The sequence below is a fragment of the Pseudoalteromonas sp. SMS1 genome (assembly GCF_021530565.1).
Taxonomy (GTDB): domain Bacteria; phylum Pseudomonadota; class Gammaproteobacteria; order Enterobacterales; family Alteromonadaceae; genus Pseudoalteromonas.
Genome location: NZ_JAKGBI010000014.1, coordinates 115,343 through 171,182, shown reverse-complemented (window position 1 = coordinate 171,182; position 55,840 = coordinate 115,343). Strand labels below are relative to the sequence as shown.

The following is a 55,840-nucleotide window of genomic DNA, read 5'->3' as shown; positions in this document are numbered from 1 at the left end:
TGGAATAAAACTGAGAGTTTGGAGCGGCACACGAGGTTCGAACTCGTGACCTCGACCTTGGCAAGGTCGCGCTCTACCAGCTGAGCTAGTGCCGCTTCATAGTTTGCTCTGAATTGTCCGTGAAGTGCGACAGGTCGCGTCTCACATTCTTACAGCTGAGCCAGTGCTGCATCAGAGGTTTATTCGTTATTTAGTCAGTAGAATAAAACTGAGTGTTTGGAGCGGCACACGAGGTTCGAACTCGTGACCTCGACCTTGGCAAGGTCGCGCTCTACCAGCTGAGCTAGTGCCGCTTCATAGGGTTACTCTGAATTGTTCACTGGAGTGCGACAGGTCGCCTCTCACATTCTCACAGCTGAGCCAAAGCTGCATCAGAGGTTTATTCGTTATTTCACCAGTGGAATAAAACTGAATGTTTGGAGCGGCACACGAGGTTCGAACTCGTGACCTCGACCTTGGCAAGGTCGCGCTCTACCAGCTGAGCTAGTGCCGCTTCATACCCGCTTAAAACTTGCCTCAATACGTATTGAGCTTGTCCTTTCAAGCGGGGCAGGATTCTACAAGATACGAAAAGCTTTGCAAGTACTTTTTTTAAATTTTGAAGAATTTTTGCTGATAGACCTTCAATTCCATGATGGAGTCTTTGATATCATCCAACGCCAAATGCGAGCTTTTTTTCTGAATATCATTCAATAATTCTGGGCGCCAGCGACGTGCTAGCTCCTTAATTGTACTCACATCTAAATTCCGATAATGAAAATATGCTTCCAATTCCGGCATGTATTTGTGTAAAAAGCGGCGATCTTGACCAATTGAATTGCCACACATGGGAGATTTTCCAGGTGGCACCCACTGTTTTAAGAAATCGAGCGTTTCTTTAACAGCATAAGCTTCATCAAAAGTACTCGCTTTACAACGTGCAGTTAGACCCGAACGACCATGCTGATTGGTACACCACTCATCCATGTTGTCCAGTAAGTCATCGCTTTGATGTATAGCAATTACAGGGCCTTCCGCTAACACATTAAGATCAACATCAGTGATCACCGTCGCGATTTCGAGAATTTTATCTGTTTTAGGTTCTAGCCCTGTCATCTCTAGGTCGAGCCATACCAAGTTTGATTCATGAAAAGACATACACTACCTTAGCGGTACTTTCCTTTAGATCCAATGCAATTAGATATATCATATTAGCTTCATCACTCGACCAAAAGCTTTTTTTTACAAAGCGGGGCAATTTTATTGAGTTATAGCCTATGAATGGCTTATACACCAATCATTCGCAATAATTCGTCTCGTGAGTTTATTGATATGGCAAAACGTAAAAAACTCAGTCATGGCCAATCCCGTAGGATTAAGGCCAACCAACAAAAGCGTTTGGCTAAGGCCAAACACAATGAAAGCGCTGATCTGCAATGGCAATCAGACAACTTAGGCCCCACAGAAAATGCGACTGTTGTCAGTCGCTTCGGTCAGCATGCGGATATCGAAGTCCAAGATGGCGAAGTGCTGCGCTGTAATATTAGACGTACCGCTGGCAGCTTGGTGTGCGGCGATAATGTTATTTTTCGCCGTGCCAAAGTCAGCGAAGGCGATCTGGCAGGTGTTGTTGAAGCCGTAGAAGAACGTCGCTCACAGCTCACGCGCCCTGACTTCTACGACGGTGTCAAAGTGGTAGCTGCAAATATCGATCAGATCCTCATGGTGTCCGCGGTAGTGCCTGAATTTACTCCGCACATCATTGATAGATACCTGGTCGCATGCGAAGACATGGGCATTGAGCCGATTCTTATCTTGAATAAAATCGATCTGCTCGATGACGAAGGCCTTGAATACGTCAATGACGTGCTCGATATTTATCGAGAATTGGGGTATCAAGTCTTGCTTGTCAGCAATAAGTCAGGCGTTGGTATTGAAGAACTAAAATCTCTGTTAGTCGATAAAAACAACATTTTTGTTGGCCAATCAGGGGTTGGAAAGTCAACACTCGTCAATACAGTGCTGCCTGATGCCGGTATTTTAACGCAGGAAGTTTCTGAAAACAGCGGCCTAGGTCAGCACACCACCACCGTATCAAAACTCCACCATTTGCCGAGCGGCGGAAACCTAATTGACAGTCCAGGGATCCGCGAGTTCGGACTTTGGCACTTGGATGTAGAACGTGTGACATGGTGCTTTAAAGAGTTTAGAGCGTTTATCGGTGGTTGCCGTTTTAGAGATTGCAAACATTTGAATGACCCTGGGTGCCTTATTTTGGATGCCGTTGAACAGGGTCAGATCAGTGAGCTGCGTTTTGACAGCTATCACCGCATTCTTGAGTCTATGGCGGATGGCCGTGCAGGTGCACGGGCGCCCAGAGTTTGATACCATCTACAGCCAAATTAAAATAATCAACACGGTGTTGAATATCACTTTCAACCCATTTTGTCAGGATACATAAAGTGAACTTGGATAAATTAAAGATTGCAATGCAATACGCGCTACCAAAGCACGCCATTTCGCGTTTGGTAGGAAAGCTCGCAGCAGCCCAAGCTGGTGCGCTTACTACCCAATTAATTAAAGTATTTATAAAACAATACAAGATTGATATGAGTGAAGCTTTGCATGAAGATCCTGCACATTACAAAACCTTCAATGAGTTTTTTACGCGCCCATTGAAGCCCGGTATTCGCCCCCTAGCTGACGCACAAAACATCGTTGCACACCCTGTTGATGGCGCGATCAGTCAACTAGGTGACGTGGTTGACGGCCAAATTATTCAGGCGAAAGGCCATGATTACAGTCTACAGACTCTTCTTGGCGGACAAAAAGAAGATGTTGCTCCGTATTTAGGCGGGAAGTTTGCAACAATTTACCTTGCCCCTAAAGACTATCATCGCATTCATATGCCGGTAGATGGCACGTTAAGAAAGATGATCTACGTACCTGGTGATTTATTTTCAGTTAACCCGTTAACTGCTCAGAATGTACCTAACCTATTTGCTCGTAATGAACGAGTTGTCGCTATCTTTGATACTGAGCTAGGCCCTTTGGCCATGGTACTTGTTGGTGCCACCATAGTGGCCAGTATAGAGACGGTCTGGGCTGGGACGGTAACCCCTCCTGCCGGGAAGGACATTTTTAGTTGGCGTTACCCTGCTGAAGGCGAACAAAAGATTACCTTGAAAAAAGGTGAAGAAATGGGTCGCTTTAAACTGGGTTCAACGGTGATATTAGCGTGGGGTGCTGATCAAGCCGATTTCTTAGCAGATCAACTACCTGAAACGGTTACAAGAATGGGGACGCCCTTCGCAATGACAAAATAATAGACGGGCCCCAACGCTGTTGGGGCCCGTTTCTTTAAACTACAAGCGAATGCGCTTTAACGCCGCTTTACTAAACTCTTTATCTCGGGCACCGAGTCCGAATTGATAATCCGAACTCTTTAACACCGTCACACTTTTTGTTTGGTGATTGGTCATTTCCAGAATATGAGCACGCCAGTAGCTGTCTTCATACAGGTGATAGTCTTTCGCTAACAATGTTTTTAAATGGCTGTCTTTTTTGTCGTAAAATTCGACTTTGAGCACTCTAAAGTGCTGCTTGTCGAACCAGGTCAGTAAGCGTTTATAGCCCGAATATTTACTCTTAGGATAGCTTTCTACAACATGACATTCCTGTTCATTAAGCGTGTCATCTTTGATGTATAAATAGCTGTAATCCTCCAGCTCTCTACCACCAATGTCTTCAAACGCGAATTCACTACCAACAAAAGGTCCTGACTTGTTGCTTGATGCAATGCGTTTCACGCGCTTCAGCGCTGGTAAATACAACCATTGCTCATTGTCCTCACCGAATTTATTATGTGTGAGCAGCGCCGTACCTCTTTGATCTGCGGGTGAATTAAAAACGAGGACACTTTTATCCCCAGCTTGACCACTGCCTTCCATTGTTTTAAATGAAATTTGGCGCGTAGAGCTTACACCACTTTTGTTGGTCAAAATCATTTCTACTTTAGATTTAACATCTTTAAATCCATCGTCTTTTTGCTCTGCCTTCGTCGCGATTTCTAAGCCCTTTTCAAAGTTTGTCTGAGCCAGTCCTTGCTGACCAAACAAAATCAATGATGCACCAAATATACAGCTAGTCACATTTTTCATATCTGTCCTTAAAATAAGAGTTATGAGGCCAATTCACCTTCCGCTTTTGAATCAGAGGTTGCAGCCTCTTTGTCTCGATCAAATAGCATCAGTAATGTTGGTAACAATAGTAAATCGGTCAACAGTGCAATGAATATCGTTAACGCGCACATTAGACCCATATCCGCACTGAGCGTAAATGGCGAAATGCAGAGCACTAAAAAGCCAATACATAACACGATCGTCGTGATTACGATTGCTTCACCACTGTGTAAAAAGCTGTATTTCACCGCTGCTTCTGCGTTTTGTCCTTGTCTTCTCGCTTGCAGATACTTACTTAAGAAATGAACCGTGTCATCCACCACAATACCCATAGTCATGCCCATGACCATCGACAAAGCAAGTCCAACCTCTCCGACAAAAATGCCCCAGATGCCAAAAGCAATCAACGCAGGTAAGATATTCGGTATGAGGCTCAGTAACCCAATCTTAATCGACCTAAAGGTCACGACAAGTATCAAGGAGATCAGTGCAAGACCAGTGAAAACCCCTTTCAATAGACTTTCTATGTTGCTTTTTTGCACATAGATAAACATCATGTTTTGGCCAGTCCCTTTTGTCCACATATGCTCCGGCGCATTTTGTTGTAACCATGAACGTATGCCTTCTTCTAATTTAAAGACTTCAACATCAGAAAGCTTATTGATTGACACGGTGAGCTTCGTTGCTGATTGTTCCATATCCACCATATTATTTAGCCCCAATCCATAAGGCAGAGACAGCTCATATAACAGCAAGTACTGCGATGCTAAGGTTTTGTCCTCTGGTAAAGTATAGAGAGCTGGGTCGCCGCCATTCATATTCTGATTCAGGCGCTTCATTATGTCAGTAAAGCTCGCCACATGAACCACACCTGGTTGAGCCCTTATCCACTGTGCTAGCCCTTCCAAAGTGCGCATATATTCTGGATCAACAACGCCATAAGCATGTTCAGCTGCGATCTTATAGTAAATGGTTTTAACGCCCGTAATATGCTGATCAACAAAATCAATGTTTTGTCGATATTCTGTTGTTTCATCAAAGTGGTTAAAGTTGTTGTCATTGATAATATTCTTCAATAAAAACGCAGACAAAGTCACAGACACAAGCGCAGACAAAGCAAAAACAGGTTTCTTTTTAGCGATTAAGAAATCTGCAAAAGCGCCCATATTTACCACATTGCCACCTTTTACTTTGGTGTTTTTAAATAGCAACAACAAAAACGGTAAAAGACAAAAAACAAAAATGACAGAGTAAGCAATGCCTGCTGAAACCACATTTCCTAATACGCCAAATGGGGGAGTTGCACTGAAATTTAAGGTCATAAAGCCAATAATCGTCGTCGCAGAGGCTAAGATGATCGGCTTAATATTCATCGTCAGTGAATTGATGAGCGCTTGCTCGTTTGACGTCGTCAGCTTAAGTTGATTACAGTATCCTTGAATTAAGTGAATACAATGTGCCACCGTCAAAGCGAGGATCATAATAGGTCCAGACGTACCAATCGCTGTAAACGTCACATCAAATGCCGCGATAAAGGCGATTCCTGATAGTGCTGATAACAAAATAACCACCAGCGTAATAAACGAGGCATTAAAGCTACGATAAATCAAAAACAGAATAGTTAGGATCACAAGTAGCATCACGACATAAAGCTTATTATTCTCTTTACTTGCTTCTGGATGCGCCATGCTGAGCATGTTGCTGCCTGCTAAATAAAGTTCTATGTTCGGGTGTGACTGCTCGTATTTGGCGACCATTTCACGAACAAAGCCTACCGCTTCAGGGACTTCCGTTGTTTTACTCAAGCCAGGTAACTCTGTCGTAATATTGATCCCCGTCACCGTACCATCGGCATTAATGATTTTATGCAAGATCTCAGGCTGTTGCAGTGCAATTTGACGCCGCTTTTCAATGTCGCTGGCTGACAACTGAGCTGGAGAATCAAATAACCCCTGAACCAGTAGATCATCCCCATCAACCCACGTGTATTGATAGTTAACAATGGAATCGACACGTTTTGAAAATGGCACCAACCATGACTCTTCCGTGATTTGTTCAATGACCTTGAGCACTTCAGGCGTAAATACATCGCCCTGCTTGGGTCGAATTGCAATGAAGATGTTGTCACTTTTATTAAATGTGTCTTGCAGCTTGTTAAACACAATCATATTTGGGTCATCGTCATAAAAAAATGACTTGTAGTCAGAGCTGATCTTGAAGTTTTGAAACCCCAATAAGGTGACGGCGAATAAAACCAAGGACATCAAAGCTAATATTTTTCGCTTAGCCACAAAAAACTGTGCTACACGATAGGCCAATTCTTGATTCATCGTTGACTCATTTTGCATGGCTCCCTCCTAAATCTAAGTCTCCATCAGCAAAGTGCTCATGAACGCCGATATGATAATTTACAATTGAAAATGCACGGTCACCATCAGCAAGCGCTTGCATCACTGCAAACGCTCGTTCGTACAACTCGCTTGGCACAGCACATTCATTGGGTGAGGCTAACAAACGATTTAAGCACACCGCGGCCCAAGACAGATCAGTAAATGATTCTGTAAAGTCGGTGTATAAGATGGTACTTATTACGTGTGACGCCATCACAATCCGTGCTGCACGAGCACTCAGCTCAAACGACTCTACACTTGAGAAGTAATGATGGCCAAGTGCTGATTTTGCAGAGGATTCATCATCAATTAGGCGTGTCAATTCAATCGCCAGAGCTTGTCCCTGCGCTATAATAGATTGGGTTAATAGCTCATCCATGCCCAGAGCAGATAGGCGCTTGGGTAGGCATGCAACATGATTGGTAAGATTCAATAACGCACATTCATATTTGCCACTGACCACACTAATTTCGTTTAAACGTACAGCTGGCAAATCAGCATTGAAATCATATAATGCTTTGACGCAATCTTCCTCAACACTAGAGACACCACATTGACCTAATATGGCACTTAACTGGGCAGTGATATTATTCAAATTAACTTGCTTATTACCATCCACAAAGCCCGTACAGCTTATGTCTCGATAAAGCTTTTGGAAAATACCAAAGTAGCAGTCATCTCTTAAATAAGAACGAGCACCGAGCACGTCTCTGAGCGAGTTCATGGTTGACTCATAAGTATGCGGCACATGATATTTTGCAACTGAAGACAAAAAGCTCACATTTTTTGGCGTCACATGTACACTGCGAGAAGATACCATTAGTGCAATGTCGCCATTTAATACATCGGCAAATGCATCAACCAGTGCGCGACGCGTGATTGGTTGCTCACAAACTGGTTTGCCAAACAGTGTACGTTTATTTGCAAACGTCAGCGCAACCCGTAATGACGTATCCACCAATGCATTAGCAAAAGCAGCGACACCAATACGACACACATGCTGACTACACAACATGGCTTCTAAACCGCGACCTTGCGCCCCTATCACGTGATCCGCACGAGCATTGTCAAGACGCACACCGCTGAGATCCATTCCCCTTAAACCCAGTAAACGCGTTCTTGGCAACACTTGAAACTGCTTCTGCGGTACACTTTTCTTATCCACGATGAACATTGTATGGGCGCCTGGCCCTGACTTGTTTTCGTCTCTGGCCAGCACGACAACGAGATCGTTCTGATAACAGTGGCCAATTGGCCACTTTTCACCGGTCAGATAATAAGCACCGTCATCCACACGAAATGTGGTTTGGTTTGCCACAATGTCACTGCCAATTGCTTTTTCGGAAATCCCCCAAGAAATCCCCTTTCCCTTCATGGAAGCATCTGAGTAATATTGCTTTTGCTCATCACTGCCCTTGATGAGGACACTGATATAGCCGATAAAATGCAAGACAAACTGCAATGCCACAGTGGGGTTGCGCTGAGACAATAACCGAATCACATACATGATCTGTGGAAAGTCAGTCATTTTCCCACCGAATTCATGCCATACCGTGTAGTCATAGATACCACACTGCTTTAGGTGCTCAACGGCTTCTCTTGGAAATTCATCCAGATCATCCAGCCGCATCATATTTTTGAAAGACAAAACGCCGTCATCATCAAATGGGCAACCAAGCCCATTTGCTAGCTCACTTAATTCCTTAATAAGCGACAACATAAAACACTCCATTTACAATTGTCATTATTATATAGACTTTACGTTAAAATAAGAAGGAGAGACTTCCAATCCATGTGCTTTGAGTATTGATAGGCGTTGTAGGTAAGCGCCCGACCACATCAATGTTTTGGCAACAACATCAACATGACGGTTCTCTATCGCTTCTAATTCAGTCCCAGCAACCCAATCATTGAATGCGCCTAACGCAGAGCCTGCCCATATTTGGTAGTCCATTTCTCGACCATTGAGGCCTTGGTTTGCCCAATAGGAAGATTGCCCCAAGTATGACCTAAAAATGAGCGCCATTTTTTGTTTTGGGTCAGCCAATGCTTTTTCTATTTGGCTTGCATCACGTTGCTCGAAATAAGACTTGGTCTTATCCCAAACTCCCTCTAACGTATCTTGGAAAATATCTTTCTCTATTTTCTGTTTCACATCCTGTGGAATATCTTCAATACAGGCATATTCTTTGTATAGGTTGTAGAGCTGTTTTGCGCGCATCGGGAACAGCGTGCCCTTTTTAACAACTTGCAGCTGGACACCCATCTCAAACATATCTGCCGCAGGCGCCATATCAACATCTGCAATTGAGACGTTTGCCAGCACTTTACGAACTTTGTCACTGGAGCCACTTTCAACACAACTTTGATTTACCGATCCTGTCACAATGTAGTCTGCCCCCATAGAAAATGCAGCTAGCACGGCGTCAGGTGTGCCGATACTCCCAGCTGCTCCGACACGAATTGGCGTCACATATTGATGTTGCTCATTTTGTTGACTAACCAAACGGCGAATCACAGGAAACAGCGTAGTCAATGCCCTGCGATCTGTATGCCCACCAGAATCAGCCTCTACTGTGATATCATCAGCAACGGCAATGTCCTTTGCCCAAATTGCTTGTTGTTTTGTGATCTGCCCCGACTCAACGAGCTTATTTAAAATATGCTCAGGTGCCGGCGATGCAAATTGTACCGCCACTTCGGGGCGAGATATTTTAGCAATCACCTTATTTTTGGCGCATACACGATCACCATCATGATAGAGACCAGCGACACGATACAACACGATGTTTTCATTCACACTCATAAAAGCTGAGGCCTCGACTACATGCACATCATACTTAAACAACAGCTCCACACAGCGTTTCTCAAGCATACTTTCCATGGGCGAATGAATGAGGTTAACGGCGTACGACTCATTTGTCAGTGCAGAGGAGATCTTGATAAGATCTTGTTCTATGATGCTTGGGTGTAAACCACCCGCCCCGTAGGAGCCAAGCAGTCCTGCCTTGGCAGCTTTAATGACCAAGTCAGCTGATGCAATACCATTGGCCATAGCCCCTGTCATATAGGCATACTTTAAATTATAAGCGCGCAAAAATTCGGCACTTCCGAGTAATGTGCCAGAAGTGGCTGGTAAGTCACATACGTGTTTGTACGGTGCCCCCAAACTCGAACCCGCACGTTCTAATGCTGTAATTTGACCTTGATACTCATATACAGACAACGCTTTGTCCAACGACAGCAAGGTCTCCTTCAAATACGATTGAGAGAATAAGCTTTGGTCGATTTCAATATGTGATTTTGCTGTTGATACACTCATGATTGTTTTTCCTTAATCTCAACTACAACGCTGTCTGAGTTATAAATTCTTAAATGGTCGTTAAATAGATTAGCTTGCGCAAATATTAGTATTCTGTCACTTTGATGTTCAATGCGCTCAATGTGTACTTCTACATTCATCACATCATCGGTGGGCAAAATTTGACCTCGATACATCCAGTTCATCGGGATGTCTGTGGCCACACTGAAACAGGGTTGGTTAAACGCTTCTTTGCCAATGCCTTCAACCACCGCGTATAAACGTACTGCTTGTACAAAAGCTTCAATGCCCAAAGAGCCCGGCATCACAGGATCATCGTGGAAATGATATTTAAAATACCAATCATCTGGTTGAATGAACTTCTTCACAAACACATAACCCGCTTTATGCACACCTTGCAGAGGGCAGTAGTACACTTCATCCATGACAGCCAAACGCCCTTTTGAAACAGCGAACATATCCTGGCTATCTATAGCGGGCTTTACGAGGGCGTTGTCCACTTTATATGGCAGGATATCTAGCGCTTGCTGTTCATACCAAAATTCCGTGGTATCACCATTGTCTAAGCCGACTTGCTTCGCCATCATTTGATGCGTAAAGAATCCAAATACGGATTCGCCTTGGTAGAAACTCTCCCCCTCTACACAAATATCAAAGCGTAAATTTTGTAGGATGGATTCAGGCATGACGGTGGTCGACAGCAAAGTAATATGATGGCGAATCGTTTTACCACGCAGGTCAATGTCTTTAAGGTAAGTTGTCGTGCCTTGTAAGTTACGAATATGATACGTTTTGTCTGGATGGTTAAGCGTTGGGCCCAACAAATAGCCCAAGCACAGCGCAGACTGCAGACTGGTTTCAAGCAATACCGTTAGCGGCATGCTTCCGTAGTTATCATCATAGTACCAGTCTGTGTTGGGCACATCATATTCCGCAATCATGGTAGAGCCATCGGCATATTCTTTACATTGCCCATTAAGCGCTACAACACGGTCTATAAACTTAAAGTCCAAGTTGGGGACTCTTGGGGCAACGCGGCCATCATACAGCTCAAAATCACGTCCCATGGCAACGCCTAAACTCCCCGTACCACAATGTGCCATATGAAACTCATTGAGTACCGCCGGCGTGCCATCACTACACACTCTACCACTAAAATAGGCAGGGTCATTTGCTCTAGGCGCTATCTGCGTGTTAGGGGATTCCGTGATCCTAAAGGACAGGTTTTCTACCAATACGGCTGGCTTGTCACCATCATAGATCACAGCATGAGCTTTGACATACGGACGAGGCACAAAGCCGGTTTCAAATATCTCGAGTTCATAACGCAACGATGGCACCGTGTTGTCTATTTGACCCCGTACTTTGATGTCCATAAGTTCGCCTGGAACAGGCTGGAATTCACATAGTTCAAAGCAATGATGCATACCTAAGGAAATTAAGTAAACTCGCAACATCTGGATGGCGCCTTCTGCGACCAAGGAGCCTGCCATGACTTGATCATCCACAAAATGACACTTGAAGAACCAAGCTTCCGGGTCCAAGTACTGAGTGCCAATCATCTTCACTGTGCCAGAAGGTTGTGGTTGCGCCATATGTGTAATCTCATCGATCATAATGAGCTTTTCATCTGGCAACCTGATTGACGTATTTCTCGGGTTCACTTTGTAAGTTTCACCAAAGACATCTTCAATTTTCCCTCGACTCAATGCAATTAAGTCATTGCGCGTCAAACTTGTTTTAGTGTGTTGTAAAAGGGGTTTTACAAACTGCGGCGCAGGTGTTTTGACGTTACTCAAAACCACACCCAAACTATTATCTAATTCCTGTTGATTGAAAAAGCCAGCACAGCCTCCTTCTAACTGCATTACAGGCTTATCATCTGCATACCCATCATATCGGAAGAAGAACAACAGCACGTCGCCTTGCCAAACGAAGTTTTCAATATAGATGTCGAATCGCAGCGTTTGCCCACCACGAGGTAAATTATCTAAGAACGTCATTTTGCCATCGAGTAATCGATAGCGACGTTCGCCTTTATTGAAAAAGTCAACGCCCAGGTAACTGATCAACAATAAATCACACTGCCCAGCTTCCACTGCAATGCCTGGGGGTACAACACCATCAATGAGATACCAGGCATCTTCTGGAATATCGTATTCAGTGGTCAGCATACATGGCTTAAGCTCATGACGCGTGGCCTCTAAACGCGTGACACGACTGACAAAGAAGTAAGGATCATCCGGTAATCGAACTCGCGTAGCATACTGGTCAATTTCGGCGTATTCAGGACCAAATGCATCCGCTATTTTCCCAGCGGCAAACGCCTTAAGCTCTTTGTAGCCCAGTATTTCAACCGGTTTTAATTGGTCGCCCTCAGATTGCGTTGCATCACCGTTAACCACCGCTTCGTTTATCGATTCTGGGGCTTTAGGCGCTATATGTTCCGCCTCAGCCTCAATGTCGGCCACTTCGTACAATGCGGGCGCTTTTTTAGGTTGCTCAGAGAGCACTTTCGCAACCGGCTCTGTGATTGTGTCCGTACCGGTCATGCGATCTATTTGCGTATGAACATAATCAAACACTTGCTCCGTGAGCGTGTTTTGGGCTTGCAAATAGCGGTGATGTAGTGCGGTTTTATGCGCTTGGCCTTTACTCAATAAACGATGGTTCGTGAGTAGTGATGCCGCTGGGGCCACTTCTTGCGGCCATTGAGTACGCGCAGCAGAGTCTGGCTTAACCCCTTCAGGTGCATTCGCCGCTGAGCTTGATTGAATACTGGACTGCATCACTGCACAATTTGCAAAACATTCACGCGTTGTTATGATCGCATTGTCTGTCAGTGCGACAGTCAGCGCAGGTTTGCTCGCTAGGTCATGATTCACTGATTTTCTATACATAGTTGAAACGTGAGTTACAGAGTGAGACGCCGATACCGCGGCATCATGTGAAGAAACAGGATGTGACACGGTCTGTGGCACCGTACGTTCACCCGTTGCAAAGGTCGCCTGAACCAGCGAATCTATACTAGGTGTGTTCGCTTGGATATCAGCAAGCATGTCTTGCCCACCCACCGGAATCGGCAGAGACAGTACTTTACTTGGTTCAGCGGGTATCAAGTGCGATACATCTATTGAGACACCTAAGGTAAACAGCTGAGCAAATAGACGATTCAAGCCGTCAATATCCGTTAAATTTCTAGCATCCACGCTTAGGACAGTATGTGGCTTGTCACCCAGCGTTTCAGCAACCCAGCGGCTACACGTGCCGCCAGGACCAACCTCAATAAATAATCTCGCCCCTTCTGCATATGCACGGTTAATGATGTTCGGAAAATCAACGGTTTTACACAACATATCAGCAATATTGTGTGTCAGCGTTTCTGCTGTAAAGTCAGTGAGTTCACCTTGTTGGCTGCCCGAAAATAAGCGTACTGACACGTCACCTCGGCTTTGATACCCACACATCTCTCTAAACAATGGCTCAGCACTTCGCATTGCTTCATTGTGTAACATGTGCCCATTCGGTGTCTTTATCACGCTAAGAGCATGTGTTTCTATCAATGCGGACAGTGCTTCAGGCTGGCCACCAATAACAACCTCTGAGGGACTGTTGATATGGGTAAGAAAAAGGGCGTCATGATCTTCACAGAGCTGGCGCACTTTCTGCGCGTCATCTAATACGACATAGTTGTGCCATACTGGCTCCGCAGAACCTTCAACATTAAAGTAAGCCCTAGCCGCTGTCGTCGGTCCAACTAACACATCCTCAAATAACGGGCTGGTTTTGAGTTCATAGAATGTCTCTCCCTCAATTTGCCATACATCATTGGCAAATAGCATGCAGCTTTCGCCAAGGGAATATCCAAAGGCGAAATCCGGCTTGACGTTAAACTGCGATTTAAACATCTGCGTGTGGAAAATAGCGAGACTGCCCCCACTGCACATCATTGCCGCAACATCGTCTTGCAATGCACGCTCTAACTCCATGTAGTCACGTCGGTTCAAAGGGTTGGATGCCTTTGGATACACCTCATCCATGGCCATCGCAAAATACGGGTCTTCCCATTGCTGTTCAAACCCTTTCAACAATTGTGGAAATAACCTAAAGAAGCCTCTTCCCATATCGACATAGGCGTTAAATGCGCCGGGATATACAAAAGCAACAGGCAGCGATTCACCATGCGTGATAATGTCAAAGCGACTCCCTATGGGCGTTTTCCACTGAGTACGTGATGTAAACTCAGGAGACTCAAAGTGCTGTAATAATCGACCAACCTCTTCCTGAAACTGTGCGACAGATTGCGCCACTATCGCCGCACGCATCGTACTATGTATGGTCGTATCGTATTGCAATAAGCACGTGCGGCGAAGCGCTATCAAATCTTTGTCTGAGTGCATAGCCTCCACCGCTTCTGCCAAGGTTTTTTTGAGCTGTTGCAGTGAATCACCGGCAAAGGGCACTGTCATAAATTCATTGGCCAAAATATGATTGTCAGTTGGCCAATCACCTTCTGTCAGCAACCAATTATGCTGTCTGGCTAAATCTGGGCACAAATGGACCAAAGCGGCTTTCTTCAATTTGCGCGTGTCACATACCCATGGGTAGCTTTGTTGTGCACAATGCCAATTCTCTTCGAATTGGCCAGACGCCAGCAAATCGCTCGCTGCGGTTGATTTGGGAATATATCTATGATGCAAACACAGCGCGGCTTTAATTAACCCTGCCAGCGCCGTCGACTGTGCACCAGAACCGGTCACAGACTGCACACTGCCAAGCGCAACCGATTGGGACCCACTTTGCGTGTGCTGCGCTAAGTCAGCCATATTAGCGTGACCTTGCGGCACTTCAATCAACCCAAGACTCATGGCTTCAGTATCTATTTGCTGCGTATTAGGTGGCGTCTCGATATGCGCGAAGACTCGAGCATCCCTAGCCTTCGCCAATTCGGATTGCTCTAAGAATATCGCTCCGGCCCCTTCGCCAGGTTGGAGGTTCTTTGTGTCCGACTGCGCTAACCAAAGTTCCTCAGGGTTACAGCCCATATCAACGGCGCCGATGAGCACCCCATCCACTTCTGAAGCAGCCATCAATAATTTAGCCACTTCCATGGCGTGATGAACACCATCATCTGTGCTCGATAGCGTGAACGCTGGTCCATTAAAATCCCAAGCTGATGAAATACGACTTGCCATTAAGTTGCCGATATAACTCAGCACCTCATCAGAGCCAATCTTAGGAAATATCGCTTCAGCACAGTGTTGAGACCATTGTGATAAACGCGCAGCATCGTATTGAACACCATTGGTTTGCAAGACATTTTCAATGTATGTCGGTAGCTCTACCTTAGCCCTGCGAATATGTGCAAATGAGTCTAGCTCCATCACAAAAATGACGGCAACATTGCGCAATTTGCCTTTTTCTACTTTTGCACTTTGGAGGGCTTCTTCAGCGACTTTCAACATCAAGAGCTGCTGTTGATTGAATTGCGCCAATGTTTTTGGCTGCACTTTGAAGCGCAGAGGCTCAAAATCAAATTCATCCACATAGCCACATGCTTGCGTGTCTAATGCAAACCCGCGCGCGCGCTGCTCAGACAACGGGCGTACGCCAGATTGTTCATTAAAAATAGCCTGCTCAAAACAACTTAAACTATCGAATGGACCAAAATGTGCCCCCATTCCCGTGATGGCAATAGGCCCACTTTCACGCTTTTGCTCTGTCGCTGGCGCGCCATGCGGTTGTGTATTGTCTGACAGCAACATATGGGCATTCGTGCCACCAAAACCAAATGCTGAAATCGCCGCATAACGATGCTCTGGTTCACTTTGCCATGGCGTGGATTGGGTCACAATTTGATGATCAAGCGCGACGTTAACATCAGCGCTGCGCGTATCAGACAATATCCGAGTTGGCGCGATCATTTCGTGCTGTAAACTCAAAATCACCTTCATCAAGCTAGAGATACCAGCAGCAGACAAAAGGTGCCCAGTGTTCCCTTTAACTGATCCTATTTTCAACGACTGCGCATTGAAATACGCAGCCAAAGAGTTCAGCTCCGTTTGATCACCTAATGGCGTACCTGTCGCATGGCATTCGATGTATTCTAGCTGAGACTTATCAATTCCCGCTTCTTTAAAAGCCCGTTCATAAGCCAGTATTTGCCCAGCTTCACTGGGCACCAGCATGTGCTTACCAGCACCATCGTTAGATAAGCCCACCCCCTCAATCACCGCCAAGATTTCATCTTCATGCAGTAAAGCATCTTCCAAACGCTTGAGTACAAAAATCCCAGCACCTTGCCCTATCTGAATCCCCTGAGAGCGTGATTCAAATGGCTGGCTGTATCCATCTTGTGGAAAAGCATGAAAATCAGAAAATGCCGAGTGTAAAACCCAAGGATCGCTAGCGCTCACGCCACCAGCCAACATTTGATCTACTTGTCCACTCAACAAATGATGAATACTGAGCTTGATTGCATACAGCGCCGACGAACATGCAGCATCTAGTCCATAGGCAGGCCCACCCAATCCCAGCAATTTGGCAATCAGCTGAGGAGGACTGCCACACACATGACGGTTTTCAGAGGCAATGTGGTCTCGCGCTGGGCATTTTAATGTCAGATCAAGCTCACTGCCCATAAACTGTGCAACCTGTTCGTGCCAAAATGGCACGTACAGGGCATTAGACTGCTTAGTTGGAAATGTGTAGTTACCTAATACAATGCCCGTTCTACTCAAATCCATGGTCTGTTTGGCTTTTCGTTCTAATACCTCAGCAGCACAGTGCAATGGCCACTTAAACACATCATCAAGTGCACCGACATCCACATCTGGATGAACATACTTATCACTCTCAAAAGTGAAATTTTCTACAAATCCGCCCGTCGCACAATACACTTTGTCAGATACAGGCGTATCACTCATAAATTGCGACTTTGGTAATCCAAAATCAGCATCACTCCCCTCTTTACGCGCATCGTGTTGCGCTTGGAGCAACTCCCAAAATGCCTCTGGAGAATGTGCACCCGGCAGGATGCACGACACAGCGACTATCGCTATTTTTCCACTCATCTTTACACCCCTAGTCTACTTGTGCCGGCTGAGCGCGGAACTTCTCAAGTAGTGCATTGTTCTTAATGAAGGTCCCATCAAGACTAAAGAGGACTTCTCCCGTCTCCGTTTGGCCCATTATCGATAACGTTGGTGTAAAGTCTGATGGTTTTACTAAGGCGGCTTTGATGATGATCCGCTCGGCAAACTTCGGACGTCGATACAGTGTGACTTGGCTCACCTCTGTCGGTAAGTTCACAACATCATCTAAGTGGTAAATCACATAAGCAGCGGCTTGAATCGCACCATCTAGATACAGTGGACATAACTTGCTGGTTGCGTGCTGTTCCAATACCATGTCGCTAATCAAGTCCGACTCACAGCTAAATTCAAGTGCTTGATCACCCGTCTGTTCAAATGCCTTCAATAATTGGAAACGAGACTCATGGAATAAGATCTTGTCATCGTAGATAGGCTGCATTGTGCGATTAATCTCGGCGTTGGAAGCGCGCTCAACCATTGGCATCAAGTCACCATCGATGAGTTTGACGCCGTTGCACACATAATGCACTTGATCATTCGCGGTGTTTTTTACCACCACATCCACCACGAGATTATCTTCTCGCCATTGCGCAGATTTATTCACCACAAACTCCAATTCAGGCTTGAATTTGTCGTCTGCCACAATCCCTTTTTTCACCTGATGTTGCTCACACGCAACCGCACTTAACCCTGGGAACAACCCCTCAATGATGTTGAATACCATACCTAGAGAGAATGTCGTTGGAAGCACAATGTGTCCATCAATACTGTGATCTGCCAAAAGGCGGTTACTCGCTATGGACTGTAAGTTACGTTTTACAGACCAAGTGCCGTGTTTAAACATAGACGCAATGTTATCTGAGCCCGCCAATCCTCGGTTTGGGCCAAAGAAAAACACCGGTGAAGTTGGTACCGTAAACACTTTGCTAAACACCTCGGCACCGTGTGATTCTTCGATTAAGGCCACACCGCGTTGCTCAAACATTTTTTTCAAATTCGCATCCACCATGCCAGAGTCCCATGCGCCCCATACGATTGATGTTGCGCTCGCATCTGCATTGTGTGCTTTTAGCTGTGCATTGAGTAATACCGCAAACCGGTTGAGAATTTCATTTGCCATAGCGTAATCAGACTGGCCTGGATTGCCATACAATCCCGCAACGGACGAAAACAAAACAACACGCTCAAGTGCCGACAAGTCGAGTACCGACAGTAAATTAACTAAGCCAAATATTTTCGGTGCGAAAACATGCTGTACGTCGGCTACAGTCTTGTCTTTCAACAGTTTGTCAGCCAATGCACCCGCACCATGTACAAGCGCAATCGGCGTCGATTTGTGGAGCCAACTTTGCGCATCTGCCCAGCGGGTCACTGACTCTAAATGATTGACATCAACACTGTGATAGTCGGCTTTTGAGCCCGTTTCTCTGATCGCTTCTAACGTTTCACGGATCTCTCTTGAATTGGTTACCTCACGGACCAGAGTACGGATCGCTTTCGGTGTCACCTTATCTTTGCCTGATTGCAAAAATGTCATCGCCCCTTCGTTGAGCGCGGCTTCGTTTAGCCCTTGTGCCCAATCCGGATCAGAGGGCAACAATGCTGAACGGCCGAGTAGATGATAGTGGCTCTGATTTGCCTTCGCTAGCGTCTTGATACAAGTGGCGGTTACCCCCCTCGCTCCGCCCGTCACAATGACATGCTCAGCTTGATTTGTATGCGTCGTGTCACCATGTACAGCTTCACTAAATGTCACAGTATGACGGCCAGCAGCGTTGTATGATATCTCTTTGTATTTATTAGAATAGTCATGCAGTTCAGCCACCACATATTCTGCTGCATAGGCAGAGTCTATCGCGCCGTCTACATCGATGGCTTTACAAAATATGAGGCTATTTTCATGGGCCAATGTTTTAACCAAGCCATTTACGCCTGCGCTGTATAGCCCTTGCTCAGGCTGTGATAATCCCAATTGGCCATCTTCATAACTCACGCAAACGAAGGCAACCCGTTCTGTCGCACTATTTACATCTCTTGATACCACATCTTTTGCAAATAACAGATGCTGAGACAACCAGTTAAATTGCTCGTCTGCGCTTGCTGGGCTTAGCATGGTGTGCGTACTGGGTAGCGTTTGTAATACATACGCGTTAAAGGTTTCAAAATGTGCCACAATTTCTTTGGGCGATTGTGCCCACTGCACATCAATCACATCGGCATCGATCTCGAGATCAGCGACTTCAGGGTAGCGCAGCAATGTCACTGAAAGCTCACGCGCTTGCAAAGCTTCAAATAGTTTTATCGTTCTGCCGCTCCCTTCAGACACCAATAAAACCTTACTTCCTTTTGAAAACACTTGGCTTTCATCAACAGGAGGGATGGCTGACAGTTGTACATCGTATTCACACACTTTTGCCTGGTTATTTACCTCAAACGTGTGCGTTTTGCCTTCACTCTGGTCGTGGCTGTCGTGTGCTTTTGTTCCTGACGAAGGGGTCGCGATTTGGCTGACAACATAATCGACAATATCTCTTAAACTCGCCAAAGCAGACAATTCATCTGCGGGTAAAGCTATGTCTTGTCCCAACGACTGTTGCATTGCACCAAAGATCTCAACCCGTTTGATTGAATCAATCCCCAAGTCCGCCTCAAGATCCATGTCGAGGTTAAGTACATCAGCTGGGTAACCGGTTTTATCCCCCACGATTTTTAGTAGGATTTGTTCAAATTCCACGACATCAAAAGCGGTGTGCGGTGCTGGGTGACTGTCTACTGTGGCAGCACTGCCTCCCCCACTGAGTGCCTTCTCAATATAAGCTTGAAGATCCCCAATGGTATCTAAACTATTGAGTTCAGTAGTATCCAACGCGGGTAAATTCTCGAATGCACTTTGCACTGCGCCCAAAATTTCTACACGCTTGATTGAATCAATGCCTAAGTCTGACTCAAAAGCCATAGTAGGGCTGATCACATCTTTGGGGTATCCCGTTTTTTCACTCACAATACTGAGGATCTCAGCAGATACCGCTTTAAGATCAATGGCTGTTGATACGCTCTCAGTGTTGTCCACAACGCTGTCTGCACGACCGTTATTTGCAAGCTTTTCAAAGTAAGATTTGATTTCTTGGAGTGTATCTAATGCGGTTAAATCCTCAGCATTAAAGGTCGGTAAGTCGCTATATTGCTCTTGGATTGCACCTAAGATCTCAACTCGTTTAATTGAATCTATACCTAATTCAGATTCCATATGCATATCTAAAGACAGTACGTCCAGCGGATAGCCTGTTTTTTCACTCACCACTTTCAGTAACAGCGGCTCAATATCAACCTGAGGTATTGCGGCCGTATCCGGTGTCGCAGAGGCTGTATCCATTGATGCGGCACTTGGTGACTGCAACGCAGACATAATGACTGCTTGTAAGTCGCCAATGGTATTTATTTGTGCCGACGCATGCGCTTGCAAATTCGTGAGCTCTGGCAACGCTTCTTGTACTGCACCTAAAATTTCCACACGCTTGATAGAGTCAATCCCAAGGTCTGACTCTAAGCTCATCTGCGCATCTAGGACACCGATCGGGTAACCCGTTTTATCTGCGATGATGGTCATAACTTGCGTTTCAACCACTTCTGCACTGACTTTTGGTGCTGTTTTAACAGGCGGTGTCGCATCTTCACGCGGATGTGTCGAGGCCGATACAATGGGCTCCACAGTCTGCTTGGCAGACACTTGCTGCTGCGGTTGTGCTTCAGGCGAGACTTCGGTGACGCTGTGCTGATTTGTTGGTAACGGTTGAGGTGCGACATGCGTTTCTCTACCCGAACTGAGCACATCTTTTACTGGCCTGTCTTGATGCACGGCACCATCCAAAAATACCCGATGTGCAAATGCCGTTTCATCTTGTCCTTTTTCGATTAAGTCAAAGGCTTTTTGAGTTAACTGGATCATCGCGTCAGCGACTGCAGGTTGCTCAGAAGTAGACGTGAGAACACGGCCAACCAACTCAGTGGTACTGCGTGCATTATCATCAATATATTTGAGATAGGTCTTGTGTAATTCGGTATTGTCACTCATGGCTTTTCCTAGTACTTCCAATGCTACTTGGTCAGCTTGTTGTGCCGACATGACTGGCTCTGGTGTGGTATGTGGTATGTTTTGCTCTACTAACACGCCCACAGTGTGCGTGGGTATGGCATCAACTGGTGCACTCGCTTTTGCCTCATCAGGTTTATTTGCTGTGTCGCTTTGGCTCTGTCCTGCTGAAGTATCCATAATAGAAGGCTGGGTCTGCTGTTGCCCAATCGCCGAATTTGCAATCTCCTCCAACCCCGCTTGATAGTCATTTAAACGCGTTGGATCTTGGTAATTCACGCCACTAAATGGCATGGTAAATCCACCTTTTGACTCCGCCGGTTTAAACGCCCTAATAGGTAAACCTGGCGTGGTCACTGCCACACCTGCAACGGCCAATTGAACCAAACTGGACAGCAGTGCAACGTCACTGGACTTACCTTTTCCACCATCCGTTTTGATATAAATGACATCATCATGTTGTGCCAAAATACGCTTGGCCATGGCGCTCAGTGTGCCTTTTGGCCCACATTCCACAAACACGCGTACGCCATCTTCATACATATTTTCAATGATCGAAAGGAACTGTACAGGCCTGCCGAGTTGACCCTTTAGACTTTGCTTTATATCACTTGCCTCAATGTGCGCATCACCCGCTTCATTCAAATAGACTGGGCAGCTGGCCTTGGCAAAGTTAACGTCCTCAATGTGAGAGGAAAATTTATCTATCGCATGTGCCACGTAAGGTGTGTGAAATGCATCCGATACATCAAGTTTTGTGATTTGCTGTTCACGTTGCTCACACAGTGTTGCGAACTTCGCCAAGGGCTCTGGGTGACCGCCGATGACCGTTTGCTGTTGCGTATTGATATTACAGATGTATACATCTGATAGCTGCTCTTCGCTGATTAGCTGTGCAACATCAGACTGTGACATCCCAATTGCGTACATATCCCCAGATTGCATGCCTTCTGGTTTTTCAGACATAGACAGACCACGCTTCACAGACAGAGATACAAATGCGTCATCGTCATACACATTCGCTGACCACAGTGCAGTTAGCTCCCCATAGCTGTGTCCTGCCACACAATCGGGTGTGAAGCCACAAGATTTGAGAAATGCAAATGCGCCAGCAGATACGCACCCAATCGCAGGTTGTGCATGCTGTGTTTGTTTCAAATTCGCCAGATCGGCCTGTTTAGCTTGCTCTGAAAACTTAGCGAACGGGTAGACCAAGTCCGTCAGGACCGTATTTGAGTGAGACCACAAAGTCTCATTTGCGAGTTCGAACAGAGTACGCGCTTGGGGCACATTCATGGTTTGATGTAAGCCCATATCAACATATTGACTCCCTTGGCCAGGGAACAAGGCCGCCACCTTAGTATTCTCAGTTACGGCTGAGTTTGGTGCGAAGTACAGGCCTTGGGGTAACTGCCACGCTGAATCTGCCGGCGTGGCATTTAATTGCTTAATCAATACATCGAGTTGCGCTTTAAATTCAGGCAGACTTTGGCACACAAACCCTGCTCTTGGCGCTTCTGCCGGTGCCGACATAAAAGGGATATCGCTCACCGAGTCAATGTCTTTAAGCTGCTCAGCAAGCGCGATCAATTGTTCATGTGACGCAGCACTTATGACACACGCATGGGGCATATTATTTAGGCGCTGCGCTGGCTGCGATGTCTCATATTGCTCCACCACGGCGTGAAAATTGGTACCGCCAAACCCAAATGAACTAACACCGGCTCTAAGCTTATCTTGCTCTGGGTGCTTGAACCATGGCCTCGTGGTGCAATTTAAATAAAAATTAGACTGCTCAATATCTAAATTGTCATGGGGAGCCGTGATATTGTTTGTCGGAGGAAGCACTTTGTGGTGTAGCGCCAAAGCAACCTTAATGAGAGACGCAGCCCCGGCTGCAGCTTTTGTGTGACCAATTTGCGACTTGACGCTTCCCAAAGCAATATGTTGTCCATTGCCTTCTGTAAATACTTCTTTTAATGCACTGAACTCGGTTGCATCTCCCACTGGCGTACCTGTGCCGTGTGCTTCAATTAAACTCACATCATTTGGTTCACATTGCGCATCTTCGTAAGCGCGTCTTAAACATAATGCCTGACCACTGGCGCGCGGCGCATAGATACTTTTAAAACGGCCATCACTTGCACTTCCTAACCCAGAAATCACCGCATAAATACGATCACCGTCTCTTTGCGCATCCGACAAACGCTTTAACGCAATCATACCCATCCCTTCACCGATCAAGGTACCATCACTGTGTTGATCAAAAGGCCGTATTTTATTTTCTTTCGAAAAAGCAGGGGTTTTTGAGAAGCACATGAAGGTCAAAATCGAGTTTTCTGAGTCACACCCTCCCGTCAGCATGAGATCTGCACGTCCCATTTGTAGTTCATCCATGGCCATTCTCAATGCACCCAAAGAGCTGGCGCATGCCGCATCTACAGTACAGTTGGTCGCACCTAAATTGAAACGATTCGCAATACGGCCTGCCACAACATTACCGAGTAAACCAGGAAACGAATTCTCCTCCCAAGGCGCATGTGCTGTGTTGGCGGTTTTAATCAGCTGATCAGCCTCTTCTTCTGACAGTCCTTTACTGGTGAGTACTTCGCGCCAAATTGGATAATCAAGTCGCTGCGCCAAAGAATGCTGCAATGAAGTGGCACCGGTGATCCCTAAAATCACGCCTGTGCGAGAGTGGTCAATATCATCCGCTAAATATCCAGCGTCATGAAAAGCGGCTTTTGCAACGTTTAAACTTAGCAGTTGCAAAACATCTGTGACCTCTAGGATATTGGGCGGGATACCAAATTCCACAGGATTAAAATCCGTTTCGGGGATGAACCCACCCCTTTTGCAGTATGTTCTATCTTCAGCCATAGGATCATCATCAAAATAGTCTTCAATGTTCCAATGGGTATCGGGAATATCTGTGATGCAGTCCTTACCGATCAATATATTATCCCAATATTCTTTGAGATTTGTTGCGCCGGGATAGAGACTAGACAAACCAATAATTGCAATCGGTTCTTTACTCATTACACTTTCCTTATCTGAGTTAATTTACAGCCAAAACAACAAAAATAGACAACAAGAAGCTAAAACCTCCTCACCATCAGTGCTCAGAAGCTTGATTTATTGTTTTGATTTTTGTTTGTGTTTTTACTTATTAAATAAGCGGCTTATCTTATTTAGTAGTCCATTTGTACGACGCAACCTCAGTTGACTAAATACCGAGATAGCCCCATATATCGTGGCCAGAGATGTTGTGTCTGTGAATAACGCATAATGATCCTTTTCTACATTCACGATATGAACATTTGAAGATAATTTTGACCAGCCAATGCAGTTAGGGTAGGCACTGATCTCTTGCAATCCTGAGTGACTTCGTATCACCAAAATATTAAGATCTGGCTGGGGTTTAGGGAAGAAGCGTGCTGACAACAGCATGTTACGCTTTAAGCCAAGTGCAAACGTCTCAAACAATTTGTTTACACCGTTAAGTGTGTCGAATTGCTTAAAAATACCTTGGGCTAATCCATGCTCAAACACCATAGCAACAAATTCATCTTGAGTGTACGACGAATAAGGGGTTTCTATGATTAATTCACATGCTTTCACGGCACTAATAAACTCAATAAACCACTTATATACAATGCTCGGTGCCACTTGCTCTGTGCAGTGTTGATTTTGTTTTAACGGTGCGATTGAATCCAAGGCAACCAACTGGCAAGGGATAGTGAGACGATCGGCGAGCGCGTACCCAAGTACCCCCCCAAACGACCACCCGATAATAGTGACTTTTTGACACGTTTTGTTTAGATACTTCTGCAATTGCGAGTACACTTCATTGACAATGTCATCCATTGAATATTTTAATGTGTTCTCTTCATGGCTTGTCATTGTCAGCTGATATTGTGGCAGTAAACTTAGCTCGACAACCAATAACTGCGCATTGGGCGAATCAACCAATGCATTGTAATGCTTGGATGACACGCCCCCGGGGTGCAAACACACGATAGTTTCTTGCGCATGAGTCGACGTGTTCACCTCAAATACAGCGGAGAACTTTTCAGCTTTCATTTCTCTTCATCCCTACTAATGAGAAAGTAAGTCGTCGACGATATGGTTGGATAACTCGTGAATAGTTGGGAAATACCACATAGAGGTAGGCTGCATTTCAACATTTAGCCACTTTTCAAGCTCTCCTGCTAGCAATAAAGCCTCAACTGACGCCAAATTGAAATCAGAAAACTGCATATTGACATCAATTTGTTCGGCAGGCACTTCTAAACGCATGGCAAACTTATCTACTAACCAAGTTTGGACAGACTGCTGATCGATTCCTGAATCAGTCATTTCAAAATACTCCTTTTATAAATATAATTATTTACCCATCGAAACCAAAAAGAAACGACAAGGAAACAATAATAAACATTTAATCACACTTATATTTACAACAAATGAATAAATACATTTTAATTAATCTAGATCAATGCTTTTTTAATACTTCACCTTTGGGCTCGCTCAATTAACACCCTAAAGTTGCGCGATATTAAAGCAAACACTTTATAAAATTGAAAGTGAATGTTACCATTTTTAACATAATTTTAATTTTAAATTATTTAGTTAATTAGTCTTATTCACATAGTATTATTTACGAAGCACATACAAGGAATGAAGAAGTACATGCGTAATACTCGTTTTTTTTGGTTTACTCCCTGCAAAGCCATTTTATTATTTTCACCCGCCAGTATTGCTAGCGCTTTTGAATGGGAGTTTGAGGGACAAGCTAGTATTGAAAATAGACAGTTTGTTCATACCATCGCTGAGGTTTCTGATAGTAACCCATCGGTCACCTCTTCACTTAAATGGCAAGGATTTAACCCAGATAGCTTTGATCAAATAAATATCGATATATTTTCCAGAAAGGATTTTACCGACTCGGCACGTACAAAACTGGATATACGAGAAGCCATGTACATCCATATCGCGGATCAATATGAGGTGCATGTTGGCATTGGAAAAGTCTTTTGGGGTGTCACTGAATCACGTCATTTAGTCGATACGATTAATCAAACAGACTTGATTGAAAATATCGATTTCGAGCAAAAGTTGGGGCAACCCATGATTTCAGTCAGCACTGACCAAGATTGGGGGACTCTTCAAGGCTGGGTACTGCCTTATTTTCGAGAACGTACCTTTGCGAGTGAGGAGGGCCGCTTAAGCTCCAAGTTAACCGTTTTAGATAAAGCGCGCTACGAATCTAGCGCAGAGCAAAAACACGTTGATGTTGCGCTCAGATATAGCCATGTATTCGACACCATCGATTTTGGCATCGCTTTGTTTGATGGCACACAAAGAGAGCCCTATTTATTACCTACGCCAGAAGGACTACAGCCATTTTATGCCCAAATGCAGCAAGTATCCGTTGATTTGCAAGCCACGCAAGGCGCATGGCTTTGGAAGCTAGAAGCATTGCATCGAAGTACACGAGAAGATTATTTTGCCAGTGTTGCTGGGTTTGAATACTCCATCACAGGTGTGTTTGGCACCAATTACAATGTAGGTTTAATCTCAGAGTATCAGTACGACTCAAGAAAGGAAAAAAGCACCAGCTTTTCGCAGCAAGATATTTTTATGGGTTTACGCTGGGTCTTTAACGACATTGATGGCACAGAAGTTATTTTAGGCACCAGTCAAGATGTGTCTGGGTTTGGCTCATCTTGGACAAAACTAGAAGCCTCATCTCGGATAAATAATCAACTCAAATGGAATTTGAACATGTGGTATTTTTCAGGTGATGATCTTCAAGACCCCATCACCTTACTCAATGAGGATGACTACGCTGAGTTTATTCTCACCTGGTACTTTTAATTCAAAACAGCACTGGTCAGCGTCAACGCTGACCACATACTGGGCAATGAGGGTCCGCCACTACACCATATTGCTGTGACGTCATAGCAAGACCATCATACTGACATAAAGTACTATCTGGCTGATACCCTAAAAGTATTCGTAGCACACTTAACGCCTGCATGGAGCCAATCACCCCTAATAAAGGGCTCACCACGCCAGAATTTGCACAGTTTTGCGGTACTTCTTTATCCGTGGGCGGGAAAACACAGGCGTAGCAAGGTGAGCGATATTCTTTGCGCGCATCGCGAAAGTCCATACTCAGTAATTGTCCGGTAAACCCAATTGCCGCCCCCGAAACCAGTACCTTATTGTGATCAACCGCATACTGATTAACCAGATATCGCGTGGCAAAGTTATCACTGCAGTCAATGATGACATCCATGGTATCAAGTAAAGCGGCAATATTGCCCACCTCTAATTTTGCATTAATGGGGTTAAGCTCGATGGCATTATTTAAGCTAGCAAGTACCTTACTCGCAGCCTTGCTTTTGCTTTGCCCTAAATGGTTGACCTTAAATAAGATTTGCCTTTGCAAATTCGACAACTCTACTGAGTCATGATCGATAAAAGTGAGGTGCCCTACGCCACTCGCAGCTAAATACAACAGCACTGGGCTGCCCAATCCCCCGCACCCTATTACGGCAACACGCGCTTTTTTCAACTTGAGTTGCCCAGATTCACCTATTTGTTCTAGCATGACATGTCGGCTATACCGTATGTACTCATTTTTTTCTAACTGGCGAGTCATTTACCATCCATCACTTGCTGCAACTGTGTTATCGCGATAGCGGGATCGGATGCTTCGGTGATCGCACGGACAACAGCCACACTGCCCACCTTGGTTTGTACGACTTCTGGAGCGCGTAACAAATCGATCCCGCCAATAGCGACAGTTGGGTAATGTCCTTGCATCAGCGGAACAAAATGACGGAGCTTTTCAAGCCCTTGAATTTGCCCTGTCATATCTTTCGTCGTTGTGGGATAGATGGCACCAAATGCCAAATAACTAGGACGATAATTGTGAGCCCGCAGCATTTCGTAAAAACCGTGGGTCGATAAACCAAGTCGCAAGCCGGCTTTTTGGATTGCGCTCAAATCAGCGACATTCAAATCTTCTTGACCTAGGTGCACACCATACGCGCCATGCTTGATGGCAAGCTGCCAGTGATCGTTGATAAATACGCGGCCATCAAACTGTTTACCCAGTAACACAGCTTGGGCAATATCCTGCTCTAATGTCGGTGACTGCGGGTCTTTTACCCGAAGTTGTACGGTTTTAACACCGTTTTTTAGACACAACGCTACCCACTCAATTGTATCCACTACGGCATATAGTCCTAAGTCATCTTCAATTGATGCAAAACCAGCGGCATAGTTGTAATCATCTGGCACCATAAAGTCGAGTTCATCGCCCAACCAACTACCGGCCTCAATCACCTGTGGATAATCTTCAAGCTGATGGGGAAATACCGTATGCGCGACAGGGCCAATACCTTCACCAAAACGAACTGCAGCTTTGAGCCCTTGGTTGATGTAGGCTTTTCCTAAAATGAAGGCATCTTTAAGTGGGTACTCTTTAGACAAACATGCAGCAATGACAGAAGAGAGCGTGCAGCCAGTACCATGGGCATGCGGCGTGTTAATCGCTTCATTACCAAGCCAATATTCTTCATCGTCATGCCAGCAATAATCAATGCAATAGCCTTTCGGATAATCCCAATGCCCACCTTTTATGATAACGGCCTTCACGCCAAGTGAGCACAGTTTTTTTCCAGCTTCTCGCACCGCGTCTGGGCCAATGAGATAGATACCAGTAAGTATTTGCGTTTCATGGGTATTAGGCGTGATCACATCAACTAAAGGCAATAAATGCGTTTTTATCGCGTCAACCGTGTCTTCTTCTGTTAAAGCATCGCCGCTTGTCGCAATCGCAACAGGGTCATACACGACTCGCGGCGGCGTTTCCCACTGACTTTTGTAGCGCGCAATATGGGCTGCTACCAATTGAATTTGTTGTACATTAGCAAGCATCCCAATTTTTATCACGGATGCTTTCATGTCTGCTTCTAAGGCAAAAAGTTGAGACTCGATGATCTCAGTGGATACCGAATTAATAGCCTCCACACCTAAGCTATTTTGTGCAGTTAATGCGGTTATCGCCGTGCAAGCATGCACATCAAAGCTCTGCATCGCTTTGATATCAGCTTGAATACCCGCACCGCCACCTGAATCGGAACCGGCGATACTCCATACAACGTTAGACACATTGACTCCTAATTTTTCACTAATTTTGATGCCAAAAAGGCATTCCCATGGTCGGGGTAGAGGGTGCAGCAACATCTTTTTCTGGCATTGCTTGTGCCTTATAACTCAGCCGCCCAGCGGTAACAGCATGTGCAAATGCACTTGCCATTGCAACAGGATCTCCTGCGCCCGCTACTGCACTATTCAATAGCACCGCATCATAACCTAACTCTAGCGCTTGGCAAGCATGCGAAGGAATGCCCAAACCGGCATCAACTATCAATGTATGTTCAGGTAAGCGCTCTCGAATTGTTTTTAAATTATATGGATTAATAAGGCCTTTGCCGGTGCCTATTGGCGCTCCCCACGGCATCAATACCTCACAACCGAGATCTGCTAGACGCTGGCATAGTACAAGATCATCCGTGCAGTAAGGCAGCACCTTGAAGCCGTCTTTCAATAAAATATCTGTCGCGTCTAGCAGGCCAATGGGATCTGGTTGTAAATTGTATTCGTCCCCAATCAATTCAAGTTTGATCCAGTCTGTTTGAAACACTTCGCGGCACATCTGTGCAAGGGTCACAACTTCCTTAACGCTATGGCAGCCCGCAGTGTTAGGTAGCACCCTCAAACCCGTATCTTTGATCAACTGCCAAAAGTCTTCACCGGCCGCTACCGAGTTTTGACGACGCAGTGACACTGTTACAATATCAGCACCGGAGCTGTTAATCGCGTCTTGCATGATTTGTGGAGATGGATACAGTGCAGAGCCGATGAGTAACCGACTGTCGAAATGCTCACCGTAAATGGTTAATTTATCTTGTGTGATATCTTGCATTTAACCCCCTTGGATGGGCGATAGGACTTCAATACTATCGCCAGACTCAGGTTTGGTCTCGGGGAGCAGTCCCGCTGGAACAAATTGTCCATTCAGAGCGACCGCAAACGGGGGCGTTGCCCCATGGCTAACCAAGATTTGTTGTAATGATAAACCGCCATCCACTTGAATGTCTTGACCATTGTAAATTAACTTCATAATAAACCCTCACTCAGTGCTTGCTGGACGACGACAGGGGCAAGTAAGTAGCCATGTCTATACAAACCATTGATTGCAATCACGTTGTCTTTCTTCTCTATACGTGGATGATTATCAACAAAAGCGGGGCGCAGCCCAGCATTCAGGGATAATACGCGACCTTCCGCAAAACCGCTATGCACAGTGTATGCTGCTGAAAGCAATTCTAAGGTTGAGCGTACCGTAATCTCTGCATCATCTTGAGATTCAATTTCTGTTGCCCCTATCACAAACTCATGGTTTGGTTTTGGCGCAATATAAATCGGGTACCTAGGGTGCATTAACCTGACTGGACGCTGTAAACAAACTTCTGGCGCGAAGAGGCGCGCGACTTCACCACGCACACCGCGAAGTTGCGGATTATCCACTTTGGCCCCTACGCCTCTGCAATCAATGATCCAATCATAAGCTTGATTGTTGACACAACCGTCTGCCACCGTCGCTTCCTGTCCATAGAAAAAGTGCACACCATGGCGTTTTAATGTATTAAAACTCGCTTTAAAAAAGCCAAGATTATCCAATTGCCCTTCGCAAGGTAAAAAGAGGCCTTGGGTAAATTGTCCGCTGAGTTCTGGCTCTAGATCAGCAATCATACGCTGGTCTACAGGGTAAGGGCGGTGACCATCAAGTGGCTTCAAACGCTGAGCAAAACTCTGTAAGTCTCCTCGGTCTTGTTGATGTGCGACAATGAGACTACCCGCTTGCTGAAAAAATACGGCATCATCCAGTTTAGCCAGCAGCCTTGGCCACATTTTTATAGCGTCAAGTCCCTGCTGAGCTATCGCTTGAGAGCATATAACGGATTCTGCAAGGGGTGCCAACATAGCAGCAGCCAGAGTGCCTGCACCTGTTTGCGCATCTTGTCGGTCTCTTTCATACACCGTGATGTCATAATGTTCGATTAATTCTAATGCGGCTACTCGACCGACAAGACCAAACCCCACGATAGCCACCCGAGGCTTTTTACCAAGTGTTGACATAAGGTATCCTAAAAAACGCACCATTTGCGCTAACAAATGGTGCGAACTCAATTAGATCGCTTTGTGATAAATCTCAGAGCCGCTATTTTTGAACTCTTCTGATTTAGCTTTCATTTCAGCCTCTACATCCACCATCTTGATTTCGATGGCATCACCGACGTTATTAGGATCGATACCACGTGCCTCCAATTCTTTGGCATAGTCCCTAACGTCCTGAGTGATCTTCATCGAACAGAACTTAGGCCCACACATTGAACAAAAATGCGCGACCTTGCCAGACTCCTGAGGTAGGGTTTCATCGTGATAAGACAACGCGCGCTCAGGATCTAGACTCAAGTTAAATTGATCATGCCAACGGAACTCAAAACGCGCCTTCGATAGGGCATTGTCTCGGATCTGAGCACCGCGATGACCTTTCGCCAGATCTGCCGCATGGGCCGCAATCTTGTAGGTGATCAAGCCTTCCTTAACGTCTTCTTTGTTTGGTAGACCCAAGTGCTCTTTAGGCGTCACATAACATAGCATTGCAGTTCCGTACCATGCGATTTGCGCCGCACCGATACCTGACGTGAAGTGATCATAGCCTGGGGCAATGTCCGTTGTTAATGGACCAAGCGTATAAAAGGGTGCCTCATGACAATGCTTCAGCTGCTCATCCATGTTTTCTTTGATCATGTGCATTGGCACGTGACCAGGCCCTTCAATAAAGACTTGGACATCATGCTCCCAAGCAATCTTGGTAAGTTCACCTAATGTGCGTAATTCTGATAATTGCGCGTCGTCATTCGCATCAGCAATTGAACCAGGACGCAAACCGTCACCGAGTGAGAAACACACGTCATATTGCTTCATGATCTCACAAATGTCTTCAAAATGCGTATAAAGGAAGTTTTCTTTATGATGGGCAAGACACCATTTCGCCATAATTGAGCCACCACGAGATACAATACCTGTCACGCGCTTAGCTGTCATTGGTACATATCGTAGTAGTACACCAGCGTGAATTGTGAAGTAGTCAACACCTTGCTCTGCCTGCTCGATCAAGGTATCTCGGAAAATTTCCCATGTTAGATCTTCCGCTACACCATTCACTTTTTCAAGTGCTTGGTAAATCGGTACAGTACCAATCGGTACCGGAGAATTACGCACAACCCACTCTCGCGTTTCATGGATATAACGGCCCGTAGACAAATCCATTACGGTGTCTGCACCCCAGCGCGTAGACCAAACTAACTTTTCCACTTCTTCCTCAATAGAAGAAGTGACGGATGAATTACCAATGTTTGCGTTCACTTTCACTAAAAAGTTACGGCCCACAATCATCGGCTCAGACTCAGGGTGGTTGATGTTATTTGGGATGATTGCACGACCACGCGCCACTTCTGAACGCACAAATTCTGGCGTGATAAAATCAGGGATTTCAGCACCGAAAGACTGGCCTTCGTGCTGCTCAGCCAGCAATTCTTCTCGGATTTTTGCTCGACCCATGTTTTCACGGATAGCAACAAATTCCATTTCAGGCGTGATGATGCCTTGGCGCGCATAGTGCATTTGCGTGACATTTTTACCCGGTTTCGCGCGGCGAATTTTAGGTAAGTTCTCAAAACGAATGTGGTCCAAGCCCTCATCAGCCATGCGCTGTTGAGAAAATTGAGACGTTACTGAATTTAATAACTCTGTGTCATCGCGATTAATGATCCAATTTTCACGGTACTTTGGTAACCCTTCACGCACATTGAGCGTGAATTCAGGATCTGTGTACGGGCCTGATGTGTCATATACGCGTACAGGCTCATTCTTTTCAAAAACAGGCTCTTCTTCTGTGCCGCCCACGAATGAGTCGCTCAATGAGATCTCTCTCATGCCCACGCGTACACCTTCTTGTTCCCCATCTACATAAATTTTTTTAGAATTGGGAAATGGTTGGCCCTTTAAGTTATAGATAAATTCCGAAGCCGCTTCGCGCGATTCGCGGCGTGACAACTTGCTACTGTTATTTGACATGACGTGCCTCATTGTTAGTTAAGGTGTCTTGTCAGAATTCCAAAAAGGAAGAGATTGGGTTCATACACATCCTCGCCATTGATTAACTCAATAACGACAATATGCAGATGTTGGTGGATAATCTATTAGCACGACGCCAATAAATTGCAGCTTAGGTACCCAAAATTTGGTGATTCACACTAAGCAGCTTGTTCCCTACGCAGGCATTAACCTGATCAGGTCCACGGATCCCGCAATACAGCGATCTCAGCCCAACAGGGCACTCCGACAAGTAACGAATTGAGACAAAGTCTACTGAATGTCAGCTGATTAGTCAAAGCGCCTTTCAACTGGTTCGAAATGCCACGAAGCATCTCCGCGTAATACCAGCTCATTCACGGCAAACTCTATCGGCGCACCGATTCTGAGCATATTTAAAAATGCCTGCTCTCGCGCATTTACTTCTGGCTCGCAGAGTTTACGTGTCATGCCAATGTTGGACACATATAATTGTCCATCTTTGATCTCACCTTGACCAAAAAATCGATTGCATCCAGTGTATCCATTCACTCTAAATGCATCCAAAAACTCAATAGTAATGGCGCTGTGCGGTTCTGCGACAGCGGGTATTTGTAGTTGCCAACTTGAATACTTGAGTGAATGGGCGTTTACCGTCCCTGTACTTTTACAGCCAATAAGCACTAGGCTCATTAGGCAAAATAAAAAGGTTTTTTTCATTGGTAAACCAAACGTTTAAAAATCAAATTTAATTATAACGCTTGGTCACACAGAATAGGCAGTAAAAATGTGTAATTAATTGCCTTTTTGTACAAAAATTAAGAAAATAGCTGTTCAATTTCCTGATGTAGGAACGGCCTACCTCGGTCATTGACAGATGTGCCTGTCACGATGGCGTCCAACATCAATTTTTTATCATGCTTTCTTATGACCTTCTGATGGAAAGCAAATTTTAACTTGCTGACTTTTTCTGTCTCTACTTCTACATAAAATTCATCACCCGGCTTCAACGAGTCTCTGTAATTCATTTCTGAGCGGATCACCACTAAATTGATTTTTTGCTCCGCCAGTGCTGCAAAATCAATATTCTTAAAAGCCAAAAACTCATGGCGTGCATGCTCTAAATAATTAAAGTAGACACTATTGTTGACGATACCTTGCAGATCGCATTCATAATCTCTTACTTTAAAGTCAACTTTAAACGTCATAATTCGTCCTCTGATTAGAATGTGAAAGTTTATATCACAAATATTCAGTTATGTGGTCGGGCTTTTGCTACACTAGGGCGCAATTAACATGGGACTATAAATAACAAATGAAGCTAAAACTCTCTTTGCTTGCGAGCTGTTTATCACTCGCGTTTTCAAACGCAGTACAAGCTGAACAAGCACCTTCAAACCAAGATATCGAAACAATCCAAGTTAACGGAGACTTTCAACAGGAATCTCTACTGACTTTGAGTGCCAGCGCGTCCGTTTTCGACGAAGCGGAGATAGAAACGCGTGGTGCGAGCTACTTAGATGAAATTCTTAACAATGCAGCGAATGTTAACTTTACCGCCGGAGCATCGAGAGGCCGTTTTGTGCAGATCCGCGGGGTTGGTCTACGCTCACAGTTTGTCGACCCAATTACCCCTAGCATCGGCGTATTAATCGATGGCATTAATTACTCAGGGTTAGGTGGCAGCAGCTTGCTCTTCGATGTAGATCAAGTTGCGATATACCGTGGTCCACAAGGGACTAAATTTGGTGCTGATGCCCTAGGTGGCATCATCGACATGCAATCAGCTGCGGCCAGTCAAAGTAATCAGTTCAAAGTAAAGCTAGGCGCTGCAAATTACGGCACGTATGAAGCAGGCATCGCAGCAGGGACAGGCCTCACTGATTCAACAGCGGCACGCGTCAGTCTCTACCAAAGAAAATCAGATGGCTACGTAGACAATATTTTTCTAAATCAAGATACCCAAGATCAAGATGAACGTGTTGCCCGCATTAAACTTAATTCACAGCTGCACGATGACCTGCAACTGGGGTTCACCTACCATTTTATCGACGTAGACAATGGCTATGACGGATTTACTCTGGATAACAGCCGCACAAGTGTCGCAGATCAACCTGGTAAAGATACGCAGCAAAGCGACGCTTTCGCTGCAAATCTGGCTTATCAAGGATTTGATCTATTCAATCTAGAGGTAATAGCAACGGGTTTACAAGCCGATACTGAGTACAGCTATGATGAAGATTGGACCTGTACAGATCCATCCAAACCAGTACTGTGTGAAGCGGGGTTAAATGAAAACTACTGGGGTGCAGCGACGGACCAGTACTTAAGAGATCATGAACGAGGCTCACTGGAAGTGCGCTTCACAAGCAAAGAAGCCGACTGGACGCTTGGTCTGTTCACACAGCGCTATGACGTCGATTTAACACGTCACTACTCTTGGGTCAGTGATGTTTTTAAATCGTCAAATGAAGTCCGCAACCATGCGATTTTCGTTCACAAAATTACTGAACTAAATGAAAAAACGCAATTAATTACAGGCCTTAGAGCGGAACGTTTTGACTCAGAGTACAATGACAACCGACAGGTTGTACAATCAACCGACGATACAATGCTCGGTGGTAAAGTTGCACTTGAATACCAAGCAACGCCACAAACGATGATTTATACCAGCGTTAACCGCGGTTATAAAAGTGGCGGCATCAATGCCGTGGCATTGGCCAGTGCCGATAACAATGCCACTTTACCGGCAAACTTTGACCCAGAGTATATCTGGAATTATGAGTTTGGAGTGAAAGGCCAATCAGAAGATCGCCGTCACACACTTCAAGTCACGGCCTTTTATATGGACCGAGAGGACATGCAATTAAACCAAGGGTTGCAGCTCAGCGGCTCAGAATTTACTTCTTTTATTGGTAATGCAGCAAAAGGTACAAACTACGGTATTGAGATTGATGGTCGCTCACAACTGACTGATGCAGTGAGCTTCAACTATGCATTGGGGTATTTGGAAACGAAGATTAAAGACTACGCAATCAAAGGTGAAGACGAACAAGGCAACGATATATTGGTCAGCTTAGACGGCCGAGAACAAGCACAGGCGCCGAAATACCAGTACTCTGCAAGCTTACAGTATGATTTTTCTGAAGCACTTTCTGTCCAAGTAGGCGTAGAAGGTAAAGACGATTATTATTTATCCGATAGTCATTTTGGACAAGCACCGAGCCATAACTTGATAAATGCCAGTGCCTCATACTACGCCGACCAATGGTCTTTGACATTCTGGGGAAGAAACCTAGCAGATAGAGATATCCCGGTAAGAGGTTTTCAATTCGAAGCTGACCCAAGACTGAGTTATGCCGTTAGAGACTACGTGCAATATGGTGAGCCAAGATTAGTTGGTATTACGTTTAAATACGAACACTAATAAAAAACGGCGCGTAAGGCGCCGTTTTTTATCTGGCTTTATTCCGGATCGGGTAAGTTTCTACCATAGAAGACTTCTTGGATTTCGCGGTTCAATTTATTGCGGATCTCTTCTTCTTCTTCGTCTGTCAACTCATCTGTGGTGATACCGAATAGATACGTGTTTAAATCCGTTTCTTTCAACATCATTTTAGTGTGAAACAGGTTTTCTTGATACACATTCACATCAACCATTTGATAGGCGTCTTTTGTGTCGTCCGTCATAAAGTTTTGAATAGAGTGAATGGGATGATCGATATAATGCTTGACCCCATTTACGTCACGTGTAAAACCGCGCACACGATAATCGATTGTCACCACATCGGACTCTAAAGAGTGTATCAAGAAGTTCAACGCCTTAAGTGGAGAAATAATCCCACAGGTAGATACTTCAATATCGGCACGGAAAGTACAAATACCATCATGAGGATGCGCTTCAGGATACGTATGCACACAAATATGGCTCTTGTCTAAATGCGCAACCACGGAGTCTGGTAATGGGCCAGGTGTTTCTTGGCTATGTGGCACCGTGCCTTCAACTGGCTCTTCTGAAACCAAAATCGTTACGCTTGCGCCCTGAGGGTCATAATCCTGACGCGCGATATTTAATACATTGGCACCAATGATGTCGACAACCTCTTTTAAAATATCGGTTAGACGATCCGCACTGTACTGCTCATCAATGTATTCAATGTACTCTTTTCGCTGTTGCTCAGTTTTGGCGTAGCAAATATCGTAGATACTAAAGCTTAAACTCTTTGTTAAGTTGTTAAAGCCATGGAGTTTAATTTTATTAAAGGGCTTGTTCACGATAGACCCACCTTAAAACAAGAAAATCTGCGCTGCAGAACTAAAAGTTCGCGGATTTTATACGAAAAATAGGCGCTGAAAAAGCGTTATTTTTCTTCACTTTGTACAACTTCGTGGGTATGTGTGATTTCCACTGCCTTTTCAAGCATTAAGGCCACTGAGCAGTACTTTTCCGCAGATAGGTTTACAGCACGAGCAAGGTGCTTTTCAGACACATTGTCTCCGGTAACTACAAAGTGTAGATTGATTTTTGTAAATACTCTAGGCGCTGATTCTGCGCGCTCTGCCGCCAGTTTCACTTCTACGTTGTGTACAACCTGCTTGGCTTTTTTTAAGATGCTTACCACATCTACAGAGGCACATGCGCCCGCTGACATCAGTACCATTTCCATCGGGCTTGGCGCTGCACTTTCGGCACCAGCATCAAACACCACATTATGACCAGAATTAGAAAGCCCTAAAAACGTATCACCCTCTACCCATTTTACACTTGCTTGCATACTTTACCTTCTTAAAACGAACAACACCGCCAGAAGGCGGTGTTAGCATTCTTAAATCTATATCTCAGATCACTGGATCGCTGAGTCAAATAAGTTTTTAACTAATCCAGCGAACTCTTCGATAAACTCTTGCTGCTCTTCCGTAACGCGCTGGTCAACAACACTAGATAACACTTCCTGCAGGTCATAAACAATGCCATCGACTTCTCTAACAATCAAGCTGCGTTGCTCAGTCGACAGTCCTTTGTGTTGCTCACACAAACGAATCACGTGCTCTGCAATCACATCCTCAATTAATTCAACAACCTTAGGTGCATTAGGCTTTACTACACCCGGCTTTTCAAACAAGGCTAAATTTTGTGTCAGGTACATGACTAACTCATCATATCCTTGTTTATCTAAAACCATATATTGCCCACCTGAGTTTACCAACGACATCTCCTATTGATTTAAGCAGAAACTTGATCTGATTGCTACTTTTCAGCGCTTCTGAAAAATAAAAAAAGCAGCGAATGCTGCTTTTTAAGAATAAAGCGTGAGATAATTTCAGTGCAAAGTAATATTGCGTCACGCGTTATTATAAATTACCCATTGGGGGTAATTTTAATCCAATGATAGGCCCGGACTCAAGCTTCCTGGTAATGTAACTTTTTCAAGTTCAACAGATGCCACAGGGTATGCGCAATAATCTGCTGCATAGTAAGCACTCGCACGGTGGTTACCTGATGCACCAATGCCACCAAATGGTGCAGCACTTGATGCCCCCGTGATTGGACGGTTCCAGTTAACAATCCCTGCACGAATACGACGTAAGAAGTGGTCGTAATCCGCTTCGTTGTCGCTCAATAGGCCTGCAGACAAACCAAAGCTTGTGTCATTTGCAAGCTCAATCGCCGCATCAAAGTCTGTGTAGCGGAACACTTTCAATAAAGGCCCAAAGTGTTCATCGTCAGGGAAATCAGTCACATTGGTGCACTCAATGATACCTGGCGTTACAAACCCAGTTCCCTGAGTATGCGTAAGTGCTAGCAAGCTTTCGCCGCCCAACTCAATTAACTGTTGCTGTGCAGCAACCATACCTGCCGCAGCCGCTTCAGAAATCATAGAGCCCATGAATGGCTGATCAGCATCGTCATAGTTACCAATCTTGATAGCTTTCGTCGCACGTAGTAACTGCGCGAGGATTGCATCACCCTGCTCGCCCTGTGGTAAAAATAATTTACGCGCACATGTACAGCGCTGACCACTTGAAATAAACGCAGATTGGATGATGTCGTGTACAACCGCTTTTGTGTCCGTTACGTCTTTAACGATTAGCGGGTTATTTCCACCCATTTCTAATGCTAAAATCTTGCCTGGCTGACCAGCGAACTGCTCATGTAGGAAATGGCCTGTACGAGAAGATCCTGTAAAGAACAAGCCATCGATGCCCTTGTGTGAAGCCAGCGCTTTACCGGTCTCTACTTCACCTTGAACCAGGTTGATGACGCCTGCTGGCAAACCTGCTTTTTCCCACAATTTTAGCGTCAGCTCAGCAACATAAGGTGTCATTTCAGACGGCTTAAATACAACGGTGTTACCTGCTAATAATGCCGGAACGATGTGCCCATTTGGTAGGTGACCAGGGAAGTTATATGGGCCGAATACAGCCACAACACCGTGCGCTTTATGGCGGATCACTGCGCGACCAACTGGCATTGCATTTTCAACCACACCTGTGCGCTCATGGTAAGCTTTTTCAGAAATGGCAATTTTTCCAACCATTGCGCCCGCTTCAGTGCGCGTTTCCCAAAGTGGTTTACCCGTTTCTTTCGCGATCGCGATCGCCAGCTCTTCAGCATGCTCTTTTAGCACTTCTGCAAAGCGCTTTACTACGTCAAGACGCCCTTCAAACGACAAGTCGCTCCACAGGTAGTATGCTTCGCGCGCAGACTTAACTGCACTGTCTACTTGCGTTGCAGTTGCAGCATTTGCCGCCCAAATCTGTTCGTTATTTGCTGGGTTTACAGACGCAAATTCTGCACCTTCACCAGCTAACCATTTACCATTGATAAATTGTGCTGCATGTGTTGTCATAATTCTTTCCCAATTAAAGAGTTGCGATACTAACTGTGTCGCCATCAATTACTTGAAGCGCGCTTGCAAGTTCAGCTGATAAAACGATTTCTTCGCCTTGTGGCATATCTAGCTCAATTGCTGTCGCACGATAGCCTGCTAGTTTATCATTTGCAATAAGGACTGGCGAACCACTTGTCGTCGTTACCGCTTCACCAATGCGTACTTTGAAGTACTGTGTTGCACGGATTGTGCGGATATTGTCCACTTTCGCTTCCACTGTTGGGCCAGCATCAAAAATGTCCACATACCCGTTGAAAGTAAAGCCTTCACTTTTCAACAATTCAATCGCTGGACGTGTATTGTCATGTACTTCACCGACAACAGCCTGCGCTTCTTCACTTAACAAGTTCACATAAATTGGGTATTTAGGCATCAACTCTGCGATAAATACCTTTTGGCCAATACCCGTTAGGTAGTCAGCTGTCGGAAAATCCATCGAGAAAAAGTGCTCTTCTAACCATTTCCAAAATGGGCTGCGGCCATTTTCATCAGACACACCGCGCATTTCGGCTATCACCGTTTCAGCAAAGCGTGTTTTATGTTGATTAATGAACATAAAACGAGATTTAGACAACAACTTACCATTAAAGCCTTTGCGGTATTTATCTTTTAAGAACAACGTACACAGCTCAGTTGCACCTGTGTAGTCATTGCATAATGTAAGAATATCCACTGCTTTATAAACATTCAGAGTACGAGATGAATGGATAACTTTACTCAAATGATAGTGGTAAAACGCATCGTCTAGTCCCACTGCCGCTTCAATTGCACTGGTACCAACAACTTCTCCCGTTTCTGTATCTTCAAGTACAAACAGATACCCTTCATCGAATGGGACATCCGTCTCTTTACCAAAAGACGTCATCGAACGTTCAATCTTGTTTTGTAACAACTCTTCATTCAGAGGTAATGAAGTAAAACCATGCCCCGACTCTTGGGCAATGTTCAAAAGCGCTGGATAATCGCTTTTTTGGATTGGGCGAAGGATCATCATGAGCCCGCTTACTCCTCAATAAACCTTTAGACAGACGGTGCTCAATAACAAGAGCACCGCATTGGTTATCACACTCAGGTGAGTGTTATAACTTAAGCGTTGTTTTCAACAACGCGCGCAACTGCTTTTTCAAAGCGTGCCAAACCTTCGCGGATGTCCGCTTCAGGAATCACCAACGATGGTGTGAAACGCACGACGTTTGCACCGGCAACCAGTGACATAACACCTTCTTTAACACCTTCAACTAAGAATTCTTTGGCTTTACCCGCATATTTCTCAGTTACCACACCACCTAATAGTAAACCTTTACCACGGATCTCTGAAAATACGTTGTACTTGTCATTGATCGCGGTTAATAGTTCACGAAATAGTGCTTCTTTCTGTTTAACACCTGATAGTACATCTGGCGTATTAACTGTATCGAATGCAGCTTCTGCAACCGCACATGCTAATGGGTTACCACCATATGTTGAACCGTGCGTACCAATCTTTAAGTGCTGTGCAATTTCAGCTGTTGTGATCATACCACCGATAGGGAAACCGCCACCCAACGCTTTTGCCGTCGTCAGAATGTCTGGCGTCACGTCTAGACCTTGATATGCGTAAAGCTCACCAGTACGACCAACACCTGTTTGAACTTCATCAAAAATCAGAAGTGCATTGTGCTTGTCACACAGTTCACGAACGCCTTTCACAAAATCCGCTTCAGGAGAAACGATACCACCTTCACCTTGAAGAGGCTCCATCATTACCGCACATGTGCTGTCAGAAATAAGCGCTTCAAATGCTGCCAGATCATTGTAGTCACAGTGCACAATATCGCCTGGCTTTGGACCGAAACCATCCGAATAAGCAGCTTGACCGCCTACCGTTACGGTAAAGAATGTACGACCGTGGAAGCCTTTATTGAACGCGATAATTTGAGATTTTTCAGCACCGAATTTATCCAGCGCCCAACGACGTGCAAGCTTCAATGCCGCTTCATTCGCTTCTGCACCAGAATTAGCAAAGTAGACTTTGTCAGCAAACGTTGCATCAGTGAGCTTTTTAGCCAATCGAAGTGCTGGTTCATTGGTCATGACGTTAGATAAGTGCCAGATTTTTTCGCCTTGCTCTTTTAAAGCAGATACGAGTGCAGGGTGACAATGACCCAAACAGTTTACAGCGATACCACCTGCAAAATCGATGTATTCACGACCTTCTTGATCCCAAACACGTGAGCCTTCACCTTTCACAGGAATAACAGCAGAAGGTGAATAGTTAGGTACCATTACTTGATCGAATAATTCACGATTAATAGTCATTTTAAATCCTCATTTTAGCGAGTTCAGCACTGAAAATTGGGCGCTCGGAATGAACAACAATTACCTTCAACCGTCATGTAAAAGATCCGAAATTACCCAAATCGGTGCAAATTTCATACGCACATTATTCCAAAAAATTGTCTCTATGTCTCATAGAAAACGCTTCTACACCCCTTGATATTCAAGGCTTTAGTATAAATTTTCAAGAACAGTGAATAACTATTAGCGACTAGATTGGATACGCCCCCAGCATACAAGGATTTTAGTCGATCCCAGCCAAAGGGGCGAATGAATGAATAAGCGAGAAAAAATTTCCAGTTTTTTTACAAAATCGTCAATTGAAGGCTCTGTAACGAAGTTTTTGACAATAATTCTTGCTCTTGATTACTCAATCTCAAGTGTGCAAACCAATATTTGGCTTCTTCGTCTTCGATCAAATGACTGTCTTTTAGTAATTGATATTGCGCATAACCATATGCTTTTTTAATAACCTGCGTTAGCGGTAATAAGTCATCTGGATTTTTATTCATGTTCGGCAAATAACTTTGCGCAATTTCTGTTACAGCTGCATTAAATGGTAAATACTTGAATGCCATTTGTTCTACCAACCGCTGCGATACCGTTGGCGCATGCTCTACTAACAAGTTACGTAAGAAAAGCGGATCCGGCCCTAACTCTAACAGCGCAGTGTGTAAATCCTTTTGGTTTTTGTCTCGCGCTATTTTAATTTTTCCCTGCCACACCTTATCAAAGGTGCGTAAATACAAACGAGTCAGCGCAATCTTACCAAGCTCAACCAACATACCGAGCGTGAAGGCATGTTGCTCTTTGACTTCGTACAATGGTGCAAGTGCTTTTGCGGCAATAGCCGATGCCATACTGACATCGCGCAACTTTCTTTTCAAAAGCGGGAACGGCTCTGTTGAATGTGGCATCCAATGACGCACTGCAAAAGTAGGAATGACCATTTGTAAATTCTCAAGCCCTAAATAGCGCAGTGCAAGTGCGGGTGTGTCCACTTTTACAGACGTCCCTTTACTATTCACCTTACGGTATTGAGGTAGGTTTACCAGCGACACTAAATCACGCCCTAACCAAGAGAGATCATTAACTAGGGGCTCTAAGCGACTGACCGACGCCGATTTTACAGCGAGAATATCTAAAATGGTTGGAACGGCATCTTGTACACCCACCACTTCGGAATAAATCGAATCCAGATCGCTCAACTGCATTTCAATTCCAGATTCGATCACTTGGTGCAAATGGTTGCTAGCCTTAGCGATATACTTGTGATGACTGGTGCTTTTTTCCTGTCGTTTTGCAGCAGCGGCTAACTCAACTTCGAGCATCGTTCTTTGAGGAACCGATTCCCCAAAGTTCATATCGAAGGTATGGATATAACCTATTTGTTGCTGTGCAAAGTTGTGGCTAATTAGAACGTCATGTGCACGCTGTGCAATTGCCTGTGCAATATGTGACTGCCTAATGTCTTGTGTCATCAATTATAGTCTTTTTTGGTATATTAGAATTTGCTCTTTAAAGGTTAGAAGCGAGCAATAAAGTTATCAAGTAGTCTTAACCCATACTCTGTTAAGATGGCTTCTGGGTGGAACTGTACCCCCTCTAACGCACGCTCAGTATGACATAAACCCATCACTTCATCTAGCTCCCCCGAGGCAGCTTGCGTCCAGGCAGTGAGTAGCAACTCAGGGGGCAAAGTCTCAACATCGACTGCTAAAGAGTGATATCGGCACACATTAAAACTACTGGGCAACCCTTTAAATACGCCCTGGTTGTTATGGTGTAGTTTTGACACTTTACCATGCATAACCTGCTTGGCTTTTCCCACTTTCGCGCCCAATACCTGCGCAATCGTTTGATGCCCAAGACATACGCCCAAGATTGGAAAACGCCCTTGCAATTGTTCCACTACTTGCAAAGATATGCCAGCCTCATTGGGGCTGCATGGACCCGGAGAAATGACAATATGTCGAGGATTTAGCTGCTTAATTTGCGCGAGGCTTATTTCATCATTGCGCTTAACCAGCACTTCTTGATCGAGCTTTTGAAAATATTGAACGAGGTTAAACGTGAAAGAATCGTAATTATCGATCATTAATAACATTCAGGCTTCACCTCAAAACGATTACAACTTGCCATCTTTACTACCACAGCAAAAAACCAAAAAAATCTTCACACATACTTATCTGGCTAAGCCCAGCATGCTACGTATCGTGTGGCGCGACATACTACCACATTTAGAACACAGGCCGACATTCCCCCTTACAAGAGGGTGACTTGTCAGTGCACTGTCCGCTGGCAATATATGCTTACAGATCAGGGATGGCAAAAAGCGCCGTGCATGGGTAAAGTAAATGGTGAAACAATCTATCACTTTTAAGGACAAACATGACACTAACAATGAAGAAAAAAAATATCAAAAACCTCTCATTAGCTCAATGTCTTGACGCCAATAAAACAGCCTATATCGCTGCTGGCGCGGTGCGACCTTTACTTGAGGAATTTTCAAAAGGTCCGGTGACGTGTAGGACTCAATAAAAACTGAAAAGGGGCAGAAATACATTGCCCCTCCATCAATAAACAGACGATACGTTATTGAAATACAACATTCTCACTGCCAGGCAACGCTTTAAATTCTTTCAATAATTTGTCACAATCTTTCAGAATTTGCGCCTCTAAACGCTCTTCAGCACGCCACCTTTTCGTATCCATTTTAAAGATTTCTTTTTTTGAATACTTTTTACGCGCCTCATGCGTTGGCATTTCTTTGACTTCATCATACATCTCAAACACACCTGGGTATGTCGTTTCAAGCGCCAATTCTTCATCAAAGCTATATTGTGAAATTAATACCCACACACGTAAACACCCCTCTGAGTATTCACATTGCTTTTGTTTCATTGCTTTTGCTATCAAATTGATGCTGTCCGCCAACTTTCCATTTCGCTCTTGTCTGGACTTTTCAAGCTTTTCTGCCTGCTCAGCCTTCAGTTTAGCAATGGTTTCCTTTTGTACCTTCAGTTGCCATAGCAACTTGCCAGCATAAAAAGCCAAACCAGCCACTATCAGTGCGCCCAAGATCAGCGCAATGACCCAGAATGTACTCATCTGTCATCCTCATCATCACTTAGCCATTCGTCAGCTAAATCATTACTGACAAAATCAGCTAATGGATCAGCCTCAACCATGTCTTCTTCTTCAAATTCATCATCGATACCCAGTAATTCACATAGCTCCTGATGACGTGCAATCGAGCGATTGAAGAATTTCGCGTCCTTACCAGTCAGTAACTCACCCCGTTCATGCAATTCGAGTAACTTCATCAGACGTTCGTCATTTTCAAGTTGCTGTAACTCTTCTTCTAGCGATAATTCAGGCTCGTGGGCTTTTGTTAAACTTGCCTGAGGTTTCAAATGGCGAGTCATTTGTGGCGCTTTAGGCTGTGCAGTGTGCTCTGGCACAAGCGCAATTTTCTTCTTGCTACCAGCGCGAGGATCTGCCTGCTTACCAGATTGAGACGCAGTCTCTACTTTGGCTTCTTGAGCGTTTCGGGTACCAGCTTTGTTGCCCTTTTTCTTTTTCACGCGCTGCTCTTTTATTGCGCGCAATTCTCTCAATTTATCTTTACTTAATCGAGGTGTACCATTTTCGCCAAGTTTGCGTGATTTCTTCTTTCTCGTCATGTTTCTCTACCACTCACTTTACCGAATCAACGTTTAATTAAAATGATCACATCATTTCCAATAAACTCAATATCGGCATTCAATTGCTCTGCTATATATTCGAACGTTTCGCGACTAAAAAATGAAATATGGGTTTGGTCATTTTTATAATGCCAAGACGCAAAACGCGTTTGATCAATTACCAGCTTAGTCATCATTGCCAACGGTGCACCAGGCTTTAATAGCGTCATTAATTGCGCCAATACTTCTCCTGGCTGTGCCAAATGTTCAATTACTTCTGTACATGTTATGAAATCATAAGTTCGCTCAAACACCGAAGTGTCGTTGGCATAATATAGATCATAAACCGCCATCGTATGCCCAATCTCTGAAAACATTTTTGCAAGCAATGGACCTGGACCGCAACCAAAGTCTAATCCTGTGCTTTCGCCACTTAAGCGTGCGCAAACAGGCTCAAAAACGCGAGACAAAAAGCGCCTGTAACCCTGATCTTTCAGATCATTCTCATGACTGTCATAAATTGCTTTTTCTGCTTGTGGAGATAGCCTTTGCCATTTAGCCACACTTACCAACTTGCAACACTGGCACTGCCAGTAATCGCGAAATTTGTCTTGATGGTAATGTTCTAACTGTTCTCCACCACAGAGGCCGCACTGAAGTGTTTGAGGATTTTGCAAAGATGATGAACCAAATGTGCTGAAAAGGGGGTATTGTACCAGCAATTAAAAAGTGTACAAATAAAAAGACGGCAGAGATTGCTCTCTACCGCCTGCTAATCTGAGCGTCACAATTCGGACACTTCTCCCTTCGACTTTTTAGTCTTTATTATTCTTCTTATTTATCTTCCATTTTGTTTTTTATTATACTTCCGTGAGTCTTTCCATATTGTTTTTGTTATCAAACTTCCATTGCTTTTTTTATTGTCGGTCTTCCTAACGCTTTCTTATGCTTCCATTTAATGTGGTATCCAAATGAACACCTAAATCTTGTCGTCTCCGCTTCCTACGAATTGTCCCTGTTTTTGTGTTGTCTTGACGACAGGGATTAATCTACGCTGATTTTAAACAGTTACAACTAATCAATAACAAAATTATTACTTCAGCAACAGAGAAAAAAACAAAACACAAATAAATACATAAACTTACAAATCAAATAAAATTCATTTTACGTTAATGCTCACAATGGTAATTAGCAAAAATCTCACACTTGCAGTGAGAAATATCTCACACCCTATCGATCAAAAAAAGGCAACTATTTAGCTGCCTTTTTCAACACTTAGAGTACGGACTAAGCGTACGTTTGGGAATGCGACTTTAGTGCAACCCACCCAAGTATTTAGATAATATGTCGATATCTTTGTCGGTCAACTTTGTGGCGATATCCCTCATCATGCCATTTGCATCATTTTCGCGGGAGCCATCACGGAATTTCTTTAACTGCGCTTTGATGTACTCAGGGTGCTGGAATGAGATCTTTGGAAACTTAGCCAACGAAGTGCCGTTGCCACGAGGTCCATGACATGCCATACAAGAAGGAATGCCACGCTCAGCATCACCCGCTCGATATAGTTTCTGCCCCGCTGTGACCACGTCTTCTGGGGTCGAGCCAGCACTCATAGGTAGACTCGCGAAATAGGCTGCCAAGTCTTTCATATCTTGATCAGACAGTGGCATAGACATACCACTCATCACAGGCTCCATCCGCCCTTCTTTACCACCAGAGGTCATACCCAACTTAAATTCTTTTAGTTGTTTATAAATATAGTCTGCATGCTGCCCAGCAATTTTTGGATACATAGTCACAGGGGCATTGCCATTCGGTCCATGACAAGCAGCACAAGTTGCCGCTTTTGCCTTACCAGCCTCTGCGTCGCCATCGAATGCCGCAACGTTGTTAATTGACAACGTACCTAGCAGCATAGTTAAAGATAATGCTATTTTTTTCATGGTAAATTCTCTGTTTCGACCCTGTCACTTTCAACCCAAGCAAAATACGCTAAATTTTGCAAAACTGGGCAGATACTCATCATTTGCATATTGACTTAAATTATTAAGTGACGCTCAATATGCTCATGCTTTACGCTGCAATTTTTACATAGTACACGATAAAAAATTCTTCGATATATTTTCTACTCATATTAAATCTATAATTTATATGGCTTTGACATAGATTAAACTTAGTCCAGAAATTCTTTTGACGCCGCTAAAATTTGTAGACTTTCTTTAGCTTTTGCAAAGCGTGTCAGATGTAATAAAATACGATAAAACTAAAGAATCACATTTCGGAATCATACAACCCGCTTAGGAGTAAGAGTGTTAAAATCTCGTATGCCATACAACCGCGCGACTTTCATTACCAGCGCACCAGATATTTCCCGCCTCCCCGCCGACAGTGGTATCGAGGTGGCTTTTGCTGGGCGCTCTAACGCCGGCAAATCGAGTGCTTTAAATGCACTTACTGACCAAAAGCTTGCACGAACCAGTAAAACCCCTGGTCGTACCCAATTAATCAATACATTCGCACTTGATGAAGATAAAAGACTCATCGACTTACCTGGTTATGGCTTTGCCAAAGTGCCGATTGAAATGAAGAAAAAGTGGCAAAAATCATTGGGTGAATACTTACAAAAACGACAAAGTTTAAAAGGTATTGTGGTGCTTATGGATATCCGCCATCCACTGAAAGATCTCGATATGGATCTGATTAATTGGGCGGTAGGCAGTGACATTCCAGTGTTAGCGTTACTAACTAAAGCGGATAAATTGAAACAAGGCAAACGTAAAGCTGAAGTTTTACAAGTTCGAAAAGCGTTGTCTGAACTTGACGGTGACATCACAGTTCACGCATTTTCGTCTTTGAAAGGACTGGGTTTGAAAGAATTAGCATGGCAGTTAGATGACTGGTTTTTAGGCCCCTTTATTAAACAAGAAGCTGAGCCAGAGCAAGACTAGGCAAGTTTAAACTCGTCACCCGCAGAGTGTAGCAACATCATGTCATCACTGTCTCTGTACTCTGCTATTTCTACCCACTGATACAACACATTGCGTGCAATACGCGCGCACAATCCGTAGTTTAGTTTCAGGTGAGGTACTTGTTGCCCTTTGTAATCGTCTATATACAACGAAAACTGCGCGCATACTGGCCACAATCGACCTAAGTTATCCTCACAAATAATCACTTTCTCAAACCCATATTGCGCCGCATTTGGGCACATATGCCATGCCGTTATCACCATGGGGGTTGCTTCTACTGAGACAGCACAGGTCTCTGCGGGGGTTTTGAGCCAATGCCGCTCACCATCATAACTCAATACACTGGCAAACAGACGCGCCAGTGGCAACCGCTTGATCTCATCACCTTGATGAAACCAGCGCCCGCTGCTGTCAATATGAAAGTTGCCCACACCACATTCACCTGCCTGCCAACACTCCGTTGGGGCATGGTGAGTGAGGTACTGTTGTATCAGTAAATCTAATCTATTGGTCATTGAAAATCAGATTGAAAGTGACAGGCACACTGTGCGAGATACTATCTAGTCCAGCAATTTTTCTCAGAGACTCAATACCATCTTGTAAGCCAAAGTCTCTACTGTTGATTAACACTGCACGCTGCGGTGTGACCTGTAGTACTTTGCCAGCTTTGTTTACGACGACATCTAAATTTAGCACAACACTTTTACCGTGTAGGTTTAGTGTGACGGGCAGTGCTTTGACAATTTGAATCCCATCTTTCAATTGCCCTAACCACGGTTTTAAGTCGGCCGTAATCGTCGCCATTGGAAATTTCTCTACATTGAACAGCATTTTCTTCATGCGTTCATTTCTGATAGGAATAAGTGACTCAATACTCACTAAATCCAATTCGATCTGGAGTTGCCCAGCAGCAGAAATGTGACCAGACAACTGCTTGAAATGATGATTTTCGGCAATGCTATTTAGCTTCACGGAAGTAAAACTCAAATCGCTTTGGTTATTATCCAGTTGCCAAGCTGAAACAAGCTGTGATGTAAAACATAGAGTGCCTATCAGTAAGGGCTTAAGCATGACGTATTCCTTTTAAAACGTTTATGTCATCTTAACAAATAACGTTCGATAAAGTCAGCCGATGTGCTCACCCACTTGGGAAAAAGGATATTCATTGATCAAATAGACAAGGAAAGAAAAATCGGCTCGTATAAACCATTTACGAGCCGTTATAGCAATCTGGGGAGAAGCTATCAATACACAGTATCCTCTTACGAGAGATACATCATCAACAGGATGTCCTACAGGATGAGGACGGCGCGAACTTTATCAAATAGCCATCTAGAAATAAACAGCGCAAAGCAAATAATGCGCCAATTTGATATTTAATACACAAAAAAATTAATATTTTTACTCTAAATTTACAGTGAGTGAGGTAAATAGGGCCAGAGAAGGGATTATTAATCTTGGAAGAAAAGCATGGGTCCGCCATGCTTTTCTGGCCAAAGAGGCGTGTTAGTGAGCTTGTTCCCAGTTTTCACCAAAATCAGCTTCAACAAGCAATGGGACATCAAGTTCAGCGGCTTCGCTCATTAGTCTACAAATGTGCTCACTGAATTCAGACGCTTTGTCGGCCTTCACTTCAAAGACCAGTTCATCGTGCACTTGCATGAGCAGCTTCACATCATCAGTGCTCTGTTGCACCAGCCATTGGTGTACCTTGATCATGGCCTTTTTGATGATATCCGCTGCAGTCCCCTGCATAGGCGCGTTAATCGCAGCACGTTCAGCAGCTTTACGACGTGCGCCATTGCGCGCTTTAATGTCAGGAAGATATAGGCGTCGTCCGAATAGGGTTTCAACGTACCCCTGATCAGCAGCTTTTTCGCGTGTGCTTTCCATATACTCTAATACACCAGGAAAACGTTCAAAGTACTTATCCATATAATGCTGAGCTTCATTTCTCGGGATATCAAGTTGACGCGACAAGCCAAATGCACTCATCCCATAGATCAATCCAAAGTTAACCGCTTTTGCTTTGCGACGCATGTCAGATGTGACTTCATCTAGTGGTACCGAAAAGACCTCGGATGCAGTTGCACTGTGTACATCTTTACCCTCGGCAAATGCACTCAATAAACCTTTATCTTGAGAAAGGTGAGCCATGATACGTAGTTCAATTTGACTATAGTCCGCCGCTAAGATCACATGATCAGTGTCTGCCACAAATGCTTGGCGAATACGACGCCCGGATTCATTACGAATTGGAATATTCTGCAGGTTTGGATCGCTCGAGCTCAAACGCCCCGTCGCCGTTACTGCTTGATGATACGACGTGTGCACTCGCTGAGTTGTTTCATTCACCAATTTTGGTAATTTATCTGTGTACGTTGATTTCAACTTTGCCAAGCCGCGGTGTTCAATGATCAGTTTAGGTAGCGGGTAGTCATGTGCAAGTTCTTGCAGTACCTCTTCGGCCGTTGAAGGCGCGCCTTTTGGCGTCTTTTTCAAAACGGGGAGACCCAACTTATCAAACAGAATCGCTTGCAACTGCTTTGTTGAACTCAGATTAAACTCTTCACCCGCCAGCTCAAATGCGGCTTGTTCTAATTCCGCCAATCGCTTTTCAATTTCAAGGCTTTGCTCACCAAGCATCGCACTATCAATCTTTACCCCTGTACGTTCAATCGCAGATAAGACATTGACCAATGGCAGCTCGATGTCGTTAAACACGTTTAACAAAGTAGGTTCTTTCTCAAGTAATGGCCACAAATGCTGATGAAGTCGCAAAGTAATGTCTGCATCTTCAGCGGCATACGGCGCCGCTTTGTCTAATTCAATTTGATTGAAAGTCAGCTGCTTTTTGCCTTTACCCGCAATGTCTTCAAAACTAATCGCTTTGTGACCAAGGTATTTCAGTGCAAGCGAGTCCATATCATGACGGGTGCCAACACTATTAAACACATAGGACTCGAGCATGGTATCAAATGCAATACCGTTTAACGTAATACCCGCACGCGCTAGCACGCTTTTGTCATATTTGAGATTTTGGCCGACTTTTTTTACAGCTTCATCTTCAAGAATAGGTTTTATATGCGCAAAAACCAACGCTTTATCAAGCTGCTCTGGTGCACCGACATAATCATGTGCCAGTGGCAAATATGCAGCTTCCCCCGCTTCGACGGCAAAGCTCATCCCGACTAAGTCGGCCTGCATGTAATCTAAGCTGGTTGTTTCAGTGTCAAATGCAATCACGTCTGCAGATTTGAGCTTCTCAATCCACACGTTCAGCTGTGCTTCTGTCAGTATGGTCTCGTAGTTCCCTTTAACCTCGACGGGCACACTACTGTGCTCATCTGCACTCGCTTTGTCTGTACTGGTTGCCTTACCATCTAAGAGCTCAGCCAACCAACGCTTGAATTCACACTGCCCGTACAATTCAACCAGACGATCTTTGTTCATTGGTTGGATCTTAAAAGTATCAAGGTCTTGCTCTACCTCACAATCTAGCTTGATGGTCGCTAACTCATAAGAAAGATCCAGCTGCGATTTGTGCTCTTCAAGCTTTTTCGCCATCGTTTTTGAGCCTCTAAACCCAAGCGGCGCGATATCCTCTAAGTTTGCATACAGTGACTCAATGGAACCTAGACCTTGCAGCATGGCCAATGCTGTTTTTTCACCCACCCCCGGTACGCCAGGAATGTTATCCACCTTATCACCCATTAGGGCAAGAAAATCAATAATGAGTTCTGGCCCAATACCAAACTTATCCACCACACCTTGCGGGTCAAGTACGGTATTTGTCATGGTGTTAATCAGTGTGACATGCTCATTGACCAACTGCGCCATATCTTTATCACCCGTGCTGATCAAGACATGACGTTTTTGCTCTGTGGCAATACGCGAAAACGTACCAATCACATCATCAGCTTCAACACCACTGATGCTCACTAGGGGTAATCCCATTGCCTTAATAATGTTATGGATCGGCTCAATTTGTGTACGTAAATCATCCGGCATTGGGGGTCGATTGGCTTTATATTCAGAATACATATCATTTCTGAAAGTTGGCCCTTTGGCATCGAAAACGACCACCATGTGACTCGGATCATATTGCTTTAACAAGCTTTTTAGCATGTTAATCACACCATAAATGGCACCTGTAGCCTCACCTTGTGAATTAGTTAAATGCGGTGGCGCATGGTATGCGCGGAACAAATAGGAAGAACCATCCACCAAAATTAAGGGATTTTCTGGGATCTGAGGCATAATATTTGGGATCCTAATTAGATATATTTAAAAACTCGCTAAGAATGCCACAAGGATTAGCATAAAACGAGGGGAGTGCAACGTTACTTATCGAGGAAAAGCTGTGGATAACATTGTAGATAAACATAAGGGTACCGTGAGCAAGAAATGCCAAGCCCCTAACGTATTACAGCAACCTATTGATAAATAATAAAAAATAAAAGACAAATATTTTTTATTTTTAATTGGACATTTGTGGAAATGTCATTCCTAATGTATTTTCATCGCAAATTTAGTGGCGATAAAACAACCTGTTTTTTTCAGGCGGAGGCGTATACTAACACAAACGATCAAAGATCAAAGCAGATCCTTTATATTTTTTTTCACACTCAACATTCTCACATTGAATATAGCAGGCATAATGTGCCTCAGGAGATAAAACATGAAACAAGTTGCGATCATTTTTAGTGGCTGTGGCGTTTTTGATGGCGCTGAAATCCACGAATCCGTACTCACTATGCTGCATTTAGAAAGCCATGGCATCACCTATAAATGCTTTGCCCCCAATATTGACCAGCACCATGTCATCAATCATTTAACTGGCGAAGAACAAACACAAACACGCAATGTATTAACTGAAGCCGCGAGGATCGCTCGAGGTGACATTCAAGACTTAGCACTTTTAAACCCCGAGGAATTCGCAGCTTTAGTAATTCCGGGTGGATTTGGTGTCGCTAAAAACTTATCTGATTTTGCTTTCAAAGGTGCAGACTCTCAAGTATTAGACGCATTAAAAACGACCTGTCAGCAATTCAACACTCAGAAAAAGCCGATTGTTTACTTATGTATCGCGCCCGCCCTCATTGGTCACATTCACGCGCAAGGCACATTGGCAACGATCGGGACAGATCCAGACACAGCCGCTGCAGTTACGGCACTTGGCGCGGAGCATGTTAACTGTGAAGTAAACGACATTGTTGTAGACGAACAACAAAAAGTCATCAGTACACCGGCTTACATGTTAGCGACGAGCATTAGCGAAGCATCCACAGGTATCGAAAAGGCCATTGCGCACCTCCATAAATTTATCAGCTAACTGCCATTAAAAATTTGCTTGATTTTAAGCATAAAATGCCAAATCTTTGCCCTAACGCAATAAAAGTTGTTTTTTATACGCTTAAGATCAAGCTTCTATTTTTGATAAATTAGATGGTGACGTTATACTCAATTTGGAACCGTCATCCGTCGTGCTTCGTGATCGAAGACATTAAATTTGAAGTGAGCAAGGTAAATGAAGAAACTGTCAGCAGCACTCTTATTGCTATCCACGGCCACCGTCGCACAGCCGTATGATAATTCTCTAACCGAAGAAGCCATTAAAAAGCGCTTGGAGCCGATTGGTTCGGTGTATTTAGCAGGCGCACAAGACACGGCAATTGCAGCGCCAACGGGGCCTCGCTCGGGTGAACAGGTGTATCAAGCTTCTTGTTTTGCATGTCATGGCACGGGGGCGTTAGGCGCGCCAAAAACAGCGGATGATTGGGCTGCACGACTTTCTAAAGGCTCAGATGTACTACTTGATCACGCGATCAAAGGGTTTAATGCAATGCCTCCAAAAGGCACGTGTATGGACTGTAGTGATGAAGAAATTGCTGCGGCAATTGAGTTTATGATTAAATAAATTTTGTATCAATAAGCGAGACGAGTGCTCGCTTATTTATTTCAAATCAGGCAGAATATTGGGCGCGAAACTTTATTAATATTTTACACTTGACCCTCCATGTCAAAAATGAAAATATAAAGTTTAATAAATAAACAATAATAGCCTCTGGTTTAATCATTGGAAGATCAAAACAACGTTGCAATTCGCAAGTTAACTCGTAAGAATCGTCGCTTAGAGTCCTTGTTGAAAAAATACAAACAAAACTATCACTTGCAACATGCCCTGATCCAGCTCTCAGAACAGGCCAGTACAGTTGCTGAGCTCACCCTCCTATACCCTGCGATCCATAGTATTTTAGAACAATATTTGCCTAGCAAAAGCTTTTATGTGGTGTTACAAAACCAATTCACCCAAGCCCTAGAATTGTCCTATTTTGTGGATGAAAAGGACGGTATTTCGGTGCCTTTGCATGAATCACATCACTTCGATCAGGGGGTGACGGGCTACGTTTTTGACAATAAAAAAGTGTTGTATCTGACTAAAAAACAGATGCAACAAATGATTGAAGAAGAAAAATTTAAGGCGCTCGGCAGTCCAGCTGAGCACTGGGTAGGCGTGCCTATTTTCAGAGACTCCAATATAATTGGAGTCATGGTGTCACAAAGTTATCAAGCAGAACAAGCCTACAGTGAACACCAAATTGAATTGCTAGAAGTGATGTCACTCTATCTAGCAACAGCAATCGAACGTGTTAAAAAGCGTGAATTACTAGAATCTGAAGTCAAAATTCGAACTC

General features: G+C 44.4%; 40 protein-coding genes, 3 tRNA genes and 1 riboswitch (1 of these 44 only partly in view). Of the genes, 8 read left to right on the top strand and 35 right to left on the bottom strand.

Annotation, left to right across the window (positions count from 1 at the left end):
- Positions 1–19: 19 nt before the first annotated feature.
- The 4 genes from L1286_RS15770 to orn all read right to left on the bottom strand — a co-directional run bounded on the left by L1286_RS15770 (position 20) and on the right by orn (position 1,137).
- Positions 20–95, bottom strand: a tRNA-Gly gene (locus L1286_RS15770).
- Between the two features lie 122 nt (positions 96–217).
- Positions 218–293, bottom strand: a tRNA-Gly gene (locus L1286_RS15765).
- A gap of 124 nt (positions 294–417) precedes the next feature.
- Positions 418–493 (bottom strand) — tRNA-Gly (locus tag L1286_RS15760).
- A 98-nt stretch (positions 494–591) separates the two neighbouring features.
- Entirely contained in the window at positions 592–1,137 is a 546-nt protein-coding gene (gene orn, locus L1286_RS15755) for an oligoribonuclease (RefSeq protein WP_235408008.1), read from the bottom strand.
- Between the two features lie 174 nt (positions 1,138–1,311).
- On the opposite strand from orn, the gene rsgA reads away from it, so the two are divergent.
- Positions 1,312–2,364: a small ribosomal subunit biogenesis GTPase RsgA gene (rsgA, locus tag L1286_RS15750; RefSeq protein WP_235408007.1), complete on the top strand. Its 1,053-nt coding sequence runs from the start codon at positions 1,312–1,314 to the stop codon at positions 2,362–2,364.
- Between the two features lie 77 nt (positions 2,365–2,441).
- Positions 2,442–3,305 carry an archaetidylserine decarboxylase gene (gene asd, locus L1286_RS15745; RefSeq protein ID WP_235408006.1) on the top strand — a complete coding sequence of 288 codons (864 nt, stop codon included), beginning with the start codon at positions 2,442–2,444 and terminating at the stop codon, positions 3,303–3,305.
- A 39-nt stretch (positions 3,306–3,344) separates the two neighbouring features.
- Here the strand turns inward: asd and L1286_RS15740 are convergent, their stop codons facing one another.
- The 8 genes from L1286_RS15740 to L1286_RS15705 all read right to left on the bottom strand — a co-directional run bounded on the left by L1286_RS15740 (position 3,345) and on the right by L1286_RS15705 (position 25,415).
- The gene (locus L1286_RS15740) at positions 3,345–4,139 is read right to left on the bottom strand and encodes an outer membrane lipoprotein-sorting protein (protein ID WP_235408005.1); all 795 of its coding nucleotides are present in this window, start codon (positions 4,137–4,139) and stop codon (positions 3,345–3,347) included.
- Positions 4,140–4,159: 20 nt separating this feature from the next.
- The gene (locus L1286_RS15735) at positions 4,160–6,508 is read right to left on the bottom strand and encodes an efflux RND transporter permease subunit (RefSeq protein WP_235408004.1); all 2,349 of its coding nucleotides are present in this window, start codon (positions 6,506–6,508) and stop codon (positions 4,160–4,162) included.
- Positions 6,498–8,270 (bottom strand): acyl-CoA dehydrogenase family protein, encoded by a 1,773-nt coding sequence (locus L1286_RS15730; protein WP_235408003.1) that lies wholly within the window; start codon positions 8,268–8,270, stop codon positions 6,498–6,500. Before L1286_RS15730 ends, L1286_RS15735 begins: the two co-directional genes overlap by 11 nt.
- Before the next feature lie 27 nt (positions 8,271–8,297).
- Complete coding sequence (locus tag L1286_RS15725; protein WP_235408002.1) at positions 8,298–9,872, bottom strand: PfaD family polyunsaturated fatty acid/polyketide biosynthesis protein; 1,575 nt, start codon at positions 9,870–9,872, stop codon at positions 8,298–8,300.
- A complete protein-coding gene (locus L1286_RS15720) occupies positions 9,869–16,945 on the bottom strand; it encodes a beta-ketoacyl synthase N-terminal-like domain-containing protein (protein ID WP_235408001.1) in 7,077 nt (2,358 codons plus the stop codon). The genes L1286_RS15725 and L1286_RS15720 overlap by 4 nt, the downstream gene beginning before the upstream one ends.
- Positions 16,946–16,955: 10 nt before the next feature.
- Complete coding sequence (locus tag L1286_RS15715; protein WP_235408000.1) at positions 16,956–24,095, bottom strand: type I polyketide synthase; 7,140 nt, start codon at positions 24,093–24,095, stop codon at positions 16,956–16,958.
- A 123-nt stretch (positions 24,096–24,218) separates the two neighbouring features.
- On the bottom strand, positions 24,219–25,139 hold the full coding sequence (locus L1286_RS15710; RefSeq protein WP_235407999.1) for a thioesterase domain-containing protein: 921 nt from the start codon (positions 25,137–25,139) through the stop codon (positions 24,219–24,221).
- Positions 25,140–25,154: 15 nt separating this feature from the next.
- A complete protein-coding gene (locus L1286_RS15705) occupies positions 25,155–25,415 on the bottom strand; it encodes an acyl carrier protein (RefSeq protein ID WP_235407998.1) in 261 nt (86 codons plus the stop codon).
- A 330-nt stretch (positions 25,416–25,745) separates the two neighbouring features.
- Between L1286_RS15705 and L1286_RS15700 the strand changes: the two genes are divergently transcribed.
- A complete protein-coding gene (locus L1286_RS15700; RefSeq protein ID WP_235407997.1) occupies positions 25,746–26,933 on the top strand; it encodes a hypothetical protein in 1,188 nt (395 codons plus the stop codon).
- Positions 26,934–26,955: 22 nt separating this feature from the next.
- Here the strand turns inward: L1286_RS15700 and L1286_RS15695 are convergent, their stop codons facing one another.
- The 8 genes from L1286_RS15695 to L1286_RS15660 all read right to left on the bottom strand — a co-directional run bounded on the left by L1286_RS15695 (position 26,956) and on the right by L1286_RS15660 (position 34,483).
- The gene (locus L1286_RS15695) at positions 26,956–27,723 is read right to left on the bottom strand and encodes a HesA/MoeB/ThiF family protein (RefSeq protein ID WP_235407996.1); all 768 of its coding nucleotides are present in this window, start codon (positions 27,721–27,723) and stop codon (positions 26,956–26,958) included.
- A complete protein-coding gene (gene thiE, locus L1286_RS15690; protein WP_235407995.1) occupies positions 27,720–29,240 on the bottom strand; it encodes a thiamine phosphate synthase in 1,521 nt (506 codons plus the stop codon). Before thiE ends, L1286_RS15695 begins: the two co-directional genes overlap by 4 nt.
- Before the next feature lie 19 nt (positions 29,241–29,259).
- Positions 29,260–30,057 (bottom strand): thiazole synthase, encoded by a 798-nt coding sequence (locus tag L1286_RS15685; protein WP_235407994.1) that lies wholly within the window; start codon positions 30,055–30,057, stop codon positions 29,260–29,262.
- Entirely contained in the window at positions 30,058–30,255 is a 198-nt protein-coding gene (gene thiS, locus L1286_RS15680; protein WP_235407993.1) for a sulfur carrier protein ThiS, read from the bottom strand.
- Positions 30,252–31,274 (bottom strand): FAD-dependent oxidoreductase, encoded by a 1,023-nt coding sequence (locus L1286_RS15675; protein WP_235407992.1) that lies wholly within the window; start codon positions 31,272–31,274, stop codon positions 30,252–30,254. Before L1286_RS15675 ends, thiS begins: the two co-directional genes overlap by 4 nt.
- 51 nt (positions 31,275–31,325) lie before the next feature.
- The gene (thiC, locus tag L1286_RS15670; protein WP_235407991.1) at positions 31,326–33,278 is read right to left on the bottom strand and encodes a phosphomethylpyrimidine synthase ThiC; all 1,953 of its coding nucleotides are present in this window, start codon (positions 33,276–33,278) and stop codon (positions 31,326–31,328) included.
- A 175-nt stretch (positions 33,279–33,453) separates the two neighbouring features.
- Positions 33,454–33,555: riboswitch (TPP riboswitch) on the bottom strand.
- Positions 33,556–33,587: 32 nt separating this feature from the next.
- Positions 33,588–33,995: an META domain-containing protein gene (locus L1286_RS15665; protein WP_235407990.1), complete on the bottom strand. Its 408-nt coding sequence runs from the start codon at positions 33,993–33,995 to the stop codon at positions 33,588–33,590.
- Between the two features lie 98 nt (positions 33,996–34,093).
- Positions 34,094–34,483 (bottom strand): acyl-CoA thioesterase, encoded by a 390-nt coding sequence (locus L1286_RS15660; protein WP_235407989.1) that lies wholly within the window; start codon positions 34,481–34,483, stop codon positions 34,094–34,096.
- Positions 34,484–34,590: 107 nt separating this feature from the next.
- Between L1286_RS15660 and L1286_RS15655 the strand changes: the two genes are divergently transcribed.
- Positions 34,591–36,702 carry a TonB-dependent receptor gene (locus L1286_RS15655; RefSeq protein ID WP_235407988.1) on the top strand — a complete coding sequence of 704 codons (2,112 nt, stop codon included), beginning with the start codon at positions 34,591–34,593 and terminating at the stop codon, positions 36,700–36,702.
- 38 nt (positions 36,703–36,740) lie between these two features.
- Here the strand turns inward: L1286_RS15655 and speD are convergent, their stop codons facing one another.
- The 12 genes from speD to L1286_RS15595 all read right to left on the bottom strand — a co-directional run bounded on the left by speD (position 36,741) and on the right by L1286_RS15595 (position 48,116).
- Positions 36,741–37,550: an adenosylmethionine decarboxylase gene (speD, locus tag L1286_RS15650; RefSeq protein WP_063356831.1), complete on the bottom strand. Its 810-nt coding sequence runs from the start codon at positions 37,548–37,550 to the stop codon at positions 36,741–36,743.
- An 86-nt stretch (positions 37,551–37,636) separates the two neighbouring features.
- Complete coding sequence (locus L1286_RS15645) at positions 37,637–38,050, bottom strand: OsmC family protein (RefSeq protein ID WP_235407987.1); 414 nt, start codon at positions 38,048–38,050, stop codon at positions 37,637–37,639.
- Between the two features lie 69 nt (positions 38,051–38,119).
- Complete coding sequence (locus L1286_RS15640) at positions 38,120–38,458, bottom strand: DUF3802 family protein (RefSeq protein WP_235407986.1); 339 nt, start codon at positions 38,456–38,458, stop codon at positions 38,120–38,122.
- 195 nt (positions 38,459–38,653) lie between these two features.
- A complete protein-coding gene (gene astD / locus L1286_RS15635; RefSeq protein WP_235407985.1) occupies positions 38,654–40,126 on the bottom strand; it encodes a succinylglutamate-semialdehyde dehydrogenase in 1,473 nt (490 codons plus the stop codon).
- A 13-nt stretch (positions 40,127–40,139) separates the two neighbouring features.
- Complete coding sequence (gene astA, locus L1286_RS15630) at positions 40,140–41,162, bottom strand: arginine N-succinyltransferase (protein WP_235407984.1); 1,023 nt, start codon at positions 41,160–41,162, stop codon at positions 40,140–40,142.
- Between the two features lie 92 nt (positions 41,163–41,254).
- Positions 41,255–42,466 carry an aspartate aminotransferase family protein gene (locus tag L1286_RS15625; protein WP_235407983.1) on the bottom strand — a complete coding sequence of 404 codons (1,212 nt, stop codon included), beginning with the start codon at positions 42,464–42,466 and terminating at the stop codon, positions 41,255–41,257.
- Positions 42,467–42,789: 323 nt separating this feature from the next.
- A complete protein-coding gene (locus L1286_RS15620; RefSeq protein ID WP_235407982.1) occupies positions 42,790–43,965 on the bottom strand; it encodes an HDOD domain-containing protein in 1,176 nt (391 codons plus the stop codon).
- 44 nt (positions 43,966–44,009) lie between these two features.
- Positions 44,010–44,591: an anthranilate synthase component II gene (locus L1286_RS15615; protein ID WP_235407981.1), complete on the bottom strand. Its 582-nt coding sequence runs from the start codon at positions 44,589–44,591 to the stop codon at positions 44,010–44,012.
- Positions 44,592–45,079: 488 nt separating this feature from the next.
- Positions 45,080–45,595 carry a DUF2489 domain-containing protein gene (locus tag L1286_RS15610; protein ID WP_235407980.1) on the bottom strand — a complete coding sequence of 172 codons (516 nt, stop codon included), beginning with the start codon at positions 45,593–45,595 and terminating at the stop codon, positions 45,080–45,082.
- On the bottom strand, positions 45,592–46,170 hold the full coding sequence (yihI, locus tag L1286_RS15605) for a Der GTPase-activating protein YihI (protein ID WP_235407979.1): 579 nt from the start codon (positions 46,168–46,170) through the stop codon (positions 45,592–45,594). The genes L1286_RS15610 and yihI overlap by 4 nt, the downstream gene beginning before the upstream one ends.
- Before the next feature lie 26 nt (positions 46,171–46,196).
- Positions 46,197–46,847, bottom strand: coding sequence for a class I SAM-dependent methyltransferase (locus L1286_RS15600; RefSeq protein ID WP_235407978.1), 651 nt, complete (start codon positions 46,845–46,847; stop codon positions 46,197–46,199).
- 636 nt (positions 46,848–47,483) lie between these two features.
- Positions 47,484–48,116 carry a c-type cytochrome gene (locus tag L1286_RS15595; protein WP_235407977.1) on the bottom strand — a complete coding sequence of 211 codons (633 nt, stop codon included), beginning with the start codon at positions 48,114–48,116 and terminating at the stop codon, positions 47,484–47,486.
- A gap of 366 nt (positions 48,117–48,482) precedes the next feature.
- Between L1286_RS15595 and yihA the strand changes: the two genes are divergently transcribed.
- A complete protein-coding gene (yihA, locus tag L1286_RS15590; protein ID WP_235407976.1) occupies positions 48,483–49,121 on the top strand; it encodes a ribosome biogenesis GTP-binding protein YihA/YsxC in 639 nt (212 codons plus the stop codon).
- Here yihA and L1286_RS15585 read toward each other — a convergent pair.
- The 3 genes from L1286_RS15585 to polA form a co-directional block, all read right to left on the bottom strand.
- Complete coding sequence (locus L1286_RS15585) at positions 49,118–49,657, bottom strand: DUF1285 domain-containing protein (protein ID WP_235407975.1); 540 nt, start codon at positions 49,655–49,657, stop codon at positions 49,118–49,120. The two genes, yihA and L1286_RS15585, sit on opposite strands and share 4 nt — an antisense overlap.
- Positions 49,647–50,213, bottom strand: coding sequence for a YceI family protein (locus tag L1286_RS15580; RefSeq protein ID WP_235407974.1), 567 nt, complete (start codon positions 50,211–50,213; stop codon positions 49,647–49,649). The genes L1286_RS15585 and L1286_RS15580 overlap by 11 nt, the downstream gene beginning before the upstream one ends.
- A gap of 435 nt (positions 50,214–50,648) precedes the next feature.
- On the bottom strand, positions 50,649–53,402 hold the full coding sequence (polA, locus tag L1286_RS15575) for a DNA polymerase I (protein WP_235407973.1): 2,754 nt from the start codon (positions 53,400–53,402) through the stop codon (positions 50,649–50,651).
- Between the two features lie 421 nt (positions 53,403–53,823).
- Here polA and elbB point away from each other — a divergent pair, with 421 nt between their 5' ends.
- The 3 genes from elbB to L1286_RS15560 all read left to right on the top strand — a co-directional run.
- Positions 53,824–54,477 (top strand): isoprenoid biosynthesis glyoxalase ElbB, encoded by a 654-nt coding sequence (gene elbB, locus L1286_RS15570; RefSeq protein ID WP_235407972.1) that lies wholly within the window; start codon positions 53,824–53,826, stop codon positions 54,475–54,477.
- A 195-nt stretch (positions 54,478–54,672) separates the two neighbouring features.
- The gene (locus L1286_RS15565) at positions 54,673–55,062 is read left to right on the top strand and encodes a c-type cytochrome (RefSeq protein ID WP_235407971.1); all 390 of its coding nucleotides are present in this window, start codon (positions 54,673–54,675) and stop codon (positions 55,060–55,062) included.
- Between the two features lie 159 nt (positions 55,063–55,221).
- On the top strand, positions 55,222–55,840 hold the beginning of the coding sequence (locus L1286_RS15560) for a sensor domain-containing diguanylate cyclase (RefSeq protein WP_235407970.1). The gene runs 1,952 nt beyond the window's last position; only the first 619 of its 2,571 coding nucleotides appear in the window; the start codon lies at positions 55,222–55,224; the stop codon falls past the right edge of the window.

Excerpts from the sequence above, each read along its gene's own strand:
- orn (WP_235408008.1), bottom strand. The coding sequence starts at position 1,137 with ATGTCTTTTCATGAATCAAACTTGGTATGGCTCGACCTAGAGATGACA.
- rsgA (WP_235408007.1), top strand. The coding sequence starts at position 1,312 with ATGGCAAAACGTAAAAAACTCAGTCATGGCCAATCCCGTAGGATTAAG.
- L1286_RS15740 (WP_235408005.1), bottom strand. The coding sequence starts at position 4,139 with ATGAAAAATGTGACTAGCTGTATATTTGGTGCATCATTGATTTTGTTT.
- L1286_RS15735 (WP_235408004.1), bottom strand. The coding sequence starts at position 6,508 with ATGCAAAATGAGTCAACGATGAATCAAGAATTGGCCTATCGTGTAGCA.
- L1286_RS15730 (WP_235408003.1), bottom strand. The coding sequence starts at position 8,270 with ATGTTGTCGCTTATTAAGGAATTAAGTGAGCTAGCAAATGGGCTTGGT.
- L1286_RS15725 (WP_235408002.1), bottom strand. The coding sequence starts at position 9,872 with ATGAGTGTATCAACAGCAAAATCACATATTGAAATCGACCAAAGCTTA.
- L1286_RS15720 (WP_235408001.1), bottom strand. The coding sequence starts at position 16,945 with ATGAGTGGAAAAATAGCGATAGTCGCTGTGTCGTGCATCCTGCCGGGT.
- L1286_RS15715 (WP_235408000.1), bottom strand. The coding sequence starts at position 24,095 with ATGAGTAAAGAACCGATTGCAATTATTGGTTTGTCTAGTCTCTATCCC.
- L1286_RS15710 (WP_235407999.1), bottom strand. The coding sequence starts at position 25,139 with ATGAAAGCTGAAAAGTTCTCCGCTGTATTTGAGGTGAACACGTCGACT.
- L1286_RS15705 (WP_235407998.1), bottom strand. The coding sequence starts at position 25,415 with ATGACTGATTCAGGAATCGATCAGCAGTCTGTCCAAACTTGGTTAGTA.
- L1286_RS15700 (WP_235407997.1), top strand. The coding sequence starts at position 25,746 with ATGCGTAATACTCGTTTTTTTTGGTTTACTCCCTGCAAAGCCATTTTA.
- L1286_RS15695 (WP_235407996.1), bottom strand. The coding sequence starts at position 27,723 with ATGACTCGCCAGTTAGAAAAAAATGAGTACATACGGTATAGCCGACAT.
- L1286_RS15685 (WP_235407994.1), bottom strand. The coding sequence starts at position 30,057 with ATGCAAGATATCACACAAGATAAATTAACCATTTACGGTGAGCATTTC.
- thiS (WP_235407993.1), bottom strand. The coding sequence starts at position 30,255 with ATGAAGTTAATTTACAATGGTCAAGACATTCAAGTGGATGGCGGTTTA.
- L1286_RS15675 (WP_235407992.1), bottom strand. The coding sequence starts at position 31,274 with ATGTCAACACTTGGTAAAAAGCCTCGGGTGGCTATCGTGGGGTTTGGT.
- thiC (WP_235407991.1), bottom strand. The coding sequence starts at position 33,278 with ATGTCAAATAACAGTAGCAAGTTGTCACGCCGCGAATCGCGCGAAGCG.
- L1286_RS15665 (WP_235407990.1), bottom strand. The coding sequence starts at position 33,995 with ATGAAAAAAACCTTTTTATTTTGCCTAATGAGCCTAGTGCTTATTGGC.
- L1286_RS15660 (WP_235407989.1), bottom strand. The coding sequence starts at position 34,483 with ATGACGTTTAAAGTTGACTTTAAAGTAAGAGATTATGAATGCGATCTG.
- L1286_RS15655 (WP_235407988.1), top strand. The coding sequence starts at position 34,591 with ATGAAGCTAAAACTCTCTTTGCTTGCGAGCTGTTTATCACTCGCGTTT.
- L1286_RS15645 (WP_235407987.1), bottom strand. The coding sequence starts at position 38,050 with ATGCAAGCAAGTGTAAAATGGGTAGAGGGTGATACGTTTTTAGGGCTT.
- L1286_RS15640 (WP_235407986.1), bottom strand. The coding sequence starts at position 38,458 with ATGGTTTTAGATAAACAAGGATATGATGAGTTAGTCATGTACCTGACA.
- astD (WP_235407985.1), bottom strand. The coding sequence starts at position 40,126 with ATGACAACACATGCAGCACAATTTATCAATGGTAAATGGTTAGCTGGT.
- astA (WP_235407984.1), bottom strand. The coding sequence starts at position 41,162 with ATGATGATCCTTCGCCCAATCCAAAAAAGCGATTATCCAGCGCTTTTG.
- L1286_RS15625 (WP_235407983.1), bottom strand. The coding sequence starts at position 42,466 with ATGACTATTAATCGTGAATTATTCGATCAAGTAATGGTACCTAACTAT.
- L1286_RS15620 (WP_235407982.1), bottom strand. The coding sequence starts at position 43,965 with ATGACACAAGACATTAGGCAGTCACATATTGCACAGGCAATTGCACAG.
- L1286_RS15615 (WP_235407981.1), bottom strand. The coding sequence starts at position 44,591 with ATGTTATTAATGATCGATAATTACGATTCTTTCACGTTTAACCTCGTT.
- L1286_RS15610 (WP_235407980.1), bottom strand. The coding sequence starts at position 45,595 with ATGAGTACATTCTGGGTCATTGCGCTGATCTTGGGCGCACTGATAGTG.
- yihI (WP_235407979.1), bottom strand. The coding sequence starts at position 46,170 with ATGACGAGAAAGAAGAAATCACGCAAACTTGGCGAAAATGGTACACCT.
- L1286_RS15595 (WP_235407977.1), bottom strand. The coding sequence starts at position 48,116 with ATGAAAAAAATAGCATTATCTTTAACTATGCTGCTAGGTACGTTGTCA.
- L1286_RS15585 (WP_235407975.1), bottom strand. The coding sequence starts at position 49,657 with ATGACCAATAGATTAGATTTACTGATACAACAGTACCTCACTCACCAT.
- L1286_RS15580 (WP_235407974.1), bottom strand. The coding sequence starts at position 50,213 with ATGCTTAAGCCCTTACTGATAGGCACTCTATGTTTTACATCACAGCTT.
- polA (WP_235407973.1), bottom strand. The coding sequence starts at position 53,402 with ATGCCTCAGATCCCAGAAAATCCCTTAATTTTGGTGGATGGTTCTTCC.
- elbB (WP_235407972.1), top strand. The coding sequence starts at position 53,824 with ATGAAACAAGTTGCGATCATTTTTAGTGGCTGTGGCGTTTTTGATGGC.
- L1286_RS15565 (WP_235407971.1), top strand. The coding sequence starts at position 54,673 with ATGAAGAAACTGTCAGCAGCACTCTTATTGCTATCCACGGCCACCGTC.